Origin of the sequence: Zavarzinella formosa DSM 19928, from assembly GCF_000255705.1 — a bacterium.
In the GTDB taxonomy this organism is placed as follows: domain Bacteria; phylum Planctomycetota; class Planctomycetia; order Gemmatales; family Gemmataceae; genus Zavarzinella; species Zavarzinella formosa.
This window is the reverse complement of sequence record NZ_JH636441.1, coordinates 792,669-844,954: the sequence shown is the minus strand read 5'-3', so window position 1 is coordinate 844,954 and position 52,286 is coordinate 792,669. Positions and strand designations below refer to the sequence as shown.

Below are 52,286 nucleotides of genomic sequence, written 5' to 3'. Positions count from 1 at the left end.
CACGCTTTCGAGTTCCTGAAACCCGGAGGCACGCTGACGGCGATCCTGCCAGCTACGGCGCGTTACGACCACGGGTTACTCAAGGGGCAATGGTCAGATTTACCCGTCGGTTCCTTTTCGGAGAGCGGTACGAACATCAACACCGTGGTGTTGACGATGCGGAAGCCTGAAGCGAAAGGGCTTGCAGCATGACGAGCAACTCAAAAAAATCTACTCCGCTTGACATACACGCAATCCTTGCGAAGCGAAAACAGATCGCCATTATTTGGAGTGTGGAAGACGTGCTCCAGGTACGCCCCGGCCTTGACGAGTCACAAGCATGGAAACTGCTCAAACGGGTTAAGCAGCAACATGACTGCAACGACGGGATCACATGGTCGACTTTGAGCGTGGAAGGGCTTGAGGCATGAGGTACGGCTCAGTCTGTTCCGGCATAGAAGCCGCAACAGTTGCTTGGCATCCCCTCGGGTGGAAACCGGCCTTCTTCTCGGAAATCGACAACTTCCCCCGTGCCGTTCTCCAGCACCATTATCCATCGGTGCCGTGTCACGGGGATTTCACCACCATTAGAAAGGACACCTATGACCCAATTGACCTTCTTGTCGGAGGAACCCCCTGCCAAGCCTTCTCAGTCGCCGGACTTCGCCAGGGCTTTGCTGACGAACGCGGCAACCTCACACTTGAATTTATTCGGCTGGCTCAGAGGCTTCAGCCCCGCTGGCTGGTTTGGGAAAATGTCCCCGGTGTCCTGTCACAGGACAAAGGACGGGCTTTTGCTGCCTTCCTCGGAGGGCTGGCGGAATGCGGGTATGGGTTCGCCTACCGGGTTCTTGACGCTCAACATTTCGGAGTGCCACAGCGCCGCCGCCGTGTGTTCGTTGTCGGATATCTTGGAGACTGGCGACCTCCCGCAGCAGTACTTTTTGAGCGTGAAAGCCTGCTTGGGGATATTACGCCGAGCCGACAAAAGGGGCAAATTGTTACCGGCTCCCTTGCAAGCCGCACTTCGGCGGGCGGCGGACTCGGAACCGATTTCGAGTGTGATGGCGGCCTGATTGCCAGCACCTTAACCGCACGCTGCGCGAAAGGAGTTGATAGCGATTGCACGGATACCTTGGTCACGCATTCTCTTCGGGGAGAAGGCTTCGATGCAAGCGAGGATGGAACTGGCCGGGGAACACCACTGGTTCCGGTTGCCTTTGCCCAGAACACCCGCGATGAGGTGCGGTTAATCGGCGGAGATGGCTACAGTGTTGGCGCTCTTGCCGCCCAGCCCGGAATGAAGCAGCAGTCATACCTTGCCATCCCCATCCAGGACAAGGCAACCAGACACCAAGGCGGGGGAGATGGACGGAAAGATGACGGCAGCGCCAATGGCTTCGGCGTTGGCGAGCCAGGCGATCCATACCCGACCATCGGCGCGCACGACATCCATGCTGTTGCGTGCTTCAAGGGAGGCCAGGGGGCGGCAGCCGGTGGGATTGGTTACGACCAGCACGTTTCACCTACGCTGGGTGCCGCAGACAGCGGGAGCAACAGGGCGCCTACCTTGTTGCGAAGAATGCAAGTTCGCCGAGTAACCCCACGGGAATGCGAAAGACTTCAAGGATTTTCCGATGACTACACGCTAATTCCGTTTCGAGGCAAACCAGCCGCTGACGGAAACCGTTACAAAGCCCTCGGAAACTCTATGGCAGTTCCCTGTATGCGATGGCTCGGCGAGAGGATCAAACTTGTGGATGAATTGCAACTCGCTCTGGGCGCATGACCACCATGAACAACCGGTTCCAAATGGATTGCCCATGAAAACGCACCAGAAGACTTTGCCCATCAATCCCGCCGCCAACGGATATCCCCGCACCGCCAAAGGTGAATACGGAGTATGGCAGGACGGCTCCCACTTTGCTCCCTGGCAAAGTGAATGGCACAAGCTGGACGGACGATACTGCAGCATCCACGCACAGTTCGGCATCGTGGAGCTGGAAGATGGCACATGGTTGTCCGGCCTGGCGGTATGGGATGAGCGCCATCAGTCTCGTGAAGAGGCTTTGCGGGCGGCGGGTGAAGAGGTCATCCAGTCCGCAACGCGTCTTGCGAAACCTTGGACGAATGGAGGGTTTACACATTCGGCGCGTATTTCCTTGGCCGAGGCTAACGCCATAATCACTTGGGCAAGTGGTGTGATCGGATGCGAACCGCATCTTGTTGCTCGAACCGACGAGCCTAAAAAACCACCTCACTGGGCTGATTTGCCACTCTTCATGACCGGCACGCTGGCATGACCGCCCACGACCTCATCGAGCAATCCGACAACATCCGCGAAAACCACCCGCACTACTGGCGGGACGAACAGGCACAAGCCGAACTAAAAGCCCTCTGGGGTGACGCGATCAACGCCCAGGGGGTTTTCACCGGACGCGAGGAAGAAATCCTTTACGACCGGGACGGGTACAAGGCGGTCGTCAGCATCGGGACGGCGAACGGGGTTTACGCTTTTGGCTCCAGCTTCGAGACACCCACCCAAGGTTTCAGCGACGCACCTTCGATATGGGATGAACTGTTCGAGACGCATGCCGAGGCCAGGACGGCGGCCATCGGCTTTCTGCTCAAGCGATTACCAGAAGCGAAATTCCCGCACGAGCACACCCAACGCGAACAACTCGACCGGATGCGGAAGGCCGTGGCGAACATCCTACGCCAGCCGACCCTGTTTTGAGGGGTAAGTCAGCCAACTGAACCATCAGCAGGTCAACACGAGGAATCTGGCGTGGCATTTGCAACATCATCTCTTTGGCCACCCTGACGATGACAAACCCGTAAGCATGCGAGAGCCGTTCATGTCGATCACACCAGAAGATAAACTCCGGGAACTGATTCAGGAGTTCAACACGGCCATGCTGGTCACCCGCGTTGGCGCCAACAAACTCCACGGCAGGCCGATGCAAGTGGCCGAAATCGAATCGGACGGAACGCTTTGGTTCATTTCAGGCCGTCATTCCGGAAAGATGCAGGAAATCTCCGAGGACAAACACGTTTCGGTGACCATGCAGTCAGCCACGAAGTTCGTTTCCCTTTCCGGCAAGGCTTCACCAGTCGAAGACCGGGAGCGGGTGGCCAGAATGTGGAAGCCGGAATGGGAAGTTTGGTTCCCCGCAGGAAAGGTCGACCCCGAAATCGTTTTGTTGCGGGTGGATGTCAAGTCCGGCGAATATTGGGACAACAGCGGCGCCAGCGGCCTCAAATACCTGATCGAGGCGGGCAAGGCGCTTTTGACCGACACGACGCCTGTCCTTGAGGATGATCCCAAAATCCATGGCTTGGTCAACACGAAATCCAAGACTGGCGCCAGTGAAGAAAAGAAGGCCGTCAAAATCGAGTAAACAGCTTGCGGAGTAGGGTCGGTTGGAACTTCTGCTGAAGGTGGTGGAGAACAAAATAAGGGAACCCGCCGGTTTTGGTGACCCCAGCCGCATCATTAGTCATTCAGCTGACTCCCAAGAAATTTTCCGGGCGCGCGCTGGAAGCCCGATTATCACTTTACCTGGACTCATTTTCGACGACGACGGGCTCCGGCATGCTGATTGCATCGTCCAACCCGGATATTCTGTCTTTTAACACAAAGTGCAATCTTCATGGCCTCCACCATACTCGCCGTCGCCGCCAAATCACTCGCCAGTCAACAATCAGCCGTCGGTTCAGCGGTGGAACGCCTTCCCGAACTGCGCACCAACGTGAGTAGCACTGAGCGATGGCTCTCCACCCTCGGAGGCGCCACGCTGGCCGCCTACGGGCTATCGAACGGGCGATTGCTCCCGACATTGCTCGGTGGGTTCCTCCTGTACCGGGGAACGACGGGGCATTGCCCGGTCTCGCAGGTTCTGGGCGTCAGCACCTCGGACGCCACGGCCAAGAACTCGGTGATCGCCGCCGGACATGGAAACCGTGCGGACGCGTCCATCGTCGTCAAGAAGCCCGCCATCGATGTGTACGATTTCTGGCGTGACTTCGAGAACCTGCCGAAGGTCATGACGCACCTCATCGACGTTGACACCACGAACAATGGCGAATCCCGGTGGACGGCCAAAGGGCCGCTTGGGCTTCAGGTGCGGTGGGAAGCCAAAATCACCGCCGACGAACCGGGTCGCCTGATCGCGTGGAAGTCGCTCAGCGGCTCTGATGTCGATACGGCCGGTTCAGTGCATTTCACCTCTTTGCCGGGGGAGCAGGGCACGGAAGTGCGGGTGGCGCTGAAGTACGACCCGCCGGCTGGCAAGTTGGGAACGGCCGTTGCATGGCTGTTTGGAGAAAATCCGCAGCGGCAACTGGAGGAGGACTTGGAGCGATTCCGCGAGGTGATGGAGCGAATTCCAATGGCGAGGTAAATTTTCCACTCAAAACAATGTGCTCGTTGAGGCCGCGAAGATGTTTCGCGGCTTCATTAGTTTCCAAGTGCGGACGTGATTCGACCGGGAACCACCATCCCGCATGAAGTCGGCATGTTGTTTGCTACCTTTACACATGCTTTCGCCCACCAAAATGGAGAATTACCATGTCGAACATTAAAGATACCGTCCTCAAAGCCGGACACACCGTCGCTGACAAGGCGGGGGACGCCGTCCAGGCGGTTGCCACGGGAGTCAACCACGCCGCCGAATTTGTGAAGGAGAAAGTCGGCCTGGCCACCCCGGACAAGGGCGTGGGGGCGATCCAGCCGAAGATGGACGTCATCGCGTCGTGCGGATCGAAGGTTGGGGTGGTGGACGACGTTGAAGGATCGGCGCTCAAGCTGACCCGAAAAGACAGCCCGGACGGTCAACACCACTTCGTTTCGCTGTCGAACGTGGCAAAAGTGGACGAGCACGTTCACTTGAAGATGAACTCAAAAGAGTTTCGCGAGCAAAGCAAGAATAGCGCGGCCGCTTGCGGCTGTTGAGCCGTTGAGCATCCGACTTCCCGATGAAGCCCGCCCGCTCATGCTGGGCGGGCTTTTTTCTTGATAGTTCTGTCGCCGCATGCAGAAGCATGATGACAGCCGATGCTGCTTTGACTTCAAGTCAGACAACTCACCCACCGCGCTGACGGGCGATTTCTTTCGCCAGCGCCCCCAGGAAGTCATCCAGTCCGGCCATGTCCCCCCCGGACAAGCCCCAGCTTCGTTACGTCACGGAATCGCAGTTCGTATCCCCGATTGGATGTCTTCAACATGGCGTCCATGATCGCATTCTCCAGCGACCCCATCAGTTGGGAGTGGAGTGGCAGGGCATCGACCAGTTCGCTGACCGGTTTCTCGTGAAACCTCCGGGTAAGCAACCCCCGCCACCGGAGCGTGTCGGCATCCAACTCGACCCACTGGACACTGGACGACATCGCGTAACCGATGAACCCGACGAACAAGACCGCGAGAGGGGCGACCCATACGGACACTTCTGCGGGAGCGAAGAGCAAGGCGGCCAATGCGACCACGAGGGGAACAACCAGAAAAAGCGTCATGCAGCCCATCGCCATGACGGCAAGGACGGGTCGGAGACGGACGCGGGCAACAGGGCTGTCCATGAAAACTCGGGTTTGGAAGAGGGAAATCCGAAGGTAAAGTACGGAGAGGGGAACGGGGGAGGAAGCGGAGATGGATCAGAATTAGGAGACACAGTCTATTGCCCGTGTCCTTGCCACGGGTTAGTTGCACCGTTCCAGAGGTTATTCATACCTCCAAATGCGTCCGTCCTCTGACGATATCCCGAGCAGTGTCTTGATCGATTCCATAAATCCAGGCAAGTTCTGAAATCGAATGATTTCCCTGGGCATACAGGACACGAAGCGAAGCAATCATTTGAGGCGTGAGATGCTTGCACTTGCTGGGAAGCCTTCCCTTCCTTGCTGCGTCCTGCCTGTTTTCCTTCGCGGTCCCGAGCGAGATATGGGCCGGGTTTGAGCAACGGCGATTGTCGCAAGCGTGCATGACTTGCATCTTCGGAGGAATTTCGCCGTAAAAAAGCTGGTAGGCAAACCGATGGACTTTCAATCCGCGTCCATTCCCGCCAATCCCCATGATCGCATAGCCAGAGGGATGAATGAACCCCTGCCATTCCCAGCAAAGAGAGACAGGATTGACCTCAATCTTGGAATAGTAACGGCGAAATGGATCGTTGTGGATTCTCTTGACCGGGAGCAATCCTTCGCGTCGCATTTTATGGTAATGAGATCCGCAAAAGCCTTGCGCCCATGCCCAGCCATTGCATTCTTCGTATTGGCAGGGCATGCTTGGCCGGTGGTTTCTGGAACGCTTGATGCCTTTAAGGCTGTTGCGTTCTTGAAGTATCTCGAAAAATGTGCTTTTGTCGTTTTTAGCCATTCGCACCTCCATGCGTTTGTGGTTAGCGGCTCAGGGTGTTGAAGCACCGATGAGCCGCGTCCAACTTAGCGCCGCTTGTGGAGGATGTCAAACCTCATGGTGCCACGTCCACCTTCGCCCTCGGATGAGGGATTGGCTGGCCGTTGGGTTCTGAAATCCCGAACCCCAATGCACGGATGTAATGAAGGTGATCCTCGGAAAGCGTGCTGCTCCCTGCAATCCCCGCGAGCTGTACGGCGATACGGTTTGCCGGACGATAGATTCTCCCGTAGACACTTTCCTCGGTGATGAAGACGGCGATTGGCTGGTTCATCGGCTTGCTCCGTAAAAGTGTTCAAGGACGTCTTGGTCTGGAGTTGACGAGTGCGGTGACGGGTGCCAAGTCGCCATTCTCTGGTCGTTCAGCAGCGCGTCGACGCAGATGCATGCAACGCTGAAAACGACGATGGAAACGATCTGCCAGCGGGTCATGGCTCAACCTCTGGCGAATGGAAAGCCATTCCGTTTCGTTGAATGACGATTGGCCGGACACGCACATCGCGATCAAGCCCTTCCTCCGTACAGGAATCAATTTCTTCCCACTCACGAACCGAAATGCTGTCATCGAGCCATTGCAATCGCACCAAATCGCTAACCTGCCGTTTCAGCAAGTGAAGGCTGTCGTCGCAGATATACCACCGCGTGTAATTCAATTGCCAATTGCACGACATGTCGTGGTTGAGGTCGGCAGAGTGGCCGTTCGGGTAAACAAACCGCATCCCAAAGTGCTTCGACATCCACGCGGCCGCGAGCGGATCGGTGTAAAAATACCTCATCTCCCCCTTCCAAAAATGTCCGATGGCTTGTCCAAATCTTCCGGTGTGATTCCCCATACATCAGCCAGCACGGCGGCTTTGTGAGTCTTCGACATGCGGATGGACCTTTCGGGCGCGGCTTTGGTTTTCGCGTCTTCGATCAATCGCTCCAAGCCCTCACGATCATGCTTCGAGTATCCGATGTTCTGATCGGGATGCTGTTCGACTTGATGGCGAAATTGGTAATCCACGATCATGTCAGTGATGGTGGGAGTTGCCGTCAGGATGGCGGCGAAGATGAGCCAGCGGGTCATGCTGCCACCGTGCCGGCGGCTTTCGCGATGGCAGCATCGAATTGCTCACCATATGAAGCCATTAAACCGTTGTAACCGCTGTCAACCAGTTCTTTCCATCCAGTAGTTTCGTGCAGTGATTGCCCGAGCTCCTCGTGAGCATGGTCGGCTTGCCTGCTGTGTTGCATAAACCATTCAACCAGCTCTTTGGCCGCCTTCAATGCTTCTAACATTTCGGGCGAGGCTTTCATTGCAGCCACATCCGCTGGTGTGGCACGCATCCATTTGCTACCGACCTTGATCGTTGGGCCGCCGCCGTTTGCGGCTATTCCCAACCATGGGCCAGGCGTGAGCCCGCTCACACGCCCTCTCCTCTGGCATTCAACGTGGCAGGATTTGTCGGAGCCGACCCACGCGAAGGTTGCGGCCGGAAAGCACTGGCAACAGTCGAGAAAACTTCCGCAAGCACGTCAGCCTCAGTCATGGGTGGCATTCCACCCCCAAGCCTGGCATACCACTCATTCATTGGCACAAATTCTTCGCCATTGTCGTGGATGACTTTTCCGCCGTCGATCCAAAGGCCGAACTCTTCGTTCATGTGATGGCCGTTCACATGGAAGTCTCGCTCGGTTTTTCCGTTCGCATACTTCACCATGTGTTCAAGAGCATCGCAGAGCGTCTTTGAGCGGCCTTCGTAAGTCGTGTGGTCAGTCTCAAGTTTCCAGTCGTACATATTGCCTCCATGCAAATTATTGATTGACTCAGTGTTGACATAATGCCAAGTTGAAACTGTTCGCGCAAGAGTTAATTGACACCGTGTAAAGACAAAATGATATGTCATTGAATAATAACGAAATGCTTTCCATCACCGAACTGGCCGCCCTTTTGGATGTGAGCCGCCAAGCCATTTACAACTGGCTAGAGTCGGGGACGGCGCCAAGGAATGAGCGATTCGGCGGACGAGTTCTGTTCCACAAAGCCGAAGCGGAACAATTCAAATCAAACAGAGATCAAACCAAGTAGGAAGGATTAGTCATGGAAATCAAAATCTACCAATACGGCAAGAAGTTCGGCTTTGAACTCGTGTCCGGCACGAACTCAATCATGCAGTCCACGTCGATGTATACCCGCAGGCGGGCGGCGATGGCCAGGGCGATGAAGATTGCCAAGGGCAAGCTGAAGGTCGTGGTTGAGTAATGGCACGGAAGCCGCGGAGTTACCTTTCCCACCTCTCCGCCGAATGGCAGCGCCAGCATCCGCTTCGCCCGGCCAAGTACGACTTCAATGATGAGTTACTCGTCGCGGTTGCTTTCATCATGCGGCAGATCGACCCGGACGGGACACGGCCGATTATCGAGCCGCCCATGCCGGCAGAGGGTTATGAAGTGCAACCCAGTGTGATACCGTCCAGCAAGCGTGGAAGGCCAAGGGAATGAAGGCATACGACATCAAAACACTCAAATGTGCGACGCTTCTGCGGGGATACTTCCTCGAACGCGAACTTCCGGATGAAATCCGCAAGGCCGTCGATCACCTGACGGGCGAACTGGAAAGCATCCTCGAAGACGTAAACCAAATCGTCGAAGCCGATTGTGCGAGGCAAGAACGCGAGCGTATTCAGAAACGTGAAATGCGCGAGGCGAAGCGTGAAACCATTCCTCCCGACATTCAAAGCCCGCTGCTGAAAAGAGACTATATCCTGATACCCAAGGAAAGCCCTGGGGATGCCGAAGTCCTTCCCGATGAGGAACCGGCGGCAGATGCGCGCCACCCAGAAAAGACCCGCAAGCCTTGGTCGCCGGAACGTAAAGCAGCACAAGCCGAGCGGATGCGCGCCACCCAGGACAGGTTAAGGAAAGCGAAGAATTCCCCATTGGGGGAAGCCCAAGCCCCGTCGCAGGGCGGGGCGTAGAGGAGGACAAGGTGGAAGCATTTATCAGGAAGCACGGCGTTACGGTCTTGCCAGGCATGGGAACCAAGGAACTGACGGCGGTTTGTATCGAACGGGAGCAGGCTTACGCCGCAGCAAAGGCTTACAGCTTCGGTGGGAAACGGCATAAGAAGCGAGCGACGCTATGACCGTCTACCACCCAGGCATCCACGACCCCATTTTGAAACGCCTGTTCCAGTGCGTCATGTCCGACGAGCAAATTGCAGAACGCATGGGGATGAGCTGGCAGACGATCCGAAGGAACCGCGAGCGCATTGGCCTGGGGCTGGCGAAGAAGCTCCATGTCTCTGGCAAGCCATCGGAACCCCTGCCCCCGCTCGGCCCGGAACCAACCAGCCCCGTGCAGATAGCCAAGAATGTCCTCGGCCATCGGGTTATGGAACGCAATGGCTGTTACCTCCTGGACGGAACCCCGATCAAGGCCCCGGACATGGTGAGGGAGGCCAACCGTGTGCGGATAAAGCGGGGACAATCCCCCTTCGGGCCAGAGGAGTGGAGGAAATGACCGCTCAAATTCTCGCAAATATCTTCACCCATGACCATAACGCCCTTGAGGTGGCAAGGCAGGAATATGAAGCGGCCAAGAAGCATTTCCGCGAGGTGATGGAGAACAAAGTATGTGGCATACCCGATCACGAAAGACGGTATCGTGACGCAATGGAAAGGCAAAACTCAGCGTGCGAGAAATTTGCGAAAACTTTGTCCGCTTAAAAAGGCGTTAAATTTCATTGATCTGAGAAATTCTCAAATGACCTTTCGCTGGCCGTTGCAAAATTAGAGCGTTCGGAAACAATGACGAACATTCGGGAGAATTAAGGTTTATGCCTCATTGTTTTCAAACGCGATTATGTGGATCGCAGCTTTTGCTGATTATTTCAAAATATTTTCCGCTGGCTGACCATTAATAAGTCGCAGCGTTTTTATTTGGCCAAGAGCCTTGACATCTTGATCTGGATTCAAATCACATTCGATTGACTCAAGAGGCAAACTCTTGATTTGAGCATATTTAATTTTGTTGCAGCCCTGGCAATGCAGTTCTTTGATCTTCAACCCGGCCAGTGGGGTGAAATCCGACACCGGAAGGTGCGTGCAGTACAGCACCTCAAGATTAGTGCTGTTTTTTAACGGTGAAAGGTCTGTTACGCGACTGACGGAGCAATTGAAGTTTTTTAATGGCAGTTTTCCGATTGGAGACAAATCTTCAATGTCCGTAAAGACGCAGCTAAGCCATTCCAGTTTCGGGCAATCCTTGAGTGGCGTCAGATCAGACACCTTGGCGCCGGCGCAATCAAGCTTTTTTAATGGCATATAACGCAGGGCATCAAGCTTGGTGATTCTTGAGTCGCATATTACGAGCAGTTCCAACGGGGCGCCGCGTAGGGGCTCCAAATCCGAAGCCCTTGTCGATCTGAGCTCAAGAGATTTTAGTGGCATGCCTTTAAGCGATGTTAAGTCTTCCAAAGGATTGTATTCGCAGTTTAAGAACTCAAGTTTCGACTCCTTGAGCGGGGACAAGTCTAAAATCTTGTTGTGGTGGCAATTTAAATATTTCAGGCTCATGCCCTTGAGAGCCGAAATGTCTGCAATCCTGCTCTCTTCGATACTCAACCATGTTAGCTTCATGCCTTTAAGCGGAGTTATGTCTTGAAAAATACCGTGGCGACCATGCAGCGCGACTTTTTGCAGGCCGGTGAGCACCCTGATCGGCGAAATGTCTGCGACAAATTCCACCTGCATTTTTAGCTCGATAACCACGCCATCCATTACTTCGTACTCGATCTCTCGATCAAAACCTGGATTAAGCTGGGTAAGCCTTTGGGTAACCGCCTCCATCAACTTGGCGCTGGGCAGCCCGATCGTTTTTCGTTCCCATTCGGCGTCGTCGATCAAGTCCGGAGGCCGGGGAAACGACAACCGTTTCAGGTTGCTTTCTCCGGTGATTTTCCCGTCTTTTTTATAGATAAAATGAATCTTTTGACCGGTTGGTGAAATGACCCCAATTTTATCGCCCCCCGGATCGCCTTTTATTGTTACGATATCCTTCTCCAGGCAGTTTATATTGTTACCATTAACAGTTCCATTGATAAGCAGTTCAGTTCCAGGATACTCAAACTTGGCGCGAAAATTGCCACCGTTACGCATTATCACAGTCAACACCAACTCATGTTCGACCCAAGTCGAGTTTATCGGGAACGAATCATTGATTACGGGCGGGGCCGGCGGCGAAACGGCTTTCTTCTCGGGACTCGGAATCGTCGCTCGGGATTCTCGGCTGATTCGCACGACTTGCCGCTCATTCTTCGCAATAGTGACCAACTCTTGTTGCACTATTTTACCTTCCTTGTTCGCATCGATCTGGTACTGTCCGGGCCGCAGACGAATTTCGCCCTCGCCACGGATGACGATGTTCTGTCCATTGATCACGAAGCTCACTTCCGGATCATCGCTCTCGATGACTAGCGTCCCTTCCGGCGTGAACAACCGCATTAACATTCCACGCATCCCCCCGAGATCGATCACGACCAAAGTGGCCACGAGGAGTGCGAGTGTTACTATGCTCACGGACCAACGCCATTTCCTTGAGACGGAAGGTTTGCCTGCCACCGATGTTAGCGGTGGACTATCGTGACCGGGCGAGGCCTCGCCGACAATCCTGTCCTCCGCATCAGGCGAACTGGCAGATTTGCCTGTCATATTCTCCAGATCATTCGTCTTGAATTCGCCATTTCCGAGTGCTTTGGCTACTTCTGTGGCAGTAATCTTCCGGTCTTCAGGGCGCTTTTTATGTAGTTTTGCGATGAGAGAGCCAAGCCAGGCGGGAACTTCGGGAATAATGTCCCGAACCGGGCGGGGATGATCGTCCACCACTCGTTTGAGAATTGCAAGGGTTGTCGGCGCTCGAAACGGCGGCCGTCCGGTGCACATCAGGTAGATGACACTGCCCAGGCTGAAGAGATCGGCCCGCTGATCGACATGGCCTCCCGAGGCCTGTTCTGGAGCCATGTACATGGGAGTCCCGCAGATGACCCCGCTCTGCGTCAGGCTTGCGTCATCGACTGCTCGCGCCAGCCCGAAGTCGCTGATCTTGACCCGGTCGCCTGAAAAACCTTCGAGGAGGATGTTTCCCGGCTTGATGTCGCGATGAATCAAATCCTGAAGATGAGCCGCCGCCAGACCGGCTGCGATCTGCCCGCCAATTCTCCGCACCTCGTCCGGCCCTAATGGCCCCGTGCGGTCAACCATGTCCTGAAGAGTTCCGCCGGGCAAATATTCCATCACGAGATACGGCAGCGGGCTTTCTTCAACGGCGTAAACCGCGACCACATTTTCGTGTCGGATTTTGGCGGCCGCGCGAGCTTCTCGCAAAAACCTCTGACGTGGCGGTGAAGTGGTCGCGAGGTTGGGAGACATGACCTTTATCGCGACGATCCGGTGCAATTTTTCGTCGAATGCTTTCAGTACGACTCCGAAACCGCCGCTCCCAATTCTTTCTCGGATCTGATAGTGACCCAGCCGACCGAGCGATCCTGGCTCCTTGGTCGGCTCAAGTCTTCCGAGGATGCCGTTCCAGTCATCGTAGACACCTTCACCTCCTCCTTGTGCCGGCCCGTGATCGCTCACGAGCGGCCGATGCTCGGTTTTTCCGGGGTCGACGGAATCGCTTGCAGGAGAGACTCCTGCGATTTGTTCAAAAGCCGGTATGTCGATGAAATCCCCGCTTCGGGCATGTGCGGCCAGGAGTTTTTCAATCCTTTCCCGAAGAGGATTGTCGTGTGCGCAGGCCGAGTCCAGATACTCGGCACGCTTTCTGATGTCGTCGATCTCCAGTGCGTCCAGGAAAATGGTTTGCTCGTTCATGACAGACTTTCGTGATGGTTCTTTTCAACCTCTACCCATCAGTGCGAAATCGATCGGGCAACTCGGCCACCTCGGATAAAAATTGGCCGTGATTTCGATCTTCACCTTCGACTTCCTCCCGAAGCCAGGCTCTGGAAAAAGTCCAAAGACGACCGGCGGTGCGAGGGGATATGCCCATTACGTTTGCGGCGGCTTCTATCGTAAGTCCTGCGAAATAGCGAAGTTGCACCAGATTGGCCGCAGACTGATCGACCTCGGCAAGTTTGCTCAGCGCCAGGTCCAGTTCCAGAATGTCTTCTTTCGGCTCAGGTGCGATGAGATCAATTTCGTCGAGTTGTTCTCTTGTACCGCCGCAATTCCTCTTCAGACTGTTCTTTCTCCGGGCGACTTCCACAAGTATCCGTCGCATACCCAAGGCCGCCGCGCCAAAAAAATGTCCTCTCCCTTTCCAAGCGGGTGAATCATCTGATCCAACGAGCCGCAGGTAGACCTCGTGGACGAGCGCCGTCGGCTGGAGGGTTTGTCCGCATCTCTCCCGGGCGAGGTATGAGGCGGCGAGAATTTTCAGTTCGTCGTAGACGAGAGGAAGTAGTTGGTCTGCCGCGTATTGATCACCGGCCTCGGCGGCCTCGATAAGACGCGATGCGTCGGAACGAACAGGCATGAGAGGCTCAGTGCGTTAGGGAGAGACGATCTCGTCTATGTCTTCCGGAGAGTGGCGTTTTTCCATGTTTTAGGCGGGTTAGAATTGATCGGCGACATCGTTTCGCCAACGCATCCACGCTTCGTGCGCAGAATCGCGACGGTTCCGCGTATGAGATTTGGGGAAGATCGTATGACGACTGGAGAACATAAGCTTCGGTCATGCGGCGATTCCTTTCAGGATGGCGTAAACCTTGCGGGCCTCTTCGACCGTCCTGATTTCGGCGGTGTGATATTCCCTTATCCCCAATTCGGCGGCAATTGTCGCATACAACTTCCCACGAGGCTGATTCCAGCCCGACCAGGTCGGAACAAGGAATCGGTGAATGTGACGGCGTCACTCATGAGGCAGATCGACCCCACGGGCGTGAAGCCGATCATCGAACCGTTGATGCCGGCCCAAGGCTATGGGCAGCAACCCAGCGTGAAGCCTTACGGCCGCCGGGTTGTTAACCACGAGGATTAAGCGGGCAATTCTCCAAGAGGGGATTCTTGGCAAAACGCTTTTGAAACACCCGGCTTGGTGTTGCTGTGAACGTGGTCGCTTGCGATCTTTACGACTGCCTCGTATAGTGGCAGTGGCTGATTCTCGCGTCAAAATCTCGCAACACCTTGGAGCAAACATGGCGGCAACGACTCTCGTCGGGCGTCTTCTGTGCGCAAGCGCGTCCTCTTATTCGGTCGTCAAAGGGGAGACCGTCCTCGATCCTGAACTGGCCGTCCCTTACTACGATGGGGTGGGTTATCTGGAGCCGCCCGCCGCCTTCCTTGCCGGCGCCGACGACATCAATTCTTGCACAGTAGGGACGACCAATGATGGGGTGGTGGTCGCCTTCCGGGGCACGTTGTCGCTTGACGGCCCCTTCACCATCCCGAAGTTAATTGACTGGGTGAACGATTTTAACGCGGCGCCTGCAAAGTGGGACACGGGTACGGGCGACGTTCACGACGGTTTCCTTGGTTCGCTAAACTCCCTGTGGGCAGTCGTGCGCGACGAGGCGAAACGGCAACTGCAAGCCTCGGGCAAGCAACTCCTCATCACGGGCCACAGCAAAGGCGGTTCTGTCGCAGCCCTCGCCGCGATGCGATTCTTCGAGAAGGAAAATATTAACCCCAAGGTCGTGACCTTCGCCGCCGCCAAGGCCGGAAACACAGTGTTCGCCGACAAATACAACAGCGCCATCGATCATACCCGCTACGAGTTCGCCGACGATATTGTTCCTCACCTGCCGCCATCAGCTCCTTTCATAGAAGCTTTGCATAGTCTCTCCTTCTTCTCGCGACGACTTCAAGGGCTTCAAGACTTCGATTACGGCCGGCTTGGCAACTTGCTTTACATCAAGCGGTCGATGGAAATCATACCTGACCCTGACAATTCCCTCCTCGACCAGCGCCGAAAGAGCATTTTGAAGACCATCCTGCTGGGACACATTCAGCAAGTCGGAGACGACCACAGGATCGCATGCGGGTACGGATATATGACGTCCCTGTGTCCCGCCGGAGTTTGCCCGGTTCCGATGAACTCATAATCACAGCGTTGGCGGAGGCGGTCGTGGCGCGTGGCGAAGACCGGTTAAAACCACCCGTTTAAGCCCGTCATTCCTCGAAAAGAGGAAGCATGCCGAGAGCGTTCAAGTACGTATCAAGGATGGTTTCCTCTTCCTCTCGCTCAGCCGCGTCCTTCTTCCGCATTTTCAAGATGGTTCGTATAGCTGGAGTCGAAAAACCATTTCCCTTGGCTTCGGCGAATACGTCGCGTATATCGGCGCTGATGCCGGCTTTTTCTTCTTCAAGCTTTTCCACGCGGCCGATTATCGACTTCAATTGATCGACCGCTACTCCTCCGACTCGCTTTTTATTGTCGCCCATAGCTGCGGGAACATGGCGGAGAGGGATTCCATGTCGGTCAGCTTCAGCTTCAAACCTTGCTTTTAGGTCTTCCGGGTTGGTGGTGTCGATTTCCGACGAGGTTATTCTGTTATTCATGCAGTGATTCCTTTCAGTTTGGTTGGTTAAAAATCAAGTCCGGAGGCCGGGGCGGCATTGGCTGGTTTTTGCCGTTCGTCCGCCATGCGAGCCAGTTCTTTGTTCTCGTCGTGCTTTGGCAGGAGAAGCTTTTTTTGCTTCCCTGTCAGCGTCTCCCAGAAATCCGTGTACGAGACTGTGCCTTGCGCGGCGTACTCCGTGCCCTGCTTGAAGAGGACGTCCGGGTTTTCCTCGGCGGGTGCGCCTCCCTCGGACCACGCCCGCAGCTTCCTGCCCATCTCCTTCGTGACAAGTGGCAGCTCCCCGGCGAAAAGCGGGAGCAGCGGCTCGGGACACTTGGTGACAATTGGTCGATGCGTGCCTTCTTCAAGAAGCAGCGAAAGCGTCATCTCAAACGTAAAATTCTTCTCCTGAATGGGCTGTAGGCCGATGGGCACGAACTGGTCCTTGGAGTTGGCGTCTTTCATGACCTTGATCTTCTCGCGGGCGCGGAGGCAGAAAATCAGGTGCATTCCCGATGCGAGGAGGCAATTCATCATGCGTTTGTGCTCCCGCTTCGCCAGAATCCAGTTCGGTGTTCCCTTCATCTTGTTGTTTTCGGCGATGTCGGAGCAACCGCCGTGGCCCTCCCACTCGTGGGTCATGCTGTCGATTACCAGCACCTTGCACCCATGCTTCTCGAAATCCTCAACCGCGACCGAGTACCGAGTCGGAGCAAACGGCTCCTTCATCTCGGCTATTTCATATCCGTCAGGGAGTGCGGCCATGATGCCGGGGCTGTCGGCGTACATGCTGCCACGACCGTTTTCGGTGTCGAGAAAGCCTACCGAACCCTTTCCTGCGAGTCCGGCGGCGAGCAGAAGTGCCGAGTAAGTTTTCCCAGAACCCGAAACCCCGGCGAGGCTGATTAGCATTGGGACGGCCTTGCGTTTGGCCGGTGCGATGGTAAATGACATGGGCATCTCCTAATAGTTGATTTTGACGTGTGGGATCATTCCTTTGGCAATAGCCTCAACGATGGCCTTTGCCGCCGCCCCGGCGCTAAGTAACCCGTCGCCGGTCATTACCGCGTTTAGTGCCTCAAGCGCCTCGTTGTTCACCTTCGCCCGGTGCTTCCTATCGGCCTCACGCTTGGCAGCAGCTTCCGCTTCGGCTTTTCGAACTGCTTCGGCACGGTCACGTTCTGCCTGCACTGCGGCTGCCTTCTCGAGCTCCGCCTTCTCTGCAGCGGCTTTTGCATCCGCAGCGGCCTTCTCTTCGGCTTCAGCCCTGTCCCGTTCAGCCTTCTCGGCGGCAGCTTTGCTATCGGCTGCAGATTTCAGGATGGCAGCAAGGCGATCTGCCTCCGCCTTTTTGGCTCGCGATTCAGCATCTTCCTTCTCTTTCTGGATGCGCTGGCGCTCCTGCTCGGCCTTTTCCTGCTCCGCTTTCACACGCGCAGCTTCCGCTTCGGCTTCCTTGCGGGCTTTCGCTTCTGCTTCGGCCTTCGCCTTCGTGGCGGCTTCCGCCTTGATAAGCTCCTCGCGTTCTCGCGCCTTCCGATCAGCCTCTTCACGGCGTAGGCGTTCGAGTTCAGCCAGCTCGCTCTCGTACTTCTGGCTGGACTGCAGCGTGTCACTCAGGGCTTGACGGGCCGCGTCATAAGCGAGTTGCGCGCGATTGCCGAACTCCTGCCAATCGCGGGAGTTTGCGGCATCCATAGCTTTCTGCCGATTTTGAACCTCTACGGACGCAGGGTGCGGGGTGTCGAACCGAATCAGGCTATCGAACGCCTTCAGGGCTTGTTCGTGGCCTTCGACACGCTGCTTTTCCGCGTTCTCCCATTCCGTGAGCGGTGCCCGGATTTCGTCTTTCAGGGCGTCCAGATCGTCGCGGATACGCTTGCGCTCGCCGTCAACTAGAGCGAGCTGTTTTTTCTGCTCCGCAACCAGTTCCTTGCCCATCTCATCGAGCAGTGTCTTTGACCGGGCAATTGTGTAGGCAAGTGAGCGAATTTGCTCCCGTCCTTTGTCGGTTGAAATGTCGAGGACGTGGGATCGGGCTTCTATCTTGATCTTGTCGAGGATGTCTGAGGTGCCTTGAGGGGTGAAGATGTCGAGTGGCTTGAGTTGCTCCAACACTACGAGTTGATTCATAATTATTCCTTTCAGTTGGTTGACTAGCTGAACATTAACATTGGCAAATCGGTGTCTTCGAGTTGGTGCGGCAGAGTTTGGTCCCGCCACGGCTTGTCGCCGTACTTTTCCAGGCACCCGGCGTAGAGAATTTTCATGTCGTAAATTCGCATGTGGGCAGACGACCAGTAAACGTTCAGGTCGGCCCCGGCCGCTTCCGCCTCCTTCATCAGCACCATGCGCAGGTCGAACGGGGCGGACGATTCGATGAAGATCAACACGAACCCGTGTCCCTCGGTTTCTGTGAACTCCTTCAACCACGTCTCGCTCACGTCGCCATCGGTGCGAATCTCCCCGGCGGCGAGTTGCCGGCGGGCCAGTTCACGCACCTGGTTGTAAAAGACGCATTGAAGGTGGTATCCCTCGTAAAAAATGGCCTCGTAAATTGCCTTCTCGACGGGCTTGCCGCGTGAATTGGAGAATGTTTTGATGTCCACGGTTGACCGGGGACGGACGTAATCCATGCGGGCCTTGAGCATCACACCAGTTTCCGGGTCACGGACGAAGAACGACACTTCGGGCATCCCTCCGCTCAATGCCGCCTTCGCGTATGGGTCTTCAGCCATGACCGCCGCAGCAGCGGCTATTTTCTTGGACTCTTCAGTGCCAAGGAACGTCTTCCCGACATGTTCGGCGGCATGGCGTTCCAGTTCCATTTCCCAGATGACGGCGGGAAGGCCGCTGGCGACAATTCTGTCCACAAGGTCGGATTTCTTCTTGGCCGATTTTGGCAGTCCGTTCGCTTCGAGAAACGCCTTCATGTCGTCAGCGGTCACAAGAGCGCCCGGATAATCTTCGGGGAAGAGCTTCATCACGAAGTTGCGGTCAAATCGCTCCGGCTCCAATGCGCGAGAGTGGACGGCTTTCCCGAACCGCCTGGCCCCGGTGTCGTCTTCCGGCTCGCGGTCGGGATTCAGGTTCTTGTGCCAGTAGTTAAGCTTGGACACGGTGAGGTGCTTGATACCGCTGCACGACAGCCCCTCGGCCGCGTGGTACGACGCCTCATCCATGTCGAAGTAGATACCCGGCTCGACGACCGGGCGAAGTATGTTGGTCATCATTGACTCCATTTTGTTGTTGACGAATGCACATGCCTTATGGCACGAATAAAAGCACACGATAATTCTTCGCGCAAGCACTATTTACATCAGGGATGGCATTTATGGAGAACAGCATCTGCCTCGACGGGGTCAAGATTGCAAAAGACATCAAGACAAGGAGCCGGGCAATCGGCAGGACAGTGAAGTCAGTGTTCGCCGAGGCGGACACGAGCTACCGCACCTACCGTTCATGGCAGCAGGGGGAGAACAACCCCAGCTTCGCCAAACTCAAGCCGATTTATGCAATTCTCGACGCTCACAGGGGGCGCGAGGGCGCTGAAGGCAAATGAGCCGGTATCGAGTGAAGGACTGGAGCGAGTTCCAGCACTACAAGGATCGAAGCCCGCCGTGGATTCGGCTCCACAAGAGGTTGCTGGACAACTTCCGATTTCATTCGCTGCCCGATGCTAGCAGGGCGCTAGCGCCGATGCTCTGGCTGCTAGCAAGCGAGAACAAAGACCCAAGCAGCGGGTTGATCGACCTGACGGACGAGGAAATTGCGTTTCGGATTCGTCGCACGCTGGAGGAATTGCAAACCGCCCTCAAACCCTTGTTGGAAAAGGATTTTCTTGAGTTGTCGCATGGCGATAGTGCCTCGCTAGCAAGCTGCAAGCAACTTGCTGTACCAGAGACAGAGACAGAGGCAGGGAGAGAAGCAGAGGCAGAGAACGAGGACGACGACATGCGGGCGAGTGCGAAGACACCGTTCGAGCGGGTATACGATTACGGCTGTAATCTCTTCCCCCAACTTGTGACTCAAGCCACTAGCGTGATTCATCAATGGCTTGATGGCGGCGCCGACATCGACCTTGACATCATCCCGGAGATCAAACGACTGCACGACAAGAAAATCCAGCCTCGGGGCTGGGGATTATTCACCCAGGACATCGCCAATTCAAAACTTCGGAGAAACACACCGCTTCCAAAAGGAGAACTGAAAAATGACCGCCCAGCAACCAAACACGGCAATTTCGCCGCCCAGGACTATCGAGCAGGTACTGAAGGATTCATCGTCGCCTGACGGAAAACTTGGCGACCTGAAGGAGGTTGACTTTGCCTGCCCCGCGCACGGGAATCAACGGGTCAAGGTTGTTCACCTGACCGACGAATGGGCAAAACCAACCTGCGGAGAGTGCGACAAACAACGCCACTCGGCGGACGGACGCGCCGAGGAACTGCGAAACGGTGTCCGGGCAAGGGAGGCGAAGGAATATCTCATCCGCAACCATCTCGCAAAATCCGCGATCCCCGCGAGGTTTGAAGGCCGGTCGTTCACGAACTACCATGCCCCGGATGAAGAAACACAAAAGGCCCTCGCCACCTGCAGGGATTTTGCCACGGATTTTCCCGACCGGTTGCTGACAGGAAGCTCGCTCATCCTGTGCGGCAATGCGGGGACGGGAAAGACACACCTGGCCTGCGCGATTGCCCTGCATGTCATCAGGAAGCACGCCCTCTCGGCCGCATACATGACCGTCGGCAGGGCATTCCGCATGGTGAAGGACACTTATCGCCGGGACTCCGGAAAGACCGAGCAGGAGGTGCTTTCCCATTTCACCGCCCCGGAATTGCTCGTCCTCGACGAAATTGGCATCCAGTACGGTTCGGACACCGAAAAGAACATCCTTTTCGAGATCGTCAACGAACGGTACGAAGCCCTTCTCCCGACGATTCTCATCAGCAACCTTGCTCTGCCGGCCCTGACCGAATACGCCGGGGAACGGGTCATCGACCGCATGAAGGAAAACGGCGGAAAGCTTGTCGTATTCGACTGGAAGAGTCACCGGGGGGCGGTGTGAATTTGACTGGAAGGTCAGTGACACCGAAAGGACAGAAACGCAAGCGGAGCAACCTGCCTACCAAGGCCCACCGAGAGTATTGGGAGCGAGTCCGAAGCCTCGGTTGCTCTGTCTGCAAGGCCTCCAACCCGGAAATCCACCACGCTTTGACAGGGGCGGGACGCCGGAGGGATCATGACAAGGTCATTCCTCTTTGCCGCCCGCACCACCGAGGCGAGCACGGAATCCACACCCTGAGCCGGAAGGTCTGGCAGGAGCAGTTCGGCGCCGAGCAAGAACACCTTGACCGCGTGGCGCTATTGTTACGTTAACGCCCGGAAAACCAGCAATCAGTTCGGCAATGTCCATGCCCCGACCATACCAGCCCGCGATATCAGGGCGATATTCGGAAATGGCGCTGTGCCATAAAGCCGTCATAAATGAGTTCTGGACATCGCACCACCCGCTGTGGCAGACTCCCCCTTGAACCACAAGGGGATGGGCGGATGTACAACGAAAAGGGAAAACCCGAGGACATCGTTCCGGAATCCGTCGCCCTTCGGCGCGGCATGGTTTACAGCAAAGACCGCCACGGGAAAATCTGCCGTGCCGAGATCGAAGCCCCTCTCCTGATCGACCAGCTCTACAACCATGAGATCATCGCCTCCGACCACCACTTTTACGGGGTGCAATTCATCACCATGCGAAAGCTGTTCCTCTCGCCCGTCGGGTTTAAGATTGGCATGCTCCTGGTCAAACGCGATGACGAACAGGCCGGGGACAAGCCCATCCCGATGGAGGACACCGATTACCTGCGGGTGATGCGACTGGTCAAAAACCCGGCGAACCAACGGTTGCTTCGTGAGATATGCGACGAGGAGGCCGACCCGTGCAATTACCTGTGCTACGGCCGCAAGAAGCATCTTGTCGCGTCCGCATTCGACGCCTTGTGCGAATCCGTGATGATGTTGTGGGAACAGAAGCGGCAAATGGCTGAGAACGCGAACCGCATAAAAGATCAATCGTGAACGCAGAAACCGCTTGCGCGAAGCGACGAGTCCATTCATAATGCTGAGAACAAGGCCATTTCGCACGCCTTCATTTTGCCTTCCCGATCTCTTGAGAGGCCGCATGACGCATTGAGGTGCGCAAGAAAAAAGCCGCCAGAGTTTCCCGGCGGCCTTCACATCAGCTTCAAGACTTATCGGCGGAAACCATTGCGATACCCGCCGCCCCAGCCTGCGCGATAGCCGCCGCCATATCCAACCCCATAACCGCCGAAGCCCGAGCGATAGGCTCCCCCGCCGTAGTAGGGCCGGTAGCCATAACCGGGATACCCGCCGACCCCGATTGATATTCCACTGTACCCTCCGTACCCGCCATACGCCGGGTAAGAGGGATAGCTGTACGCCGGACTGATCACCGTCGAGGGATACGAATATCCGTTCGACGGGTAGACCACGACGGATTGGGCATTCGACACCGAGGGCAGGCTTATTGTCAGGATCGCCGCAAGCACCGCTCCGGCAAGCAACTTACGCATGATTGTTTCTCCAAAAGAACTCAGTTCTGGGACAACCAATGTGCAAGTGGCGAGCCAAACCGTTGAAATGTCAATTTATTCAAGATTTGAGCAAAGCCACGTCGCCTTCATTTTTCGGAGCGATGAGAATCACTTCGGTGTCGCCCAACGATTCACGAGCGCTTGCGGGGAAGAGATTCACCGTTTCTTCGAATGATTTATCCGCATGGTGATCCGCATAAGCCCCGTTGCCGGGAATTCTTGAATATCCGTCTGTCGCCAGCCTGTACCGCGGGTTGTCGATGCGAAAACGCACAAGCCCGCCGTGAGAGGAAACAACCGTGAGACGGGCGCCGTGGTCGAGCAGAAAATCTTCGCCGGGTTTCCGGGTGATCACAAGCATGGACGACACCCTCCTTGGGTAAGCTGAGGACTTGGAGGTTACCCCACGAATCACTTCATTCCGGCGGGGGGCTTCAAATTAAGGTCATCAAACACTTTCCCCGCACTCATTACCCGCAAAGCCTGCGGCAACTATTCAGACCACCCAGATTCAACGAAACATATGTCCCTGACCCCCAAGCAAGAAACCTTCGCCCAAAAGTACATCGAACTAGGAAACGCGACCGAGGCGTACTATGCCGCTTACGATGCGGCAGGCTCCAAACCGATCACGGCGAATCGCGCCGCCAAGACATTGCTCGACAACCCCAAGATTGCCGCTCGCCTGCGCGCGCTACGGGAAATCCACCAGAAACGCCATGAGGTGACCGTGGACACCATCACGCAGGAACTCGAAGAGGCGCGCATGCTCGCCCAAAGGACGAAACAACCATCGGCCGCCGTTTCGGCGTCGCTCGGAAAGGCGAAGCTGCATGGGTTGATCACTGACAAGTCGGAACTGGCCGGCAAAGACGGCGCCCCGCTGAGATTCACGCTCGCCCTCGGCGATGCAAAGACAGATTGAGTACGTTCGCCCCTGGCTGTACCCAAAGCAGCTTGAGGCCATCTTTCACGACAAGCGTTACGGCTGCATTGAGGCCAGCACCAAGGCGGGCAAGACGGTCGGGTGCATCACCTGGCTTTTCGAGCAGGCTGCGATCAACGGATGCGAGGGACGGAACTACTGGTGGGTCGCCCCGATCTTCCCGCAGGCCAAAATCGCCTTTCGACGCCTCAAGCGATATCTGCCGCACAGCCTTTACACGGCGAATGAATCCGAACTGACCATCACCCTCGCCAACGGCGCGGTGATCTGGTTCAAGGGCGCGGACAAGCCCGACAGCCTCTACGGCGAGGACGTGTATGCGGCGGTGCTGGATGAAGCCAGCCGCATGAAGGACGAAGCGTGGCATGCCGTCCGCTCCACCCTGACCGCGACCAACGGCCCGGTCCGCCTGATCGGCAACGTAAAAGGCCGCAAGAACTTCTTCTACAACCTGAGCCGTAAAGCCGAGTCGGGCGAGCCAAACATGGCTTACCACGTCATCACCGCTTACGACGCGGTGGCCGGCGGCGTGGTCACGCTCGACGAGATCGAAGACGCGAAACGCCTGCTCCCCGAGCAGGTGTTCAACGAACTCTATTTGTGCAAGCCATCAGACGACGGCGGCAATCCCTTCGGCCTCCGGGCGATTCGTGAGTGTGTCGGCCAGTTATCGAACCTGCCCCCGGCATGCTGGGGCATCGACCTGGCGAAGAGCCATGATTGGACGGTCTGCATCGCACTGGATGCTTACGGGCAGGTATGCCGCGTCGAGCGATTCCAGATGCCCTGGCAGGAGACGATCACCAAGATCATCGACTTGGTTGGCGATGTTCCGGCCCTCGTCGACTCGACGGGCGTTGGCGATCCCATTCTCGAAGCCTTGCAGAAACAAAAGCGGAATTTCGAGGGATTCAAATTCAGTTCGACGAGCAAACAGCAGCTCATGGAAGGACTCGCGGTTGCAATCCAGCAACGCAAAATCGGCTACCCGGATGGAATCATCGTCATGGAATTGGAACAGTTCGAGTTTGAATACACCCGCACCGGGGTTCGCTATAGCGCGCCGCCGGGCCAGCACGACGACACGGTCTGTTCGCTGGCGCTCGCGGTGAGCCTATTCTCGGTTCCCCGTCCCGAAATTCGCATCCGGCGCCTCTGATGGGATGGTTTCGCCGTAAGGCATCATTCCCGGTCGCCTCGTTAAAAAGCGCGTCATTCCTGCTCGGCATGGGCGGCGGGCGCGGGGGATTGAATTCCGGTTCGTTCGACCGCCTAGCCCTGGAAGGCTATGTCCAGAACGCCGTGGTCAACGCCTGCGTCAACAAGATCGCGGGCAGCATCGCCTCGGTTGACATGGTTCTTTACCGCAAGGGCAAGGGCGGCAAGCTGGACAAAGTCGAATCGCACGAGCTGCTCACGCTGCTGGAAAACCCCAACCCCACCCAGTCGGGCAAGGAGTTCATCCGCTATCTGGTCGGCTACTACCTGACCGGGGGAAACGCCTACATTCTCGCCAACGGCCTCGACCCGTCGTCCAGAAAGCCGAAAGCCCCGACCGAGTTGCAGTTGCTCAATCCCGGCAAGGTGAAGGTCGAGCCGGGCAAGACGCTGTTTCCGGAGTTTTTTGAATACAAGCCGGACGCCGCCCGGCGGTTCGCCTTTCCGGTGGATCAAATCAGCGGCCGCTCGGCGGTCATGCAGTTCAAGACGTTCAACCCGCTCAATGCCTGGTACGGTCTCCCGCCCATGCTCGCGGCGGCTTACGGCATCGACATCCACAACGGCGGCAACCTGTGGAACAAGAAGATCCTCGATAATGACGGCCGCCCCTCCGGCGCCCTGCAAGTCAAGGGGGCCGATGGCAAACCCGCGACCCTGACGGACGACCAGTTCAACCGCGTCAAGGAGATGATCGACGATCAATACAGCGGAGCCAACAACGCCGGCCGCCCGCTCTTGCTTGAAGGCGGCCTCGAATGGCAGCAAATGTCCGTGAACCCGAAGGACATGGACTTCCTGCAGGCGAAATACAGCGCCGCCAGGGACATCGGGCTGGTGTTCGGAGTCCCTTCGCAACTCCTGCAGATTCCAGGCGACTCGACCTTCGCCAATTACGAACAGGCGAACCTGTCTTACTGGACCGACACGGTCATCCCGTTGTTGTGCTGGTTTTTGGAAGGGTTCAATCGCTGGCTCACCCCGGCATACGGCGACGATCTGTACCTCTGGTATGACGAGGAATCAATCGCCGCCCTGGAGCCGAGACGCAAGGAAAAGGCAACCCGGATTCAGTCATCGACCTACATGACGATTGACGAAAAGCGTCACGCGATGGGACTGGATTCGCTGCCGAACAAGCTCGGCGAGGCGCTCGTCCTCGACGGACGCGGCATCCTGCTCGGCATGGATGGCAGCATCCTGGCGCTCGCGGTCAACGCCAACACCGATCCTTCGCAAGATCCGCTGATCAACCCCGATGCGGTTCCGCCCGTTGATCCCAACGATCCGGAGGCGGCCGCGAAGCACAGGGCTTGGCTGGTGAAAAACGGCTATACCGAAGAACGGGCTGAGCGACTGACGATGCTGGCTTACGGCTGATGGTCACCCGCCAGGCGTATCACCGCGTCTTTCTCGCGACGATGGACCGCTTCGAGTCCCTGTTCAAAGGGAAGATCGTCGCCGACAAGGATAAGTTCATCACCGCCTGCGCGTCGGAGTATCGCACGCACGGCGTGCCCAATTTCTTCCACCTCGTGGACAAACATCAGGGTGAGTTATTCGACTCACTGAAAGCCCATTACCGCATGGTGATCCCCGCATTCGGAGCCCTCAGCCTGTCCCAGGTGAAAAGCCGCCAGTTCAAGGCCACCGCCGAGGATGCGCTCTTTGAAGACCTCGCGAACCGCTGGGTTCACACCGAAGGGCTGAAACGCTCGAAGTTGATCGCCGACACTTCCGAGGCCGACGTCCTCGCCGCCATCTCGTCGGGGATCGAAGACGGACTGGGCACGGCCGAGATCGCCGACGACATTCAGAAGGTGACCGGCCTGTCGGACTGGAGGGCGGAATCAATCGCCCGCACCGAGACGCATGCGGCAGCCAACTATGCCAGCGTCGAGAGCGTCCGTCAGGCCGAGGACAGACTCGGCGTGAGGATGTTAAAGGAATGGCTCCCGACTCTCGACGGCCGCACGCGACCCGCGCATGCGGAAATGGAAGGTTCGGACCCGATCCCGATGGAGGACAAGTTCCTCGTGGACGGGGAGGAAATGGACAGGCCGGGCGACCCGGCAGGAAGCGCGGAGAATGTGATTTCATGTCGATGCGTTTTGGGATTTTCTGAGGAGAAAGAGTGACATGGGGTTTGTGATTCCGACAAGCACGATTGAGAAGATGGAGCGCGGCGAGGAACTGGATGCCGGGGAACTGGCGCACATCCAAAGCGCCCTCTCGTTTGGCCGGTCAATGAGGCTTCCGTTGCCTGTCTTGATCGGGCTGACCCTTTGCATTGTCGCGATGCTGGTAGCCCTTTCCATTCAAGCGTTCTGATGGGCCGCGTCCTGTCCCGGCATGGCAACGTCATCGCAACAGACTTCAGGCCTCGCCCTCAATTCGATATTACGCTCGCCTTCAAAAGCGAAACACTTTACCGCGACGGCCTGGTGATGCTCATGCGCACCACGGCCTTGCTCGATGACAAACCGATTTTCGTCCTTCACTTTCTCGTCGACCTTGCCACCGGCCACATCGTTCAACTCAACCACGGGTAGCACCACATGAAGATCAGGCACAAGAGCTTCTCGCTCCACGAACTCAAGACGGACGACGAGGCCCGCACCGTCGAGGGCTGGGCGTCCACCTTCGGCAACAAGGACGCCGGGGACGACATCATCCTCTCCGGGGCGTTCACCGCCTCGCTCGCCGTCCGCAAGCCCAAGATGCTCTGGCAGCACGACACCGGCGAATTGATCGGCATGTGGGACGCCGCGACGGAGACCGAGAAGGGCCTGTACGTCAAGGGCCGCTTCGCCGACACCCCGCGAGGCAACGAGGCTTATACCCTCGCCAAGATGGGCGCGCTGGACTCCATGAGCATCGGCTACAGCACCCTCGACTACGATTACGACCCGAAGACGGGCACCCGCACCCTCAAGAAGCTCGACCTCTGGGAAGTGTCGCTCGTGACCTTCCCCATGAACGAGCAGGCGACGATCACCACCGTCAAGTCAGCCGCCGAGGACATCGACGCCGCCTATGACCTGCTTGAGCAGGCCACCGGCATCTGTGACGCCTATGCGTCCGGCGAGATGGAGCCGACCGCCGAAATGCTCGGCACGGTGGCGCAACTCGCCCGCCAGGCCATGAGCCTGCTCGGGGACGACGACGCGGACGAACCGGAAGACGACACCGGCAAATCCAGGCCGTCCCCCAAATCCATCGAAAGATTCCTGCGCGAGGCAGGCCTGTCCCGAAGCGACGCAAAAGGATTGCTCGCCAAGGGATACACCGCGATCACCCCACGGCGAGAGGCTGTCGGCGATTCGGAACTGACGGCATTTTTCAACCAATTCAAACTGTAAGGACACATCACATGGCTTTAGACCAGGAAACCAAATCCGCCATTGAGGGCGCGCTCAACGCCTTCAACGAACTGAAAAACACGATTGACCCGCTGAAAACGGACGTGCAGACCCTTCGCATCAAGACCGACGCGTTCGACCAGGCCAAGCTCGACAAGCTGGCCAAAGACATCAACGACGGCATCGAACTGAGCCAGAAAGCCCAGGCGAAACAGCAGGCGCTCGAAGAGAACAACAAGGCGATGGAGATCGAGCTCTCCGCCCTGAAGACCGCCTTCAACCGCGCCCCGAACGGCTCCGACTCTTCCGAGGGTTCCGAAAAGAAGCTTCGCAAGAAGATGAACTCGGCGTTCAACGCCTTCGCCCGCGTGAACACGGGCAGCCGTCAGATGTACTTCGACGAGTACCTGAAGGAACATTGCGCGGAAGACCAGGAAATCAAATCCATGCTGGTCGGCAACGACCCGAACGGCGGGTTCCTGGTGCTCCCCGAATTCGGCGGCATCATCAAAACGCAGATCTTCGAGTCGTCGCCCATCCGTCAGCTCGCCGATGTCATCACCATCGGCTCGGACATGTACGACGTGCTCACCGATTCCGACCAGGCGGCGGCGGGATGGACGGGCGAATCAACCCCCCGCACCAACAGCGGCACTCCGGTCGTCGGGAAGATTCAGATTCCCGCCCACGAAATGTACGCCTATCCCAAGGCCACCCAGAAACTGCTCGATGACGCGATGATTGACATCGAGGCATGGCTGGCGGGCAAGGTGGCCGACATCTTCGGCCGCACCGAGGCCACCACGTTCGTGACCGGCAACGGCGTCGCCAAGCCGTTCGGTTTCATGAGCTATGCCGCGGGCACGGACATCACCCAGCAGCAGGTTGAGCAGGTGAACACCGGCGACGCCGCGAACTTCACCTACAACGGCCTCGTCGGGGTGCAGAACGCCTTGAAAGAGCCATACCAGCGCAACGCCACCTGGCTCTACCGTCGCGCCAGCAACCTCAACATCATGGAAATCAAGGACGGACAGGGCCGTCCGATCTTCAACATGACCTACGACAAGAACGCCGGCCTTGAGCCGTCGCTCCTCGGCGCCCCCGTCCGCTTCGCGGCCGACGTGGCGGCGATGGCGGCCAACGCCTTGGTGGCCGCCTACGGCGACTTCAAGCAGGCGTACCAGATCGTGGATCGCATGGGGACGCGCGTCCTCCGCGATCCGTACACCGACAAGCCAAACGTCGGCTTCTACACCACCCGCCGGGTCGGCGGCGGTCTCACGAACTTTGAGGCCCTGAAGATCCAGAAGATGGCTTAACCGCCTCTCCAACCGGCCGGATTCGTCCGGCCGGATGCTTTCCACCACCTTTGAAAAGGAATTCACCCATGAGAGACCTGCACAACAACCTTCTGGTCAAACGGGCCATCAGTTCGACCCGAGTGACCGACAACACCGCCCAGGTGAGCCAGATCATCGACCGCCAGGGCTTTGAGTCCGTCGAGTTCGTCCTCAACATCGGCACGGTCGCCGATGCGGACGCCACCATCGCCTGTCTGCTTGAGGAAGGTGACAATTCCGCACTCAGCGACGCCGGGACGGTGAGCGCAACCGACACGCTCGGCACGCAGACCGCCGCCGGTTTCCAGTTCGACAGCGACAATCAGGTTCGCAAGATCGGCTACATCGGGACCAAACGCTACTTGCGTCTGACGCTGACCCCGGCCAACAACACCGGCAATCTCGACATCGGCGCCCTGGCGCTGCTGTTCGCCGCGAACGGCCTGCCGGTCACCCAGCCAACGAGCTAGTCTTCCCACCTTTGGGGGCGGTTTCGGCCGCCCCATCTTTTTTGGAGATCGAACATGAAGAACCTGAAGAAAATTCTCGGCCTCGCCATCGCGCTCGCCATGACCTCCTCGCTCGCTCATGCGGGTTCCTACACCACGTCCAACTACTGTGAAAACGGGGCCTGCACCTTCAACAGCGCCACCACGTTCGCGGCCGGCTCGGTTGCCTCCTCGTTCAAGCCGGAAGGGCTTGCAAGCAGCCAGTTCTCCGCCGCCGGCGTCGGCAACGCGGCCGACACGACCGACGACGTGCTGTTCAGCTACACCCTGCCGGCAAGCGCCCTTAACACGACAGGCCAGGCCATCGAAGTGACCTGCTTCGGCGGGACGGCGGCGAACGGCAACAACAAAACCATCAAACTCTGGTTCGGCTCCGAGCTCATCAGCTCCGGCGTCATCACCGATTCCAACAAGAACTGGACGAGTTCGATGGTCATCGGGCGCACTGGCGCGTCCGCGCAACTCGTCCGGGCGACCATGGTTCACGACACTTCGACGATCACCCCGTACCTCGCCACCGGCGCGGAAACGGACACCGCCGCCATCACGATCAAATGCACCGGCGCGTCGGGCACCACCGGCGCGGCGGGCGATGTCGTGGGCCGGGGCATGTTCGTGCGGTTCTCCAACTAAAACCCGGAAGAGGCAACCATGAGAATCCTGCTCGCTTCGCTCTTCCTCATCCTGACGGCGCCGTGTTCGTTCGCCGCCGCCACGGATGATTACGGCCAGCTCGCCACCGGCCTCGACTCGCCGTACCGGCATGCCGCCGCCGTCACCCCGAGCGACACGGTTGACCTGACCAACGTGACCCGCGCCGTCTATGTCGGTGGCGCGGGGAACATCGTTTACATCACCGAACAGAACGAGACGGTCACGCTGACCGGGGTGACGGTCGGCACGGTGTATCGCATCTGCGCCAGCCGGATCAAATCCACAAGCACAACCGCGACGAACATCGTCGCACTTTGGTAAGGAAACCACTCATGAAACCGCACCGCATCCTGAAGAGCTTCAAAGGCTCGCAAACCGGCAACGACCACCAGCATTTCGAGGCGGGCGCGACCGAACACCTCTCGGACGATCTTGCCGCCATCGCCGTGCGCGAGGGATGGGCCGAGCCGCACCACAAGGAAATCAAGCCGCGCGAGCTTGCGGAAGGGGAAATCCTCGAATCCGGCGAACTCCCCGGAGACACCGACACGGGTGAAAAATCCGCCGGGGCCGCCCCGGAGAACAAGGCATTCAAGAAGGCCCCGGCCAACAAATCCCGCAAGGCCGAATAGCCGGTGCGCCGTCCCCGTCGTTCGCTCACGCTGATCGCCGGACCGGTCTCGGAGCCCGTGACCCTGGCGGACGCGAAAACATGGGCGAGAATTGACGATGACTCCTCCGACACGCTGATCTCCCAACTCATCACCAGCGCCCGCATGGCGGCCGAGGAATACCTTCGCCGGGCCTTGATGACCCAGACTCACAAGCTGACGCTCGACCTCTGCGGTTCTCCGCTCGGAATGAATTGGAACGAAGGCGTTTACGACCTGCCGGTCACCGCCCTCTACGGCGGCCTGCCGCAGACCATCGAGCTTCCGAAGGGGCCGGTCCAGTCAATCAACTCGGTGACGACTTACGACCTGAACGACATCCCGAGCCTTTACGGCGGCGGCAACTACCACATCGACGCCGCCGGGGAGCGGCTTGTCCTGAATTACGCGGCCTTGTGGCCCGCCAGTCTGCGGCCGGTTGCCGCCTGCGAAGTCACCTATGTCGCCGGGTACGGGGATGCGGCCGCCGTGCCCCAGCCCGTCAAAACCGGAATTCTGATCCACGTCGCCTCGATCTACGAACAACGCGGCAACTGCGATGATGCCATGGCGCTCCCGCCGGGAACCGCCCAGCTTTACAACCAATACCGCATCATGGGGGACCGCCTTGGGTAAGTGCTGCGCGGACCTCGTTGGAAAGATGAAAAACCGGGTCACGATCCAAGCCGTTTCCCGGCTGTCCGACGGCCAGGGCGGATACGCCGAAAGCTGGGTCGACGGAGCCACGGTCTGGGCGTCAATCGAGCCCTACAGCGGCTACCAAAAATTCCAGGCGATGCAGTTGCAGACGCCCGTCACGCACAAGATCAGCATGCGTTACCGTCCCGACGTGGCCACCGGGACGCGTCTGAAATACGGCGACCGCTTCTTTTCGGTGGAGGAGGCGTTGAATGTGAACGAAGAGGGCCGGTTCCTGGCGATCAAGGCCGTTGAACGAGTGGTGCGGGCAGAGGCGGTCGATGTCGGCGCGCTTCTTCTGGAAACCGGCGCATACCTGCGGCTGAACGGCGGCGGGCGAATTTTACTGGGGGCGTGATGGCTGAAGACAAAACAATTCTCGAACTCGATCCCGGCGGCCTGATTCAATCCGGCGACCAAATCCCGGCTTCCCGTGACGGCGCCGATGTGCGGGTCGTGGTCAACACGGCGGGCACCAAAGCGGCGTCCGACGACGACAAGGACGCCCTTGCCTCGGTCAACGGGACAACGCAGATCGGCCATGTCGCGGTATTCTCGGACACCGAAGGCACCATTGAGGACGGGGGGGCCATTGACGCGATCATCACCGGGGCAACCCGGCTCGACATCGTGCTGACCACCGACGACCTGGCGATCATTCGCGGCAATGTGATCTACCGCGCCAGTGTCGATGCCGTTCTGAATGCCCAGCCGCCATCGGGCGGCGGCGGACAATTCGATTTCTCTGATCCCATCAACTCGGCCTACGCAGCCATCATCTAGGAGATTCGCCCATGAGTTTTACCCAAACCGTCGTCAATGTGAAACAAGCGGACGGTTCTTCCGTGCCGATGATCGCCTACACGGACGGGACCAATCTCACGTTCGCCCACGCCGGTCTTGACGCAACCGGGGCGATCATCAGCCCGGCGACTTCCGGCAACCAGACCACGGCGATCAGCGCGCTGTCAACAATTGCGACCCAGACGGCGGGGCTTGCCACGGCGGCCGCCCAGGCCACCGGCAACACGTCGACCGCCGCCATCGCCACCAACACCGGCGACCTCGACGCCAACCTCGGCGCGAAGGCCGATGCCGCCGCCTCCGGCGACACCGGCTCCTTCAGCCTCATTTCGCTCTTTAAGCGATTGCTCACCACCAGCACGGCGATTTCAACCGCCTGCCAGGCGGCCATCCCGGCGGGCGCCAACGTGATTGGCGGCGTGACGGTCTCGGACGGGGGCAGCGCGGCGTTGGGAGCCAAAGCCGACGCGGCCGCCTCCTCGGACACGGGCACGTTTGGTCTGATCGCCCTTTTCAAACGATCACTCCAGTCACTGACTAGCATCCTCGCGGCCTGCCAGGCGGCGACACCGGCCGGAACGAACCTGATCGGCAGGATCGGCATCGACCAGACAACTCCCGGCGTGACAAACCTCATTTACCTTCCGGCTCCGTTTATTGTCGCGGGCGCGACCACCACCCGTCCGGCGAACACCACCGCTTATGCGGCCGGCCAGCTCCTCGCCAACAGCACATCGGCCGGATCGGTCACCTTCCCGGTCATCGCCGCCGCGCGGGCGAACGACATGGCGGGAACCATCCTGCGTCTTCGCTTGAAAAAGACCGGCACGACGATCACGCAGGGCATCTTCCGCGTCCACCTATACAACTCGCAGCCCTCGGTCACCAACGGCGACGGCGCGGCCTGGCTGACCACCAGTGCCGGTTATCTCGGGGCGTTTGACGTCACCATGACGCAAGCCTTCTCGGACGGCGCCATCGGCATTGGCACGCCGGTCTCCGGTTCGGGCGTTGCCTTCACCCCGGCCGCGGGCACGCAAAATTTGTATTACCTCATCGAGGCGCGCGCGGCTTATGTGCCCGTTTCGGGCGAAGTGTTCACGCCCTACGTCGAGGTGCAGTAATGCTCCCCGCCGGTCTCGCCCCCTCCTGGGTCCTGCCGAGGGCAAGATACGACCTTGACTTCGTCAACAACCGCTATTGGGGCGGGAATGTGAGCATGGCCTCGGCGAACGGCACCGGCCAGCCGCCAAAATCGCTGGTGGTGACCGGAAACGCGGGCGGGGCGGCGGGCAGTTACTTCGCCCCCGACACCGACGGCGTCTGGAAGTCATTTCCGCAATCCGGCATCCGTCGCACGGGCTTCGGCGCGTTCGTCGAGGGCTTCGGCGCGTGCGCGAACTACGCCCTTTGGTGCCGTGACCTGACCAACGCGGCATGGACGGCGACCAACGTCACCACGGCAAAGACCCAGGCCGGGGCCGACGGGAAGGCCAGCTCCGCCACGCTGGTCACCGCGACCGCCAACAACGCCACCATTCTGCAATCCGTCGCCTTCCCGGCCCAGTCGCTTCAGACGGCCGCCATCGCCGGCGGCGGCTCTCCGACTTATGCGGTCAATGACCTGCTGACGGTCGCGGGGGGAACATTCACCACGGCGGCGGTGCTCAAGGTGACATCCGTCTCCGGGGGACTGCCGGCGACCATTTCCATTCAGACGCCGGGTTCTTACACCGCCCTGCCGTCCAACCCCGTTTCCGTGACGGGCGGGGGAGGATCGGGGGCGACGTTCAACCTCAATTTCATGAGCTACGCGCCGTCGTTCGTGCTCAGGCGGGCGTCGGGAAGCGGTCCTGTTTACATGACCGTTGACGGCAGCGCCTATGTTGACATCACCAGCCAGATCAGCGGCTCGTTCGGCCAGGTCACAATTCCGGCCTCCGTCCGGCTCACCCCGGCCACCTTCGGCCTCAAGCTCGGCACGTCGGGCGATTCGCTGGTCGTGGACTTCGCCCAGTTGGAAAACAATCTGTTCGCCACGTCCCCCATCCTGACGACGACCGCCTCCATGACGAGGGGGCCGGAGTATCTGGCGTTCAATCTGCCGGGCTCCCCGGCGGGTTCGGCGGTCAACGACGGCTACCGGCTGCTCAAGGACATCACCTTCGGCACGCCCGTCACCGTGATGATCCAATATTCGGGCAACTTCGACACCCTGCGCAATCACCTGATCTTCGGCGACGATGTCAGCAACATTTTCGTCAGCGGGGCGGCGGGCGGGGGAGTCGTCACCGTCAGCGGATGGTCAAAGGGCGCCGCGAACTCCGCGACGGCCGGTTACGCCTCCGCGGACTCGGTCGTCACGGGCATCAACACGCTCAACAAAGTGATCGTCCGCTGGGACGGCTCCGGTTCGTCGGTGTGCGTCAACGGCGGGGCGATCACCTCCAGTTCCTCGGTGGCTTTTCGCCCGTCGGACATCGGCCTCACTCACGGCGGCCTCGGCAACAACGGGTCGGGGCTGATTCCGACCAACGGCTGCACCAAACGGGCGACATTCTGGCGGGAGGCACTGTCGGACGGCGAGATGCGGCGGCTCAGCACGGTGACGGACAACCAATGATCGACCTGACCGTGACGGTCCAGGGGCTGGACAAGATCATCTCCTCGTCGGCCGCCATTCAAAAGGCGGTTGACGAGGAACTTTCCAAGGGCACCTATGCGTGCGCGCAGCAGATCGCCACGGATTACAAGAAGTCGGTGCTGGCGGGGGGCAAATCAGGCCGGATTTACAAATATGGCGCGATCTCGCACCAGGCGTCCGCTCCCGGCGAGGCTCCGGCCTCCAACACCGGGCGGCTGGTCAACGCCATCAGCGTCATGGTTGACTCGGCCTCGTCTTCGATCATGAAAGTCGCCACCAAATACGCCATGATGCTCGAAGTGGGAACCTCGAAAATGGCCGCCCGTCCCGCCGCCGTTCCCGCGATGGAGCAAAACCGGGCCTGGATCATCGAACGGATCGCCCTGGCCCTCAAAACCGCCCTGTCGCGCGGCCGGTAGATGCCCGGCCCGAGCAACGCCCTGCAAACCGCGATTTACCGGAGGCTGACCGGCTACGCGCCCATGAAGGCTCTCGCCACCGGCGGGGTCTTCGACTTTGTCCCGGCGACGGCTCAACCGCCTTACGTCAAGATTGGCGATGACACCGCCGTCGACTGGTCAACCATGACCTCGAACGGCTGGGATATCACGCTCACCATCCACTCCTGGGACTTTGAGAAGGCCGGCCGGAAATCGGTCAAGTCGGTCATGTCCGCGATTTATGACGCCCTGCACCGGCAGGAGGCGAATGTCATCGTGACGGGCTTCACGCTGGTCATGCTTCAATCGGAGTTCGAGACTTCGTTTCAGGACACGTCCGAAACAGGCCAGCCCGACCACTTCTATCACGGCGTGCAACGCTTCCGCGCGCTCGTCCAAGCTTAACAACCAAGGAAGGTTACAACGATGACTGCACAAAAAGGCAACTCACTCCTGCTCAAGGCCGGCGCCGTGGCGGCAAGCCCCGTCACCGTCGCCGGTTTGCGAAACACCTCGCTCAAGCTCAGCAACTCGATGGTCGATGTCACCAACAAGGACTCGGCCGGATACCGCACGCTCCTGCAGGGCGCGGGCGAGCAGTCCGTCACCATCAGCGCCGACGGCACGGCCGACTCGGCCGCGGCGTTCTCGACGCTTCAGAACAACGCCTTCAACAACACCATCTCCACGTACTGCCTGTTCTTCGACAACGGCGACACGCTGGAATGCTCGTTCCAGATCACCTCGTTTGAGGTGTCGGGGACTTACAACAAGGAACAGCTTTTCACCTGCACGCTGGAATCCTCGGGCCAGTGGACGTTCACCAATAACTAGGGATTCATGACATGACCGCAATCACCGTCCAAAACGCCTCCGACGCCGGGCTCAATCACACGATGGCCGCCGCCGCCCTGTCGATGTCCTTCCCGAACGACGGGCACACCTTCCTCGTCATCGCCAACGGCGACACCGGCACGCCGACCTGCACCATCACGGTCCAGAACCCCAGCCCGCCCGTCCAGGGCTTCAACCCGATCACGCTGTCCAACAAGGTCGTGACGCTTCCGGCGACCGGGACGAACGGCGGACGCGAGATCATCGGGCCGTTCGGACAGTCGCAATACAACGACAGCGCGGGGCTCGTGCAAATCGCCTTCTCGGCGACCACCAGCCTGACCGTGGCCGCCGTCAGCCTGCCGAGGGTGTGATGGACGCGCTCGTCACCCCCTCCCGGACCATTTCCCTCGGCGACCAACAGTACGTCCTCGACGGGTCGTTCGCCACCCTCCGCGCGGTTCAGGAGGCATTCGGGGAGGATGTGGTGCAATTGCTCATGCGCCTCATGGACATGCGCGTCGACGAGGTCGCCAAACTGATCGGCGTCGCCCACGGCTCGCCAGCCGACGAGGTCGGCCAGATCATCCTCGACCAGGTGGGACGGATGACCGCCGCCTATGGCACGCTCAAGATCGAGCTGCTGGCCTGGCTGAACATCGCCATCGCCCCGAAGGCGGATCGTGAAAAAAAAAGCGCCGAAATGGAGGCGATTCTGAAGGCCCGCCTTGCTTCCCGTGGGCGGACTACCAGCGACTCGCCCTCGGACCCCTCCGATGGCCGCCCGGCGAGTTCTGGAGAAGCAACATCTGGGAGCTGAACTATGCGTGGGAGGGCTACGCCCAAAGCAAGGGCATCAAGCTTGAGGGCGGTCACATGACCCGCGACGAACTCGACGAGCTCAAACGAAAGTTTCCGGATCAATGACCGACATCGGCGAACTGGTGGTGAGGATCAAGGCTGACTCCTCGCAGATGCAAAGCGACATCAAGTCCGCGACCGACACCGTCAAGGAATCGGCGGGAGAGATGTCCGAGGCGATGGAGCATGTCGGGCGGGTGCTGGAGAACTTCGGCATCGTGCTGGCCGCGCGCGAGATCATCGAGTTCGGCAAGGGCGCCCTGGAATCCGCCGACAACATCTACATTCTGGCCGAGCGGATCGGGTTCGCGGGGGAAACCCTTTCGGCCCTGAACATCCCTCTCAAGCAGAACGGCAGCAGCGCGGACGAATTCTCCTCGTCCATCAAGTTCATGAGCCGCAACATCGAGCTGGCCTCGGAGGGCAACCAGGAACTCGTCCAACGGTTTGATTCACTCGGGCTTTCCGTCACGAAACTGAAGGCGTTGACGCCGGAAAACCAGTTCTACGCCATCGCCAAGGCGCTCGGCGGCGTCAGCGACCAGAGCCAGTTCATGGCCTCCGGCATGGCGCTGCTCAACCGGTCGTTCGCCTCGCTCGCCCCGCTCATCCGCTCGACGGGCGGCGACATCGAGGGCATGACGGCGAAGGCGAAGGCCATGGGAGACGCGCTGACCCAGGATGATCTCGACAAGGTCCATGAGTTTGAGGACAACTGGATTCATTTCTTCGAGCGGTTCAAAATCGAGGCGGTCGAGGCAACCACCGCCTTTGATGACTTCTTGAAAAGAGGCAAAGAAAGAGGCGACAGTCTGCCCAGCTTCGCCGACCGCTCCGACCGGGGCATCGACCATTTCGGCAACAAGATCCCCGGCTTCGAGTCATGGGAGGACAAGTCGAAGCGTCTCGGCATGGCCACGGAGGCGCAATTCGTCGCCCCCGGCACCTACGATTTTCTCAACGGCGGGAAACCGACCGCCAAGCCGTCTGCATCGGGTTCAAACGCCGACCTGCTCACCGCCGACGAGGAGAGGGAGGCGGCCGAACAGCTCGGCCCGTACATCGACAAACTGAACGAGGAGGCGAAGGCCGCCGAAGTCTCGCAAAAAGCCCTGTTCGTCAAACGCACGGAGATCGAAGCCACGACGAAGGCCCAAAACGATTACAACAACGGCCTCCGTGACGACGCCGAACTGACCGGTGAGGAAACGGCCCGGATCGACGCGGCCGCCGCCGCCCTTTACGACCACAAGGAGGCGCTCGCCCAGAACAAGCAGATCGCCGACCAGCTCACCGGCTCCCTGACTCGCATCATCACCAATTTCAAGGACATGAAATCGGCCATCACCGACCTGTTCCAGTCCATCGCCGATGAGATCATCAAGACCCAGATCGCAAAGCCGATCTCGGCCTCCATCACCAGCGCGTTGCCCTCGGGGGGACTGGGCGGCCTCTTCAGCGGCCTCGGCGGACTTCTCGGCTTCGCGGACGGTGGCTCCCCGCCCGTCGGCGTGCCTTCCATCGTCGGCGAGAACGGCCCCGAGTTGTTCGTGCCGAGCCAGAGCGGCACCGTCATCCCCAATTCCAAACTGGGCGGCGGCGGCGGCGCGTCCGTCAACGTTTACCAAACATTCAACATGCAGCCCGGCCTCGTCGAAACCGTCGGCGCGGCCATTCGCCAGTCCGCCCCGCAAATCGCCGCGATGGCGCACTCGAGCATCGCCATGGACATCACAAACGGGGGCCCGCTGTCCAGAATCGTCGGGAGAAAATCGTGACCGCCATCGAAATGCCCGCCCTTCCCGGTTTCACCGACTGCTCGTTCTTCCTCGCCACCAATTCGCAGACGTTCGTCAGCCCGCTCACCAAGACCACCCAAAGCGTCGAACTCGGCGGGGCGCTCTGGATGGCGACCTACACCCTGCCGCCCATGAGCCGCCGCCAGGCCGCGCCGTGGGTCGCCTTCCTCATGCGGCTCAAGGGACAGGTCAACACCTTCAACGGCTTCGATCCCGATTGCAAAACGCCGCTCGGCGTCGCCTCAGGCGACCCGCAGGTCAACGGCGGATCACAGACCGGCAATTCACTCGTCGTCGACGGGTGCGCCCCTGACGTGACGAACTGGGCGTTGCCGGGCGACTATTTCGCGGTCAACGGCGAACTGAAAATGATCACGGCCCCGGTCGGCACGGATGGCGGAGGCAACGCCGCCATTTTCTTCGAGCCGCCGCTGCGGGCCAGCCCGGACGACAACACCCCGTTGACGCTTTCCCGCGCCTCCTGCGAGATGATCCTCACCGACGACATGCAGGCCAGGTTTCAAGTCGACCGCTTCGGCATTTATCAGCCCAAGACCTTTACCGCCGTGGAGAAAATCTCTTGACCGTCGGCACCCGCGTCATTTCCGACGACACACTGGCCGCCGCCCAATCCCCGTCCATCCACCCGCTGCTTTTGGTGAAGCTCGAATTCGACGGGGGAAACGTCAGCGTCCACTCCGGGCTCGGCGACCTCGTCTTCGGCGGCGACACCTACACCGGCATCGGCTCGCTCGGCAACATCAGCTCCGCCGACGAGGTCAGCGACCTGTCCAACGCCCCCGTCAGCCTCACCCTGTCGAACATCCCCGGCGACATGGGGGCGGTCGTTCTCGGCCAGTATTACCAGGGCCGGAAGGCCACCATCTTTCTCGGCTACCTCGACCTGACGACCCGCGCCCTGATCGCCGACCCCACCATCATCCACCGGGGGCGGATCGACACCGCCGACATCCAGCAGGACAAGACATTTTCCGTCACCCTGACCGTCCAGTCCCGTTTCGCGGCCTGGGACCGACCGCTCGTGCGACGGTACAACAATTCCGACCAGCGGCAGCGATACCTGACCGACACCGGCCTCCAGTTCATCGAGCAGACCGCCGACAAGGTCGTGATCTGGGGCGGCGCGCTGTGAGGGTCGAGGGGTGGGAGCTTCTCCTCCATGAGCATCTTTCCGGAGCGGCGCCGTTCGCCTGGGGGAGCAACGACTGCGCCCTCTGGAGCGCCGCCTGGGTCCGCAAGGCCACCGGACGCGATTGCGCCGCCGAATGGGCCGGTCGTTACACCACCGAGAATGAACTCCGGGATCTGATGCGGGAGCGGGGCCATCGGACGACCGCTGACATCGCCGACGCCACGGGTTTCCCTTCCGTTCATGTCGCATTCGCCCGGCGTGGAGACATTGTCCTCCATCCGCAACGCTGTCTCGGCATCTGCGACGGGCTCCACAGCCATTTTCTGACCAAATCCGGCCTGACCCGCCTCATGACGCTGGCCTGCGTCAAAGCCTGGAAGGTGGACTGATGCCCGCCGTGATCCCGCTTGTCGGCGCCATCGCCGGGGCGATCACCACGGCGGAACTCGCGACGGCCACCGTGCCGTTCTTTGCCTTCGGAGCCGGGGGCGGCCTTGCCACCGCGCTGGGGATCACGGCGGGCACCGCCTCCCTCGCCGTCGCCGGCGTCGCCGGGTTCGTGGTGGCCACCGCCATCGACACCGTGGGGGCGAAAGCCTTCTCGCCGAAAACAGCCCCGCTGACCAGCTCCCTGCTCAACTCCGCCGCCCAGTCCCGCGCCGTCCAGATCCGTTCGGCCGTCGAATCGCACAAGATCATTTACGGCCGGGCCAAGGTGTCCGGCCCGCTCGTTTACGTCAGCGCCACCGACACCGGAACCGACAACAACGGGACGGTCCAGGCGGGGTCGAATCGCTTCATTCACATTGTGATCGCCCTCGCGGGGCACGAGGTCGCCTCGATCCCGACCATCTACTTCAACGACACCCCCGTCACGCTTGACGGCGGCGGATTCGTCACCGACTCCCCCTACATGAACGGCGGCCACAGTTTCGCCCGCGTCCTCACCCACCTCGGCTCGCCGACGCAGGCCGCCGATTCAAGCCTCGTTTCCGAATGCGGCCTCGATTCAAACTTCCGTCTTCAGGGCATCGCCTACCTGTACGCCCGTCTGGAATTCGACAAGGACATTTTCGCCACCGGCATCCCGAACATCAGCGCCGTGGTCAACGGCAAGAAGGTCTTCGACCCGCGTGATTCGACCACTTCCTTCAAGACCAACGCCGCCCTGTGCGCCCGTGACTACCTGACCAGCGATTACGGTTTCAACTGCGACGCCTCCGAGATCAACGACGCTTACTGGATCGCCGCCGCCAACGGTTGCGACGAGTCCGTCAGCCTGTCCGGGGGAGGCTCCCAGGCCCGCTATGCCTGCAACGGCGTTCTCGACACCGCCGCCGCCCCCATCGAGAACCTGAACCAGCTCGTCGCCGCCATGGCCGGGACCGTCACCTACGTTCAGGGCCAGTTCCGGGGCTATGCCGGGGTGTTCAACGCCACCGTCGGCGACATCGACACCGGCATGCTCGCCGGGTCGGTGAAGATCCACACCCGGAGCAGCCGCCAGCAACTGTTCAACGCCGTCCAGGGGACTTACACCGACCCCGACAAGAACTGGCAGCCGACTGACTTCCCGCCCGTCACCAACCTGACGTACAAGTCCCAGGACGGCGGGGATCAGATCTTCAAGGACATCGCCCTTCCGCTCACCAACCACCCCGAGGCGTCCCAGCGGATCGCCAAAGTCATCCTCGAACAGGGGCGGCAGGGGATTCAGGTCGAACTCACCCTGAACCACACGGCGATCCCGTTCGCCGTTTACGACACCGTCACGTTCACCGACGAGGCCCTGGGGTGGGACCACAAGGTGTTTCGCATCAAGAAGTTCAGCGTCACCGGGACCGGCCCGGTCATCCTGTCCCTCCAGGAGGAAAGCAGCGCCGCCTACGACTGGAACTCCGGCATGGCGACCACGGCCGATCCGGCCCCCGACACAAACCTGCCCGACCCGTTCACCGTCCGGCCGCCGTCGTCCCTCGCGATCGACGAGGCCCTTTACGTCACCCGCGACGGGGCCGGGGTAAAGTCGAGCGCGATCATGACCTGGCTTCCCTCGACGGATGCGTTTTTCCAGATCTACCAGCCGGAGTTCAAGCCGGCCGCCGGATCGGTTTGGACCAGCCTGTCTCGCACGGTCGACCCGACCCAGACCATTTACGACATCTCCCCCGACGCTTACGACTTTCGCGTCAAGGCAATCAACACCCTCGGCGTCTCCTCGGCCTACGCCACCGCCTCGAAACAGATATCCGGACTGCTCGCCCCGCCGGCCGAACCCCGGAACATGGGCTTCGCCGCCATTGGCGGGCTGGTGTTTCTCAACTGGGACGCCTCGCCCGACCTCGACGTGCGGATCGGCGGCAGTTACGTCTTCCGCTATTCCCCGACCGCCTCCGACGGGTGGACGAACAGCACGGGCATCGGCCCGGCCATCCCCGGAACCAGCACGCACGCCTTGCTGCCCCTGAAACCCGGAATTTACCTCGGCAAGGCGACGGATTCCAGCGGCATCGAATCAACGAACGCCGCCAGCGTGGTCGTCACCCAGGATTCAATCCTCGCCTTCTCGGTGATCGGCGTGCTGACGGAAGACGCGACGTTCGGCGGGTCGAAAACGAATTGCACGGTGTCCGGAGGCATGCTGCAGATGACCGATCCGGCCCTTCTGACCGGCGAGTACCTGTTTCACGCCAGGATGGACCTGACCACGGTCCAGAACGTCCGGCTCACGGCCCACGTCCAGGCCGCCGTGTTCAACGTCAGCGACCTGATTGACTCCCGGACGGGCCTGATCGACGACTGGCTGTCCATCGACGGCGACACGTCGGCGGCCGCGGACTTCCAGGTCTACGTGCGTTCGACGCAGGACGACCCGAACGGCGCCCCGGCCTGGACGGATTGGAACCTGCTGCACTCGGGCGAGTTCGGCGCGCGCGGTTTCGACTTCAAGGGCGTCTTCACCACCACCGACCCGACTTACAACATCGCCATCAGCGAACTCAACATCAAAGCAGCGACGGTATAGAAAATGTCACAGAACGCCTTCAGCGAAAGCAACGAATCCGGCGCGGCCTACCGGGCGGGGATCAACGCCGCCCTTCAGGCCCTGGCGAGCACGAACAGCGGCGGCTCCGCCCCGCCCACCCCCTACGCACAGCAGATGTGGGTGGACACCGACACCCCCTCCTCGACCGTCTGGACGCTCAACATGTACGACGGGACCGATTGGATTCCCCTCTGTTACATTGACTCGACCAACAACGTGTTGCTCCCCTTCATCGGGGGCGGAACCGCGACCCTGGCCAGCGCCACGACCGTGGACCTCGGCGCCACACCGCAGAGCGCCATCACGATCTCGGGCGTCACGGACGTGTCGGGGTTCGGCTCGGCCATGAAACCCGGCCAGTCAAAAATCGTCATCGCGTCCGGGGCGTGGAAGCTCAAGTACAACGCCACCAGCCTGAAAATCCCCGGCTCGGCCGATTACACGATGGCGGCGGGGGACAAGACCATCGTCACTTGTGTTTCGGCGGGCAACTATGACGTGATGATCTTCCCCAAGAGCGGCCAGTCGGTGGCCGTCGGGGCGAACAAGGTGACCTGCTTCCAGATAACGGACTCGACGGATATCACGTTGTCCGCCGCACCAACACAGTCAAACATCGGCGCTACCACAGCCATAGTAATTCCGACGAAAGGTCTCATCCGCCTGCTCTTCAGTGGGGAGACGATAACCACCGGCACCCCCGAACAGCTCATACTGGGCATTCGCATAGGGAGTACGAATTATTGGCCCACCGACTCGGCCTATGCATACATGCTTTCATCATATGCCGCAGGGACGACATACACGTCGCAAAGCTGGGGCACAATAGGAACCGGCTCGAGCTCGCCGACAGGACGACACGAAGTCATCATGGACATCGAAGCCCTCGGCATCCCGGGCGGGCCTCAAACCGTTCAAGCAATAGCCGCGTATTACACAGGCGTCGGGACAACGGTCATCAAGGGAACCGCCGTCACTTCGCGTTTCTACATCACAATCGAAAATCACGCATAGGACAGATCATGGACGTACAGGGAATCGTCAACTGGATGCGGAGGGAATCGTTTCCCGGCGGCGTCATTCACAAATGGGCGTTGTCGCAGGAAGACTTGCCGGGGGGCATCCCCTTCATGGGCGGATTTGTCGAGCTATTCTCCGAGGCCACGCTTCCGCTCACGGTGGAGGTGCTGGCGGCCCAGGCCGAATTCGAGGCGGCATCCTTGCGGAACCGCTTGCTGGCAACGCTCGCCGCGCGCCGTTATGACGCGCAAAACAGCGGCGTCGCCATTGACGGAAACACCTTCGACACCGATTCGGAGAGCCGGAACGCGCTGACCTCGGCCTATGTGTTCGCCAGCCTGGACGCGACATACTCATGCAACTGGAAGACGGCGGACGGCGTGTTCGTCACCCTGACCTCCCCGCAAGTCATCGCCGTCGGCAAGGGCGTGGGAGCGTTCATCCAGAAATGTTTCGACACCGAGAAGACGCTCGCCGGCAACATTGGCCAATATGGCTCCGCTGAGGCAATCCTCGCGGCCTTCGACAAGGCCATGGCCGCTTGAACGCCGGCTTGCGCGAACACCACATCTGGTGTAGCCTTGACGGGAAACTTACATGAATGGGGGTGTCGTGCAAATTGACCTGGAAACCGTGCGGTGGCTCCTGTCGGGCTTTTTTCTCATCAGCGGCTCATTGATCACCTGGCTCCTCGGCCGAAAGGTGGAGCTGGTCGACAGCACGCTCAAGGAACATGACGGACGGATCGACGTCAACCTCCAGCAGATCAACGGCATCAAGCAGGACTTCGTCAGCAAGGCCGACCTCAAGGAGCAGCTTAACATCCAGTTGTCGCCCATCAAGGACGACATGCGCGACATCAAGGGCGACGTCAAAGCCCTTTTGCAACGGCCATGACCGACCGCTCGCTCGACGACCTTCATCCCGCCTTGAAACCGCTCTGCCAGCAGTGGCTCGACCAATGCCACTCCCGGAACATCAACGCACGGGTGATCGAGACATACCGCTCCGCCGCCGAGCAGGACCGGCTGTTCGCCGTCGGCCGCGATGCGAGAGGAAACGTGACCGGCCGGACGCTGACCAAGGCGGGGGGAGGACAGTCCAAGCACAACTTTGCGTTGCCGGACGGAACACCCGCGAGCAAGGCGTTCGACTTCACCATCATCAACGACGACGGAACCTGCAACTGGAACCCCGCCACTCCTCAATGGAAGGCGGCGGTCGCCATCGGGAAATCATTGGGGTTGCAGTGGGGCGGCGACTTCCCGGCGCATCAGTATGACGCAGATCATTTTGAAATTGCCTGAAGCATCGTGCGGGTGTACGGTGCGAAACCACAACTTGAAAGGATTCACAACATGAGCACATTCACCAAAATACGCGATGCCGTCGAAGGCTTCTTCACCGGCCCGGTTTGGAACTTCGTCAAACCCTTCATCACCGCCCTGGAGGCGGACGAGCAGCAAGTGCTCATCACCGCCGCCAAAAATGCCGTGTCGGCTGGTTTTGCCACCGAGGGGGGCGGCGAAGTCAAAATGGCGGCCGCGCTGGCTTCCTTCACGGCCGAAGTGATTGCCAAAGGCCTGCCATTCATCGAATCACAGGCCCGCGCCCTCATCGAACTGGCTTTGCAAAACGCCAAGGCGGCCGTGACGACTCCCGCCGTCGCATGACGTTTTATTCTTTCCTCTCCCTTGCTTGTCGGCTGGTTGGATTCGTTCAACTGGCCGACGCTTTTTGGCATTCGCACCAATTGAAGGTAAAGGCACGGGAGATCGCGAACACCCCGACGACACGAGGCGAACTCGAAAAGACGCTGGAAGACGCAAAGTTATGACCCGCTGGCTGCCGGTGTTTCTGGTGATGACCGCATGCTCATGCCCGCCGAGCCCTGTTCTTCATGTCAAAGATTGGTCGCCGGAGGAGCAACGGCAGATCCTCGCCGAGGAAAAGCGGCTTTCGGATGACTCAATCCTGATCCCCGTCCTCGAAGATTACGCCCGGATGCGAAGGGAAGCGAGATGAACCTCCCGGAGCCGTCGCCTGTTTCCCGCTCCATCCACCGCACACTCGGCTGGCTTGCACTCGCCTGCCTCGTCGTGTTCCTCGTGATTTTGTCGGCCTGCACGATCTGCCCGGACCAGCAGTGCCCCGTTTTCCCGAACGCGGCCCCGAGGCAGTAGAACTGCTACGGAAGGCCATGCACCGCGAGTCCGCGACACACGACCTGTTACATGCTGGCGCGCTTTAAGGAGCACCAAGAGCGTCGTTGGAAATGTCGCTCAGGTTTTTTTGGTACACGGCAGATTGAACAGTTTGCAAAACCACTCTGCGAACGCATCTGCGTAAGGTGATATTGGCTCAAGAACTTTGGCGGTCACGGCGACTTGCAACTGGCATCCCGGAGGGTCTTGCACCGCCAGCCAAGCATGAATTTTTACTTTGTCATAGTGGGCTGGCTTGTAACACGCTTTGTGTTCAGATCTTGCCTTTGAGCAGAACTCGTCCACGTGTTTCCACAATCCCTTGTCAGTGTCTTTGATAAATAAACTTAAAAACGTCTCGATCATGCCGGTCGAGCGATTGTCTGGCATAAGCCAGACTCCGAATTTCTTCTTTCCTTTTTGAAGAACGAGACCCTCCCGGGGCAATTCCACGGGAATCTCCGGAAGCTCGTCAATCACATCGTTACGAATCGCGGCCCATCTCGCTTGAGGGTCGCCGTTTGCGTCAACGATCACGCCCAAAATCTCAACGTGATTTTGCTTAAATTCGACGGTGAGATTCCCTGGCGAAAGCAGGTTTTCCACGCCGTCACACGACACAATCTCCAACGGCCAGGTGTTTTTGGTGTTTCCCCAGGGAGTGAAATACTCCATGAATTGAGGAATAATTCGCTTGTCCTCATCACCTTCGACCAGGAGCCGCTTAGGGTTGGGGGGAGGCATCTTTATCGCACCTCCACATGACGGTTGGCGGCCGCAATGATCTCTCGTTCCGAATACGAAATTGCATTGGGCACCCCCCTTTCAATTCGCTGCATTGTGACGTCGCTCTGGCCAAGCGCCACGTTGCGACTGATTGCGGCCAGGCTTTCGTAGCAATCCCGACTGTGGGTCGTGGCAAACACCTGGATTCTCAGTCGGTTTGCGGTCTCATTAACCAGCCGCCACATATTTTCCATGACGCTGTAATGCAATCCGGTGTCAATCTCGTCAACGAGCAGTATTCCACCCTCGGTTCGAACTAAAGCCAGGGCGAGCCCGAGCATTCTCCAAATTCCGTCTCCCATGCTTCCAATTGGAATCCGATCTCGAACCCCTCTGCAGCGGACGAGCAAGCCGCCCCTGGTGCCGGCTCTGGTGGACAACGCGCGCCTGCGATCCGTTCCGCTTGTTGCAATGCGCTCAATGGTTGGCTCGATTATTCGTAACGCCTCGACCACAAACTCTTCTGCGGGCGTCAGAACAACCTCTTCGAACAAATCAATGACTGCATCTGGCGAAAGTGACGCGGCGGTGATCAAACGAATTGGCGCTCTGCGACCGTCAGCCAGCTTGCCAGTCTGCCGGAGAGCATCCGTGGTAAGGCCCCCTCTTCGTGTTAAATCGAACATCACACTCGCATCGACGCTTGAGGGCGGGTGTTCCCATTGCATGCCAATTGCGACCGCACGCGAGAAAGCTTCGGCTTCAAAGCTGGAATCGAACTGCTCGAAAAGCCCCGGCTGATGTCGCTCGGGGTTCTCGCTGGCCTCGGAGAAGAACGCCCGGAATCGATCCTGTCCGTACTCTTGATGGGCGACAATGCTGAGTCCATTGCCGAAAATCACGTCGTGTCCGAAGAATATTCTTCGAATATCGACTTGCCTGCCTGTGGTTCCGCTTTCTCGATCCTCAAAATCCTCGCCCCGTCTGATGAGCGACGCCCACACGGGGGTTAAATCGGCCGGAGACTCAACGGTATGTATGGCCTCAAGCACGGAAGTCTTTCCCGCGTTGTTTGTGCCGACGATCAGGTTGACGCGACCCAAATCGCGCATCTCAAACCTTCGAAATCCCCGATAATTTTCGAGGGAAAGGCCGCGGATCATTTTTGAGGCTCCAAGGCACGAACTCCGTGCGGATTCCAAGCACCTGCACTCATATCTTCGTTCTTCAAAACCACTTTGCAATGCCTGATTGCTTCAAAACGATCCCGGCGCCCCTTCCCCCTCCGAATCTGGCTGCACGGTGAATGCTCGCCATCATCTCTGAGGTTTAGGGTTTGCGGGGAGCCCTTTTGCGAGCCCCGCAAACCCTAAACCCCGACGATGACGGCTGTGCAAGACAGTAGCCTTTGACATCGGCGGTTGCCAAGAAAAGCCCGATTGGCTCAGAATCAAATTTGCCTCACATCCTGACATCGGATAGACTGACGAACGATTTGTTCAAACAGGGGTGGCTGCAAGTCATTCCCGAGTATAACCACTCGTTTGAGTCGCGGATCAAACCGCACCCAAACGGAAATATTCTCGGGAGAGAGGCAAAATACTCCCGCTGTGTCAACGAATCTCCTTGAAACTTGTTTTGTCTCGACTCGTCACCCTCTTGTTTTTTGACTGGCCTCAAATGGGAGAATTAATGCGACTTTGCACATTCCCGGCGATTGTTGCCGCTGTGGGATTCCTGGCGGTTTCGGCATCGGGGCAAACCAAGCAACCATCCAACGTCCCCGCTCCAAAAACCAAATCCACGGACGCGGCGGTCACGATCGATGAGCGTGTGTTTATCCTGTATGCATTGGAGGATATGACGCGGCAATTTGCCGCCGATCCCTACTACGAGAGCCGATCGACTGCGGGCGTTCAGGAAATGGTTGCCCGGAGGCTGTTTGGATTGAAGTCGCAGCTCGCTTACCAGCGGTTGTTGTACGACACACTCCGCCAGCATGCCGCAAAATGGAAGGACGATGAGTTTCTTGCGGTGTTTCGCACCTATGACAATCATTTGTCAGAGCTTCGAGAAAGCATTCAATCGCTCGAAGGGGCGCTTGTCCAGACATTGAGGGGCATGCAGGCGGCGCAGTCAATGGCGGGGACAAACGCCCTTATTTCCGGATTGTCTTTCGGATTTCGCGCGGTGGCGGAGGGAGATGATGACGAGCGTGCGTTTGTTCGCGGTATTAGCGCCATGTTCGCATCCGGGATCGCACAGCAGGGCAAATTGAACGAAACGACCGCCAGATATAAATCGGAATTGGAGGGAGCCCGAAAAAATTTCGAGGATCAATTCACCAAAAGAATCAATGATTCGACGAATGCGTTGATTGGCAAGATCGCGGACAGCAAATGGGGCGATCAAGAATACGCTTTCCAACTACGGAAAAGCGGGGCGAATCCTGTTCACAACCCGTTTGCGATTGTTCGCAAAGCGGGCGCTGTGTTTTGGAAAAAAGATGCCACGCCTGAAGATTTGGTGAAACAGGCGGAAGTGTGCGAGAAAGCAGCGGGCGTTGTTCCGATTGGACCCGTGTTTAATCCTTTCCGCGCGCTTCTTCTTGGAATTGGCGGAAGATTGGCCAGCAAAGCCGCTGACAAAGATATCGGGACGGCGGGACTTCCGACCAGCCAGAAAGACGCTGCGTTCGGCGGAGCCTTGGCTCGAAAATTATGGTCGGAGTATTTGAAGTCTGAGTTGATCGACAAGAATATCAACGACGAGGTGGTCCGCGCGGTTATGCTCTCGCGGGCCTACTCCGGCAACCAAACGGAAGCGTTTGAAGCCGTAAAGAAATATGTGGTCGCACAAAATTCGGGAGCAACGTCCCGGCTGCCTTCGAGGATTTCACATATCAGAAACGAGTTTTCTACGAATCCTGGAGTTTGGTACGATGTTGCGAGGGTATGCAGCATTTCCGGAAACACCTCGCTCGCCTTGGAGTGTCTTACGATGGCCGTCAAATGCGGCTTTCGGGACAAAGAAACGGCCATGTTCAGTCCGGATTTGAAAAATGTCCGGCAGACGGGAAAACAATTTGAGGCGGTGTTCAAACAGGGGCAAGTGACGGGGAGCGGGCTGGTAAGAGGTGGCGGTGGGACGGATTTCGTTAATCCTGGCCCTGGCCCTATCCCGATGGTCGAACTTTCTCCCCCGGACAGTGAAGGCCGGGTTAAGTTCAACGGTAGCCTCTACAAATTTTTCCCGGAGCAACTCTCCTGGAAAGAAGCCAAGGCCAAATGTGAGAAGCTGGGCGGTCACTTGGCCGTTGTGAATGACGCAAATGAAAATGCCGTGCTGAGGCAATTAGTGCTCGCCGCAGGGAAAAGAGAAACATGGATTGGAGCGACTGACGAAAAAAACCAAGGCGTTTGGGAGTGGGTGAACAACGCGAAATTCTCCTACAAGAATTGGGAAAAAACCCAGCCAAACAACAAGGGAGGCGTTGAACACTACGTGATTCTCTGGGCGGTGGAACGGGGTGAATGGTGTGACCAGCCGAATGTGGCTTTGTTGCCTCATAGGCCTGGATTTGTCTGTCAATGGCCGGATGCGCCGCCCAAGTAATAACTGGGTTTTATCCAAATGGTTCGCCTTGTGCCCGGTCCGTCCGACCGCCCCGCAATAATTGCATTTTTTGAGGAAGAAGCCTAAGGTATTAACGCTTCTTCCCCGCCGCCAGAGCCGCGACCGCCATCCGCACGTCCTCCTCGCTCAAACTGAACGTGTTCCCATCCAGCCGCGAGATGACCTTGTTCTTGAAGTCGATGTGAAGCCTGTCGGCCAGTTTGTCGTCCCTGAGGACATCGGCCAGGATGGCGAGCGACAACTGTGAGGGGCCGCTGCCGGAATAGCCGAACTCGAAACCGTCGGGACTGTGGTTGCGAAGATCGTTGCGAGGGTCCAGTGGATAACCGCCGCCCTCATGCGTGGTGTCCAAGACCATCACTTCACACCCGTCCGGATTTCTGTCTCCCACATAATGACGCATGCAACTCATTACCCTACATTGTCCGACACCCGGCCACCCGTCTCAGCCTTGCCGGGTGGCATGGACAGAAATCTGACATGGTCTGCGGATTCGCGCAAGCGGGAATGATTGCGGCATCTGATTGGTTTTCCTGCCGGGCAATCGCTCGATCTCATTGGAATTTCGGGGCCGGAGCCGTACATTGATTGATTCGCCCTGACCGGCCCGACAGACCCGCCTGATTGGAAGAACGCCACCCGGCATCCCTCATGACGCTTGCGATGAACAACCTCTCCGTCCTCGTCGTGGACGACGACAAAGACCAGGCCGACGCCCTGACCCGGACGCTGTTGCTCCACGGTCTTAATCCCCGCTCCGCCTACTCGGCAAAAGACGCGGGGATGGCGCTGCGTGACGGCTTCCGGCCCGCCGCCGTGGTCATGGACCTGAATCTTCCCCGAACGGACGGGTATGCGGTCGCCCGCGAACTATGCGCATCGCTTCCGACACGGCCGTTCCTGGTGGCGCTGACAGGCCACTCTGACCTGGACTGCCGCTCATTGAGGGAGGGATTCGATCATCACTATGTGAAGCCGGCCGACCCGGCGGCTCTGGCGGCTGTTCTGCGGGCCGAGGCGGTTCGTCGATACGCCGCCCCGGCCTGAGTTGGAAAACGGGGACAGAAAACTGAAAAGACCGGCGGGGACGCCCTGAAGTTGTCGCCCGATCAACAACAAGACTCAAAACCCCGCCGGTTGTTGCATCTGTAACCGCCGCTTGATGTCCGGGCAAGAAAATTTTCTGTCA

The 52,286-nt window shown here is 58.8% G+C and carries 75 protein-coding genes and 1 pseudogene (1 of these 76 only partly in view); 57 read left to right on the top strand and 19 right to left on the bottom strand.

Annotated elements, in window-relative coordinates:
• The 8 genes from BGIM_RS51430 to BGIM_RS0120015 all read left to right on the top strand — a co-directional run.
• The coding region annotated (locus tag BGIM_RS51430; protein WP_157369312.1) for a DUF6094 domain-containing protein crosses the window boundary (this coding region is incomplete at its 5' end): on the top strand, positions 1 to 192 show 192 of its 848 nt. Its footprint begins 656 nt before the window's first position.
• Between the two features lie 214 nt (positions 193 to 406).
• The gene (dcm, locus tag BGIM_RS0120040; RefSeq protein ID WP_020471517.1) at positions 407 to 1,768 is read left to right on the top strand and encodes a DNA (cytosine-5-)-methyltransferase; all 1,362 of its coding nucleotides are present in this window, start codon (positions 407 to 409) and stop codon (positions 1,766 to 1,768) included.
• A gap of 34 nt (positions 1,769 to 1,802) precedes the next feature.
• A complete protein-coding gene (locus BGIM_RS0120035) occupies positions 1,803 to 2,282 on the top strand; it encodes a hypothetical protein (RefSeq protein WP_020471516.1) in 480 nt (159 codons plus the stop codon).
• Positions 2,279 to 2,716, top strand: a complete 438-nt coding sequence (locus BGIM_RS0120030; protein WP_020471515.1) for a hypothetical protein — start codon at positions 2,279 to 2,281, stop codon at positions 2,714 to 2,716. The genes BGIM_RS0120035 and BGIM_RS0120030 overlap by 4 nt, the downstream gene beginning before the upstream one ends.
• A gap of 121 nt (positions 2,717 to 2,837) precedes the next feature.
• The gene (locus tag BGIM_RS51425; RefSeq protein WP_020471514.1) at positions 2,838 to 3,380 is read left to right on the top strand and encodes a pyridoxamine 5'-phosphate oxidase family protein; all 543 of its coding nucleotides are present in this window, start codon (positions 2,838 to 2,840) and stop codon (positions 3,378 to 3,380) included.
• 22 nt (positions 3,381 to 3,402) lie between these two features.
• On the top strand, positions 3,403 to 3,615 hold the full coding sequence (locus tag BGIM_RS63125; RefSeq protein ID WP_020471513.1) for a hypothetical protein: 213 nt from the start codon (positions 3,403 to 3,405) through the stop codon (positions 3,613 to 3,615).
• 17 nt (positions 3,616 to 3,632) lie between these two features.
• A complete protein-coding gene (locus BGIM_RS0120020; protein WP_020471512.1) occupies positions 3,633 to 4,382 on the top strand; it encodes an SRPBCC family protein in 750 nt (249 codons plus the stop codon).
• Between the two features lie 167 nt (positions 4,383 to 4,549).
• On the top strand, positions 4,550 to 4,933 hold the full coding sequence (locus BGIM_RS0120015) for a DUF2171 domain-containing protein (protein WP_020471511.1): 384 nt from the start codon (positions 4,550 to 4,552) through the stop codon (positions 4,931 to 4,933).
• A gap of 179 nt (positions 4,934 to 5,112) precedes the next feature.
• On the opposite strand, the gene BGIM_RS0120010 is transcribed toward BGIM_RS0120015, so the two are convergent.
• The 7 genes from BGIM_RS0120010 to BGIM_RS0119980 all read right to left on the bottom strand — a co-directional run bounded on the left by BGIM_RS0120010 (position 5,113) and on the right by BGIM_RS0119980 (position 8,277).
• Positions 5,113 to 5,553, bottom strand: a complete 441-nt coding sequence (locus BGIM_RS0120010; RefSeq protein WP_020471510.1) for a hypothetical protein — start codon at positions 5,551 to 5,553, stop codon at positions 5,113 to 5,115.
• Between the two features lie 145 nt (positions 5,554 to 5,698).
• Entirely contained in the window at positions 5,699 to 6,349 is a 651-nt protein-coding gene (locus tag BGIM_RS57885) for an HNH endonuclease signature motif containing protein (RefSeq protein ID WP_020471509.1), read from the bottom strand.
• A gap of 94 nt (positions 6,350 to 6,443) precedes the next feature.
• Positions 6,444 to 6,662 carry a hypothetical protein gene (locus tag BGIM_RS0120000; protein ID WP_020471508.1) on the bottom strand — a complete coding sequence of 73 codons (219 nt, stop codon included), beginning with the start codon at positions 6,660 to 6,662 and terminating at the stop codon, positions 6,444 to 6,446.
• Between the two features lie 154 nt (positions 6,663 to 6,816).
• Entirely contained in the window at positions 6,817 to 7,164 is a 348-nt protein-coding gene (locus BGIM_RS0119995; RefSeq protein WP_020471507.1) for a hypothetical protein, read from the bottom strand.
• Positions 7,161 to 7,457, bottom strand: coding sequence for a hypothetical protein (locus BGIM_RS0119990; RefSeq protein WP_020471506.1), 297 nt, complete (start codon positions 7,455 to 7,457; stop codon positions 7,161 to 7,163). Before BGIM_RS0119990 ends, BGIM_RS0119995 begins: the two co-directional genes overlap by 4 nt.
• A complete protein-coding gene (locus BGIM_RS0119985) occupies positions 7,454 to 7,798 on the bottom strand; it encodes a hypothetical protein (protein ID WP_020471505.1) in 345 nt (114 codons plus the stop codon). The genes BGIM_RS0119990 and BGIM_RS0119985 overlap by 4 nt, the downstream gene beginning before the upstream one ends.
• Positions 7,795 to 8,277: a hypothetical protein gene (locus BGIM_RS0119980; protein WP_238537681.1), complete on the bottom strand. Its 483-nt coding sequence runs from the start codon at positions 8,275 to 8,277 to the stop codon at positions 7,795 to 7,797. The genes BGIM_RS0119985 and BGIM_RS0119980 overlap by 4 nt, the downstream gene beginning before the upstream one ends.
• Here BGIM_RS0119980 and BGIM_RS68340 point away from each other — a divergent pair.
• From BGIM_RS68340 to BGIM_RS0119945, 6 genes are all read left to right on the top strand, one after another.
• A complete protein-coding gene (locus BGIM_RS68340) occupies positions 8,271 to 8,459 on the top strand; it encodes a helix-turn-helix transcriptional regulator (RefSeq protein WP_020471503.1) in 189 nt (62 codons plus the stop codon). The genes BGIM_RS0119980 and BGIM_RS68340 overlap by 7 nt on opposite strands.
• A gap of 12 nt (positions 8,460 to 8,471) precedes the next feature.
• The gene (locus BGIM_RS63120) at positions 8,472 to 8,633 is read left to right on the top strand and encodes a hypothetical protein (protein WP_020471502.1); all 162 of its coding nucleotides are present in this window, start codon (positions 8,472 to 8,474) and stop codon (positions 8,631 to 8,633) included.
• Positions 8,633 to 8,872 carry a hypothetical protein gene (locus tag BGIM_RS0119965; RefSeq protein WP_020471501.1) on the top strand — a complete coding sequence of 80 codons (240 nt, stop codon included), beginning with the start codon at positions 8,633 to 8,635 and terminating at the stop codon, positions 8,870 to 8,872. The genes BGIM_RS63120 and BGIM_RS0119965 overlap by 1 nt, the downstream gene beginning before the upstream one ends.
• Positions 8,869 to 9,348, top strand: a complete 480-nt coding sequence (locus tag BGIM_RS0119960; RefSeq protein WP_020471500.1) for a hypothetical protein — start codon at positions 8,869 to 8,871, stop codon at positions 9,346 to 9,348. The genes BGIM_RS0119965 and BGIM_RS0119960 overlap by 4 nt, the downstream gene beginning before the upstream one ends.
• Before the next feature lie 163 nt (positions 9,349 to 9,511).
• Positions 9,512 to 9,892: a hypothetical protein gene (locus BGIM_RS0119950; protein ID WP_020471498.1), complete on the top strand. Its 381-nt coding sequence runs from the start codon at positions 9,512 to 9,514 to the stop codon at positions 9,890 to 9,892.
• On the top strand, positions 9,889 to 10,098 hold the full coding sequence (locus BGIM_RS0119945) for a hypothetical protein (RefSeq protein ID WP_020471497.1): 210 nt from the start codon (positions 9,889 to 9,891) through the stop codon (positions 10,096 to 10,098). Before BGIM_RS0119950 ends, BGIM_RS0119945 begins: the two co-directional genes overlap by 4 nt.
• A 159-nt stretch (positions 10,099 to 10,257) precedes the next feature.
• Here the strand turns inward: BGIM_RS0119945 and BGIM_RS57880 are convergent, their stop codons facing one another.
• On the bottom strand, positions 10,258 to 13,245 hold the full coding sequence (locus BGIM_RS57880; RefSeq protein WP_020471496.1) for a protein kinase domain-containing protein: 2,988 nt from the start codon (positions 13,243 to 13,245) through the stop codon (positions 10,258 to 10,260).
• Between the two features lie 31 nt (positions 13,246 to 13,276).
• The gene (locus BGIM_RS0119935) at positions 13,277 to 13,909 is read right to left on the bottom strand and encodes an ECF-type sigma factor (RefSeq protein ID WP_020471495.1); all 633 of its coding nucleotides are present in this window, start codon (positions 13,907 to 13,909) and stop codon (positions 13,277 to 13,279) included.
• Positions 13,910 to 14,290: 381 nt separating this feature from the next.
• On the opposite strand from BGIM_RS0119935, the gene BGIM_RS67820 reads away from it, so the two are divergent.
• Complete coding sequence (locus BGIM_RS67820) at positions 14,291 to 14,413, top strand: hypothetical protein (protein ID WP_261339979.1); 123 nt, start codon at positions 14,291 to 14,293, stop codon at positions 14,411 to 14,413.
• Positions 14,414 to 14,570: 157 nt separating this feature from the next.
• Positions 14,571 to 15,476, top strand: coding sequence for a lipase family protein (locus BGIM_RS0119920; protein ID WP_020471493.1), 906 nt, complete (start codon positions 14,571 to 14,573; stop codon positions 15,474 to 15,476).
• 67 nt (positions 15,477 to 15,543) lie between these two features.
• On the opposite strand, the gene BGIM_RS0119915 is transcribed toward BGIM_RS0119920, so the two are convergent.
• The 4 genes from BGIM_RS0119915 to BGIM_RS0119900 form a co-directional block, all read right to left on the bottom strand.
• Positions 15,544 to 15,816 (bottom strand): DUF2312 domain-containing protein, encoded by a 273-nt coding sequence (locus BGIM_RS0119915; RefSeq protein ID WP_029630209.1) that lies wholly within the window; start codon positions 15,814 to 15,816, stop codon positions 15,544 to 15,546.
• A gap of 143 nt (positions 15,817 to 15,959) precedes the next feature.
• Positions 15,960 to 16,889, bottom strand: a complete 930-nt coding sequence (locus BGIM_RS51410) for an AAA family ATPase (protein WP_020471491.1) — start codon at positions 16,887 to 16,889, stop codon at positions 15,960 to 15,962.
• Between the two features lie 9 nt (positions 16,890 to 16,898).
• Entirely contained in the window at positions 16,899 to 18,068 is a 1,170-nt protein-coding gene (locus BGIM_RS57875) for a coiled-coil domain-containing protein (protein WP_020471490.1), read from the bottom strand.
• 23 nt (positions 18,069 to 18,091) lie between these two features.
• Positions 18,092 to 19,168 carry a PD-(D/E)XK nuclease-like domain-containing protein gene (locus BGIM_RS0119900; protein ID WP_020471489.1) on the bottom strand — a complete coding sequence of 359 codons (1,077 nt, stop codon included), beginning with the start codon at positions 19,166 to 19,168 and terminating at the stop codon, positions 18,092 to 18,094.
• 101 nt (positions 19,169 to 19,269) lie between these two features.
• On the opposite strand from BGIM_RS0119900, the gene BGIM_RS0119895 reads away from it, so the two are divergent.
• The 5 genes from BGIM_RS0119895 (at position 19,270) to BGIM_RS0119880 (ending at position 22,013) form a co-directional block, all read left to right on the top strand.
• Positions 19,270 to 19,497, top strand: a complete 228-nt coding sequence (locus tag BGIM_RS0119895; RefSeq protein WP_020471488.1) for a hypothetical protein — start codon at positions 19,270 to 19,272, stop codon at positions 19,495 to 19,497.
• An 11-nt stretch (positions 19,498 to 19,508) separates the two neighbouring features.
• The gene (locus BGIM_RS57870; RefSeq protein ID WP_029630206.1) at positions 19,509 to 20,228 is read left to right on the top strand and encodes a hypothetical protein; all 720 of its coding nucleotides are present in this window, start codon (positions 19,509 to 19,511) and stop codon (positions 20,226 to 20,228) included.
• A complete protein-coding gene (locus BGIM_RS51395; protein WP_020471486.1) occupies positions 20,149 to 21,006 on the top strand; it encodes an ATP-binding protein in 858 nt (285 codons plus the stop codon). The genes BGIM_RS57870 and BGIM_RS51395 overlap by 80 nt, the downstream gene beginning before the upstream one ends.
• On the top strand, positions 21,003 to 21,317 hold the full coding sequence (locus tag BGIM_RS68335; protein ID WP_390566908.1) for a Ref family recombination enhancement nuclease: 315 nt from the start codon (positions 21,003 to 21,005) through the stop codon (positions 21,315 to 21,317). The genes BGIM_RS51395 and BGIM_RS68335 overlap by 4 nt, the downstream gene beginning before the upstream one ends.
• Before the next feature lie 174 nt (positions 21,318 to 21,491).
• Positions 21,492 to 22,013 (top strand): hypothetical protein, encoded by a 522-nt coding sequence (locus BGIM_RS0119880; RefSeq protein ID WP_020471485.1) that lies wholly within the window; start codon positions 21,492 to 21,494, stop codon positions 22,011 to 22,013.
• A gap of 173 nt (positions 22,014 to 22,186) precedes the next feature.
• On the opposite strand, the gene BGIM_RS63115 is transcribed toward BGIM_RS0119880, so the two are convergent.
• Both BGIM_RS63115 and BGIM_RS0119870 read right to left on the bottom strand, forming a co-directional pair.
• Positions 22,187 to 22,528: a hypothetical protein gene (locus BGIM_RS63115; protein ID WP_020471484.1), complete on the bottom strand. Its 342-nt coding sequence runs from the start codon at positions 22,526 to 22,528 to the stop codon at positions 22,187 to 22,189.
• A gap of 79 nt (positions 22,529 to 22,607) precedes the next feature.
• A complete protein-coding gene (locus BGIM_RS0119870) occupies positions 22,608 to 22,910 on the bottom strand; it encodes a carbon storage regulator (RefSeq protein ID WP_020471483.1) in 303 nt (100 codons plus the stop codon).
• A gap of 162 nt (positions 22,911 to 23,072) precedes the next feature.
• On the opposite strand from BGIM_RS0119870, the gene BGIM_RS0119865 reads away from it, so the two are divergent.
• The 5 genes from BGIM_RS0119865 to BGIM_RS0119845 are packed head-to-tail and all read left to right on the top strand — an operon-like array spanning position 23,073 to position 27,044.
• Positions 23,073 to 23,474 (top strand): terminase small subunit, encoded by a 402-nt coding sequence (locus tag BGIM_RS0119865; RefSeq protein WP_020471482.1) that lies wholly within the window; start codon positions 23,073 to 23,075, stop codon positions 23,472 to 23,474.
• On the top strand, positions 23,458 to 24,654 hold the full coding sequence (locus tag BGIM_RS0119860; protein ID WP_020471481.1) for a hypothetical protein: 1,197 nt from the start codon (positions 23,458 to 23,460) through the stop codon (positions 24,652 to 24,654). Before BGIM_RS0119865 ends, BGIM_RS0119860 begins: the two co-directional genes overlap by 17 nt.
• Entirely contained in the window at positions 24,654 to 26,093 is a 1,440-nt protein-coding gene (locus BGIM_RS51385; RefSeq protein WP_020471480.1) for a phage portal protein, read from the top strand. Before BGIM_RS0119860 ends, BGIM_RS51385 begins: the two co-directional genes overlap by 1 nt.
• Positions 26,093 to 26,851, top strand: a complete 759-nt coding sequence (locus BGIM_RS51380; protein WP_020471479.1) for a phage minor head protein — start codon at positions 26,093 to 26,095, stop codon at positions 26,849 to 26,851. The genes BGIM_RS51385 and BGIM_RS51380 overlap by 1 nt, the downstream gene beginning before the upstream one ends.
• A 1-nt stretch (position 26,852) precedes the next feature.
• Positions 26,853 to 27,044, top strand: a complete 192-nt coding sequence (locus BGIM_RS0119845; RefSeq protein ID WP_020471478.1) for a hypothetical protein — start codon at positions 26,853 to 26,855, stop codon at positions 27,042 to 27,044.
• On the opposite strand, the gene BGIM_RS67180 is transcribed toward BGIM_RS0119845, so the two are convergent.
• Entirely contained in the window at positions 27,032 to 27,286 is a 255-nt protein-coding gene (locus BGIM_RS67180) for a hypothetical protein (protein ID WP_157369261.1), read from the bottom strand. The genes BGIM_RS0119845 and BGIM_RS67180 overlap by 13 nt on opposite strands.
• On the opposite strand from BGIM_RS67180, the gene BGIM_RS66530 reads away from it, so the two are divergent.
• The 29 genes and pseudogenes from BGIM_RS66530 (at position 27,272) to BGIM_RS63100 (ending at position 46,714) form a co-directional block, all read left to right on the top strand.
• On the top strand, positions 27,272 to 28,075 hold the full coding sequence (locus tag BGIM_RS66530) for an HK97 family phage prohead protease (protein WP_020471476.1): 804 nt from the start codon (positions 27,272 to 27,274) through the stop codon (positions 28,073 to 28,075). The two genes, BGIM_RS67180 and BGIM_RS66530, sit on opposite strands and share 15 nt — an antisense overlap.
• 11 nt (positions 28,076 to 28,086) lie before the next feature.
• Positions 28,087 to 29,397 (top strand): phage major capsid protein, encoded by a 1,311-nt coding sequence (locus BGIM_RS0119830; protein WP_020471475.1) that lies wholly within the window; start codon positions 28,087 to 28,089, stop codon positions 29,395 to 29,397.
• Between the two features lie 68 nt (positions 29,398 to 29,465).
• The gene (locus BGIM_RS0119825; RefSeq protein ID WP_020471474.1) at positions 29,466 to 29,888 is read left to right on the top strand and encodes a hypothetical protein; all 423 of its coding nucleotides are present in this window, start codon (positions 29,466 to 29,468) and stop codon (positions 29,886 to 29,888) included.
• 54 nt (positions 29,889 to 29,942) lie between these two features.
• Complete coding sequence (locus tag BGIM_RS0119820) at positions 29,943 to 30,560, top strand: hypothetical protein (protein ID WP_020471473.1); 618 nt, start codon at positions 29,943 to 29,945, stop codon at positions 30,558 to 30,560.
• 18 nt (positions 30,561 to 30,578) lie between these two features.
• Complete coding sequence (locus BGIM_RS51375; RefSeq protein ID WP_020471472.1) at positions 30,579 to 30,902, top strand: spike base protein, RCAP_Rcc01079 family; 324 nt, start codon at positions 30,579 to 30,581, stop codon at positions 30,900 to 30,902.
• Between the two features lie 11 nt (positions 30,903 to 30,913).
• Positions 30,914 to 31,213, top strand: coding sequence for a hypothetical protein (locus tag BGIM_RS0119810; RefSeq protein ID WP_020471471.1), 300 nt, complete (start codon positions 30,914 to 30,916; stop codon positions 31,211 to 31,213).
• 3 nt (positions 31,214 to 31,216) lie between these two features.
• Positions 31,217 to 31,867 carry a head-tail connector protein gene (locus BGIM_RS0119805; RefSeq protein ID WP_020471470.1) on the top strand — a complete coding sequence of 217 codons (651 nt, stop codon included), beginning with the start codon at positions 31,217 to 31,219 and terminating at the stop codon, positions 31,865 to 31,867.
• A 25-nt stretch (positions 31,868 to 31,892) separates the two neighbouring features.
• Positions 31,893 to 32,288, top strand: coding sequence for a phage head closure protein (locus BGIM_RS51370; protein ID WP_020471469.1), 396 nt, complete (start codon positions 31,893 to 31,895; stop codon positions 32,286 to 32,288).
• Complete coding sequence (locus BGIM_RS0119795; protein ID WP_020471468.1) at positions 32,288 to 32,713, top strand: hypothetical protein; 426 nt, start codon at positions 32,288 to 32,290, stop codon at positions 32,711 to 32,713. Before BGIM_RS51370 ends, BGIM_RS0119795 begins: the two co-directional genes overlap by 1 nt.
• Positions 32,714 to 32,724: 11 nt before the next feature.
• Positions 32,725 to 33,858 (top strand): hypothetical protein, encoded by a 1,134-nt coding sequence (locus BGIM_RS0119790; protein ID WP_020471467.1) that lies wholly within the window; start codon positions 32,725 to 32,727, stop codon positions 33,856 to 33,858.
• Positions 33,858 to 35,357, top strand: a complete 1,500-nt coding sequence (locus tag BGIM_RS0119785) for a hypothetical protein (RefSeq protein ID WP_020471466.1) — start codon at positions 33,858 to 33,860, stop codon at positions 35,355 to 35,357. The genes BGIM_RS0119790 and BGIM_RS0119785 overlap by 1 nt, the downstream gene beginning before the upstream one ends.
• On the top strand, positions 35,354 to 35,797 hold the full coding sequence (locus tag BGIM_RS0119780; protein ID WP_020471465.1) for an HK97-gp10 family putative phage morphogenesis protein: 444 nt from the start codon (positions 35,354 to 35,356) through the stop codon (positions 35,795 to 35,797). The genes BGIM_RS0119785 and BGIM_RS0119780 overlap by 4 nt, the downstream gene beginning before the upstream one ends.
• Complete coding sequence (locus BGIM_RS0119775) at positions 35,798 to 36,223, top strand: DUF3168 domain-containing protein (protein WP_020471464.1); 426 nt, start codon at positions 35,798 to 35,800, stop codon at positions 36,221 to 36,223.
• A 21-nt stretch (positions 36,224 to 36,244) separates the two neighbouring features.
• Positions 36,245 to 36,652 (top strand): phage tail tube protein, encoded by a 408-nt coding sequence (locus tag BGIM_RS0119770; protein ID WP_020471463.1) that lies wholly within the window; start codon positions 36,245 to 36,247, stop codon positions 36,650 to 36,652.
• A gap of 11 nt (positions 36,653 to 36,663) precedes the next feature.
• Positions 36,664 to 37,026, top strand: a complete 363-nt coding sequence (locus tag BGIM_RS0119765) for a hypothetical protein (RefSeq protein ID WP_020471462.1) — start codon at positions 36,664 to 36,666, stop codon at positions 37,024 to 37,026.
• Positions 37,026 to 37,472, top strand: coding sequence for a hypothetical protein (locus tag BGIM_RS0119760; RefSeq protein WP_020471461.1), 447 nt, complete (start codon positions 37,026 to 37,028; stop codon positions 37,470 to 37,472). The genes BGIM_RS0119765 and BGIM_RS0119760 overlap by 1 nt, the downstream gene beginning before the upstream one ends.
• A pseudogene (locus BGIM_RS68330) lies at positions 37,445 to 37,579 on the top strand (hypothetical protein); the annotation flags it as partial. The gene BGIM_RS0119760 and the pseudogene BGIM_RS68330, both read left to right, overlap by 28 nt.
• A complete protein-coding gene (locus BGIM_RS0119755; protein ID WP_020471460.1) occupies positions 37,576 to 39,291 on the top strand; it encodes a hypothetical protein in 1,716 nt (571 codons plus the stop codon). The pseudogene BGIM_RS68330 and the gene BGIM_RS0119755, both read left to right, overlap by 4 nt.
• Positions 39,288 to 39,896, top strand: coding sequence for a hypothetical protein (locus tag BGIM_RS57860; protein WP_020471459.1), 609 nt, complete (start codon positions 39,288 to 39,290; stop codon positions 39,894 to 39,896). The genes BGIM_RS0119755 and BGIM_RS57860 overlap by 4 nt, the downstream gene beginning before the upstream one ends.
• Positions 39,893 to 40,465 carry a hypothetical protein gene (locus tag BGIM_RS0119745; RefSeq protein WP_020471458.1) on the top strand — a complete coding sequence of 191 codons (573 nt, stop codon included), beginning with the start codon at positions 39,893 to 39,895 and terminating at the stop codon, positions 40,463 to 40,465. The genes BGIM_RS57860 and BGIM_RS0119745 overlap by 4 nt, the downstream gene beginning before the upstream one ends.
• Positions 40,462 to 40,854, top strand: a complete 393-nt coding sequence (locus tag BGIM_RS57855) for a DUF6950 family protein (protein ID WP_020471457.1) — start codon at positions 40,462 to 40,464, stop codon at positions 40,852 to 40,854. The genes BGIM_RS0119745 and BGIM_RS57855 overlap by 4 nt, the downstream gene beginning before the upstream one ends.
• On the top strand, positions 40,854 to 43,490 hold the full coding sequence (locus BGIM_RS0119735) for a phage tail protein (protein WP_020471456.1): 2,637 nt from the start codon (positions 40,854 to 40,856) through the stop codon (positions 43,488 to 43,490). Before BGIM_RS57855 ends, BGIM_RS0119735 begins: the two co-directional genes overlap by 1 nt.
• 3 nt (positions 43,491 to 43,493) lie before the next feature.
• Positions 43,494 to 44,525, top strand: coding sequence for a hypothetical protein (locus BGIM_RS0119730; protein ID WP_020471455.1), 1,032 nt, complete (start codon positions 43,494 to 43,496; stop codon positions 44,523 to 44,525).
• Positions 44,526 to 44,533: 8 nt separating this feature from the next.
• Positions 44,534 to 45,076, top strand: a complete 543-nt coding sequence (locus BGIM_RS0119725) for a DUF4376 domain-containing protein (RefSeq protein ID WP_020471454.1) — start codon at positions 44,534 to 44,536, stop codon at positions 45,074 to 45,076.
• A 67-nt stretch (positions 45,077 to 45,143) separates the two neighbouring features.
• The gene (locus tag BGIM_RS0119720) at positions 45,144 to 45,428 is read left to right on the top strand and encodes a hypothetical protein (RefSeq protein ID WP_157369259.1); all 285 of its coding nucleotides are present in this window, start codon (positions 45,144 to 45,146) and stop codon (positions 45,426 to 45,428) included.
• Complete coding sequence (locus tag BGIM_RS0119715; protein WP_020471452.1) at positions 45,425 to 45,838, top strand: M15 family metallopeptidase; 414 nt, start codon at positions 45,425 to 45,427, stop codon at positions 45,836 to 45,838. The genes BGIM_RS0119720 and BGIM_RS0119715 overlap by 4 nt, the downstream gene beginning before the upstream one ends.
• Positions 45,839 to 45,889: 51 nt before the next feature.
• Positions 45,890 to 46,204, top strand: a complete 315-nt coding sequence (locus tag BGIM_RS0119710) for a hypothetical protein (protein WP_020471451.1) — start codon at positions 45,890 to 45,892, stop codon at positions 46,202 to 46,204.
• A gap of 160 nt (positions 46,205 to 46,364) precedes the next feature.
• Positions 46,365 to 46,556: a hypothetical protein gene (locus BGIM_RS0119700; protein ID WP_020471449.1), complete on the top strand. Its 192-nt coding sequence runs from the start codon at positions 46,365 to 46,367 to the stop codon at positions 46,554 to 46,556.
• Entirely contained in the window at positions 46,553 to 46,714 is a 162-nt protein-coding gene (locus BGIM_RS63100) for a hypothetical protein (RefSeq protein WP_020471448.1), read from the top strand. Before BGIM_RS0119700 ends, BGIM_RS63100 begins: the two co-directional genes overlap by 4 nt.
• A gap of 99 nt (positions 46,715 to 46,813) precedes the next feature.
• Here the strand turns inward: BGIM_RS63100 and BGIM_RS0119695 are convergent, their stop codons facing one another.
• Both BGIM_RS0119695 and BGIM_RS0119690 read right to left on the bottom strand, forming a co-directional pair.
• Positions 46,814 to 47,479 (bottom strand): DUF3226 domain-containing protein, encoded by a 666-nt coding sequence (locus BGIM_RS0119695; RefSeq protein ID WP_020471447.1) that lies wholly within the window; start codon positions 47,477 to 47,479, stop codon positions 46,814 to 46,816.
• A 2-nt stretch (positions 47,480 to 47,481) separates the two neighbouring features.
• A complete protein-coding gene (locus BGIM_RS0119690) occupies positions 47,482 to 48,624 on the bottom strand; it encodes an AAA family ATPase (protein WP_029630203.1) in 1,143 nt (380 codons plus the stop codon).
• A 529-nt stretch (positions 48,625 to 49,153) separates the two neighbouring features.
• Here BGIM_RS0119690 and BGIM_RS57850 point away from each other — a divergent pair.
• Positions 49,154 to 51,076, top strand: coding sequence for a C-type lectin domain-containing protein (locus BGIM_RS57850; protein WP_020471445.1), 1,923 nt, complete (start codon positions 49,154 to 49,156; stop codon positions 51,074 to 51,076).
• A gap of 91 nt (positions 51,077 to 51,167) precedes the next feature.
• Here BGIM_RS57850 and BGIM_RS0119680 read toward each other — a convergent pair whose 3' ends face one another.
• The gene (locus BGIM_RS0119680) at positions 51,168 to 51,500 is read right to left on the bottom strand and encodes a DUF6166 domain-containing protein (protein ID WP_029630202.1); all 333 of its coding nucleotides are present in this window, start codon (positions 51,498 to 51,500) and stop codon (positions 51,168 to 51,170) included.
• A 248-nt stretch (positions 51,501 to 51,748) separates the two neighbouring features.
• Between BGIM_RS0119680 and BGIM_RS51350 the strand changes: the two genes are divergently transcribed.
• Complete coding sequence (locus BGIM_RS51350; protein WP_020471443.1) at positions 51,749 to 52,144, top strand: response regulator; 396 nt, start codon at positions 51,749 to 51,751, stop codon at positions 52,142 to 52,144.
• The last annotated feature ends 142 nt before the right edge of the window (positions 52,145 to 52,286 follow it).

Coding starts and splice junctions, on each gene's coding strand:
- dcm (WP_020471517.1), top strand. CDS start 407: ATGAGGTACGGCTCAGTCTGTTCCGGCATAGAAGCCGCAACAGTTGCT.
- BGIM_RS0120035 (WP_020471516.1), top strand. CDS start 1,803: ATGAAAACGCACCAGAAGACTTTGCCCATCAATCCCGCCGCCAACGGA.
- BGIM_RS0120030 (WP_020471515.1), top strand. CDS start 2,279: ATGACCGCCCACGACCTCATCGAGCAATCCGACAACATCCGCGAAAAC.
- BGIM_RS51425 (WP_020471514.1), top strand. CDS start 2,838: ATGTCGATCACACCAGAAGATAAACTCCGGGAACTGATTCAGGAGTTC.
- BGIM_RS0120020 (WP_020471512.1), top strand. CDS start 3,633: ATGGCCTCCACCATACTCGCCGTCGCCGCCAAATCACTCGCCAGTCAA.
- BGIM_RS0120015 (WP_020471511.1), top strand. CDS start 4,550: ATGTCGAACATTAAAGATACCGTCCTCAAAGCCGGACACACCGTCGCT.
- BGIM_RS0120010 (WP_020471510.1), bottom strand. CDS start 5,553: ATGGACAGCCCTGTTGCCCGCGTCCGTCTCCGACCCGTCCTTGCCGTC.
- BGIM_RS57885 (WP_020471509.1), bottom strand. CDS start 6,349: ATGGCTAAAAACGACAAAAGCACATTTTTCGAGATACTTCAAGAACGC.
- BGIM_RS0120000 (WP_020471508.1), bottom strand. CDS start 6,662: ATGAACCAGCCAATCGCCGTCTTCATCACCGAGGAAAGTGTCTACGGG.
- BGIM_RS0119995 (WP_020471507.1), bottom strand. CDS start 7,164: ATGAGGTATTTTTACACCGATCCGCTCGCGGCCGCGTGGATGTCGAAG.
- BGIM_RS0119990 (WP_020471506.1), bottom strand. CDS start 7,457: ATGACCCGCTGGCTCATCTTCGCCGCCATCCTGACGGCAACTCCCACC.
- BGIM_RS68340 (WP_020471503.1), top strand. CDS start 8,271: ATGTCATTGAATAATAACGAAATGCTTTCCATCACCGAACTGGCCGCC.
- BGIM_RS0119980 (WP_238537681.1), bottom strand. CDS start 8,277: ATGACATATCATTTTGTCTTTACACGGTGTCAATTAACTCTTGCGCGA.
- BGIM_RS63120 (WP_020471502.1), top strand. CDS start 8,472: ATGGAAATCAAAATCTACCAATACGGCAAGAAGTTCGGCTTTGAACTC.
- BGIM_RS0119965 (WP_020471501.1), top strand. CDS start 8,633: ATGGCACGGAAGCCGCGGAGTTACCTTTCCCACCTCTCCGCCGAATGG.
- BGIM_RS0119960 (WP_020471500.1), top strand. CDS start 8,869: ATGAAGGCATACGACATCAAAACACTCAAATGTGCGACGCTTCTGCGG.
- BGIM_RS0119950 (WP_020471498.1), top strand. CDS start 9,512: ATGACCGTCTACCACCCAGGCATCCACGACCCCATTTTGAAACGCCTG.
- BGIM_RS0119945 (WP_020471497.1), top strand. CDS start 9,889: ATGACCGCTCAAATTCTCGCAAATATCTTCACCCATGACCATAACGCC.
- BGIM_RS57880 (WP_020471496.1), bottom strand. CDS start 13,245: ATGAACGAGCAAACCATTTTCCTGGACGCACTGGAGATCGACGACATC.
- BGIM_RS0119935 (WP_020471495.1), bottom strand. CDS start 13,909: ATGCCTGTTCGTTCCGACGCATCGCGTCTTATCGAGGCCGCCGAGGCC.
- BGIM_RS67820 (WP_261339979.1), top strand. CDS start 14,291: ATGAGGCAGATCGACCCCACGGGCGTGAAGCCGATCATCGAACCGTTG.
- BGIM_RS0119920 (WP_020471493.1), top strand. CDS start 14,571: ATGGCGGCAACGACTCTCGTCGGGCGTCTTCTGTGCGCAAGCGCGTCC.
- BGIM_RS0119915 (WP_029630209.1), bottom strand. CDS start 15,816: ATGGGCGACAATAAAAAGCGAGTCGGAGGAGTAGCGGTCGATCAATTG.
- BGIM_RS51410 (WP_020471491.1), bottom strand. CDS start 16,889: ATGTCATTTACCATCGCACCGGCCAAACGCAAGGCCGTCCCAATGCTA.
- BGIM_RS57875 (WP_020471490.1), bottom strand. CDS start 18,068: ATGAATCAACTCGTAGTGTTGGAGCAACTCAAGCCACTCGACATCTTC.
- BGIM_RS0119900 (WP_020471489.1), bottom strand. CDS start 19,168: ATGATGACCAACATACTTCGCCCGGTCGTCGAGCCGGGTATCTACTTC.
- BGIM_RS0119895 (WP_020471488.1), top strand. CDS start 19,270: ATGGAGAACAGCATCTGCCTCGACGGGGTCAAGATTGCAAAAGACATC.
- BGIM_RS51395 (WP_020471486.1), top strand. CDS start 20,149: ATGACCGCCCAGCAACCAAACACGGCAATTTCGCCGCCCAGGACTATC.
- BGIM_RS0119880 (WP_020471485.1), top strand. CDS start 21,492: ATGTACAACGAAAAGGGAAAACCCGAGGACATCGTTCCGGAATCCGTC.
- BGIM_RS63115 (WP_020471484.1), bottom strand. CDS start 22,528: ATGCGTAAGTTGCTTGCCGGAGCGGTGCTTGCGGCGATCCTGACAATA.
- BGIM_RS0119870 (WP_020471483.1), bottom strand. CDS start 22,910: ATGCTTGTGATCACCCGGAAACCCGGCGAAGATTTTCTGCTCGACCAC.
- BGIM_RS0119865 (WP_020471482.1), top strand. CDS start 23,073: ATGTCCCTGACCCCCAAGCAAGAAACCTTCGCCCAAAAGTACATCGAA.
- BGIM_RS0119860 (WP_020471481.1), top strand. CDS start 23,458: ATGCAAAGACAGATTGAGTACGTTCGCCCCTGGCTGTACCCAAAGCAG.
- BGIM_RS51385 (WP_020471480.1), top strand. CDS start 24,654: ATGGGATGGTTTCGCCGTAAGGCATCATTCCCGGTCGCCTCGTTAAAA.
- BGIM_RS51380 (WP_020471479.1), top strand. CDS start 26,093: ATGGTCACCCGCCAGGCGTATCACCGCGTCTTTCTCGCGACGATGGAC.
- BGIM_RS0119845 (WP_020471478.1), top strand. CDS start 26,853: ATGGGGTTTGTGATTCCGACAAGCACGATTGAGAAGATGGAGCGCGGC.
- BGIM_RS66530 (WP_020471476.1), top strand. CDS start 27,272: ATGAAGATCAGGCACAAGAGCTTCTCGCTCCACGAACTCAAGACGGAC.
- BGIM_RS0119830 (WP_020471475.1), top strand. CDS start 28,087: ATGGCTTTAGACCAGGAAACCAAATCCGCCATTGAGGGCGCGCTCAAC.
- BGIM_RS0119825 (WP_020471474.1), top strand. CDS start 29,466: ATGAGAGACCTGCACAACAACCTTCTGGTCAAACGGGCCATCAGTTCG.
- BGIM_RS0119820 (WP_020471473.1), top strand. CDS start 29,943: ATGAAGAACCTGAAGAAAATTCTCGGCCTCGCCATCGCGCTCGCCATG.
- BGIM_RS51375 (WP_020471472.1), top strand. CDS start 30,579: ATGAGAATCCTGCTCGCTTCGCTCTTCCTCATCCTGACGGCGCCGTGT.
- BGIM_RS0119810 (WP_020471471.1), top strand. CDS start 30,914: ATGAAACCGCACCGCATCCTGAAGAGCTTCAAAGGCTCGCAAACCGGC.
- BGIM_RS51370 (WP_020471469.1), top strand. CDS start 31,893: ATGAAAAACCGGGTCACGATCCAAGCCGTTTCCCGGCTGTCCGACGGC.
- BGIM_RS0119795 (WP_020471468.1), top strand. CDS start 32,288: ATGGCTGAAGACAAAACAATTCTCGAACTCGATCCCGGCGGCCTGATT.
- BGIM_RS0119790 (WP_020471467.1), top strand. CDS start 32,725: ATGAGTTTTACCCAAACCGTCGTCAATGTGAAACAAGCGGACGGTTCT.
- BGIM_RS0119785 (WP_020471466.1), top strand. CDS start 33,858: ATGCTCCCCGCCGGTCTCGCCCCCTCCTGGGTCCTGCCGAGGGCAAGA.
- BGIM_RS0119780 (WP_020471465.1), top strand. CDS start 35,354: ATGATCGACCTGACCGTGACGGTCCAGGGGCTGGACAAGATCATCTCC.
- BGIM_RS0119775 (WP_020471464.1), top strand. CDS start 35,798: ATGCCCGGCCCGAGCAACGCCCTGCAAACCGCGATTTACCGGAGGCTG.
- BGIM_RS0119770 (WP_020471463.1), top strand. CDS start 36,245: ATGACTGCACAAAAAGGCAACTCACTCCTGCTCAAGGCCGGCGCCGTG.
- BGIM_RS0119765 (WP_020471462.1), top strand. CDS start 36,664: ATGACCGCAATCACCGTCCAAAACGCCTCCGACGCCGGGCTCAATCAC.
- BGIM_RS0119760 (WP_020471461.1), top strand. CDS start 37,026: ATGGACGCGCTCGTCACCCCCTCCCGGACCATTTCCCTCGGCGACCAA.
- BGIM_RS0119755 (WP_020471460.1), top strand. CDS start 37,576: ATGACCGACATCGGCGAACTGGTGGTGAGGATCAAGGCTGACTCCTCG.
- BGIM_RS0119735 (WP_020471456.1), top strand. CDS start 40,854: ATGCCCGCCGTGATCCCGCTTGTCGGCGCCATCGCCGGGGCGATCACC.
- BGIM_RS0119730 (WP_020471455.1), top strand. CDS start 43,494: ATGTCACAGAACGCCTTCAGCGAAAGCAACGAATCCGGCGCGGCCTAC.
- BGIM_RS0119725 (WP_020471454.1), top strand. CDS start 44,534: ATGGACGTACAGGGAATCGTCAACTGGATGCGGAGGGAATCGTTTCCC.
- BGIM_RS0119715 (WP_020471452.1), top strand. CDS start 45,425: ATGACCGACCGCTCGCTCGACGACCTTCATCCCGCCTTGAAACCGCTC.
- BGIM_RS0119710 (WP_020471451.1), top strand. CDS start 45,890: ATGAGCACATTCACCAAAATACGCGATGCCGTCGAAGGCTTCTTCACC.
- BGIM_RS0119700 (WP_020471449.1), top strand. CDS start 46,365: ATGACCCGCTGGCTGCCGGTGTTTCTGGTGATGACCGCATGCTCATGC.
- BGIM_RS63100 (WP_020471448.1), top strand. CDS start 46,553: ATGAACCTCCCGGAGCCGTCGCCTGTTTCCCGCTCCATCCACCGCACA.
- BGIM_RS0119695 (WP_020471447.1), bottom strand. CDS start 47,479: ATGCCTCCCCCCAACCCTAAGCGGCTCCTGGTCGAAGGTGATGAGGAC.
- BGIM_RS0119690 (WP_029630203.1), bottom strand. CDS start 48,624: ATGATCCGCGGCCTTTCCCTCGAAAATTATCGGGGATTTCGAAGGTTT.
- BGIM_RS57850 (WP_020471445.1), top strand. CDS start 49,154: ATGCGACTTTGCACATTCCCGGCGATTGTTGCCGCTGTGGGATTCCTG.
- BGIM_RS0119680 (WP_029630202.1), bottom strand. CDS start 51,500: ATGCGTCATTATGTGGGAGACAGAAATCCGGACGGGTGTGAAGTGATG.
- BGIM_RS51350 (WP_020471443.1), top strand. CDS start 51,749: ATGACGCTTGCGATGAACAACCTCTCCGTCCTCGTCGTGGACGACGAC.